This window comes from Streptomyces sp. NPDC004788, assembly GCF_053601115.1.
Map to the genome: position 1 here is coordinate 1 of NZ_JBSGBF010000071.1, position 43,367 is coordinate 43,367.

The following is a 43,367-nucleotide window of genomic DNA, read 5'->3' on the forward strand; positions in this document are numbered from 1 at the left end:
TCCGGGCGGTGAGTTCCTAGACAGCTCCCACCACACCGGAGGTCTTCGCCATGTTCAAGACCAGACCAGTGTCAACAACGCTCGTGATCAATACAGCTAGGACGTGACGCCGAGGGCCTGGAAGTCGACCATGCCGTACGCCTGGTTGACGTACACATTGGTCAGCCGGGGTCCGCGGTAGTTCAGCGTCTTGCCGGCGGCGACCGGCAGGTAGTAGGCGCCGTCGGTGAGCTTGTGGTTGATCTGCCGGTAGACGCCGTTCGCCTTGCCGATGTCGGCGGCGGCCTTCGCCTGGTCGAACAGGGCGTCGATCTCGCGGTCGTTGACCTGGGCGATGTTGCTGTTGCCGCTCGGGGTGATCCGGCGGCTGTCGGCGAGGGGCTGGAGGAAGGTCGCGCCGAACGGGTCGTCGGCGATCCAGTTGGTCAGCACCATGCCGATGCCCTGGTTCTTCGTGGTGCTCGGGGAGCCCGCGGCGTCGAAGAACTCCGTGACGGGCTTCTGCACGATCTCGACGGTGATGCCCACGGACCTGAGCGAGCTCTGCAGGGCCTGCGCGGTCTCCACGTCCCGGGGCCTGTCCCTCTTCACGAGGATCTTGGTGGTGAACCCGTTGGGGCGGCCGCAGTTCGCCAGTTCCTCCTTCGCCTTGACGGGCTGCGGCTTTCCGGCGGTCAGGCCGTACGGGTCGTACGCGTCGGCGCCCGGAACGGTCGGCGGCAGCAGGTTCCCGTGCGGGACACCGGCGTTCGGGCCGCCGCGGGCGGTCTGCAGGAGGGTCGTGTCGGCCGCGTACAGCACGGCCTTGCGGCAGTGCGCGTTGTCGAAGGGAGCGGTGGGAGACACGAGCGCGACCAGGTTGAGGCGGCCGTTGAAGGGCGCGTCCGCGTCGGCCTTCAGCCGCGCGTCCCGCAGCACCCGTGAGGTGGCCGCCGTCGACAGGCCGGCCTGCTGCGCGTCCAGGTCGGTCCTGCCGTCGAGCAGCGACGTGGACACGCTGTCGGCGTCCGAGGTGATGTTCAGCTTGATCCGGTCCGGCAGCGCCTTGCGCAGCGGGTCGGTGGCCGGGTCCCACTTGTCGTTGCGCACGAGGACCAGGGACTTCCCGGGCGTGTACGAGGCGAACTTGTACGGCCCGGAGGAGACCGGCTTCGCGCCGTACTGGGTGCCGGTGTCGTGAGCCTCCGGCACCGGGGACGTGACGCCCGAAGCCAGCAGGTACGGGAAGCGCGAGTCGGGCTTCGCGAGCCTGAAGACGAGCGTGCGCTCGTCGGGGGTGCCGACGGAACGGAGCCCGGTGGACGTCCTGTCCTTGAACGGGCCCTGGTAGTTCTGCCCCTGGTCGAGGGCGTCCCTCAGATCGACCGGGCCGCCGCTCAGGACGTCCTGCGCGAAGCTCCGCTCGATCCCGTACTTCACGTCCTTCGCGGTGATCGGCGTGCCGTCCTCGAAGGTGAGGCCGGACCGGAGCCGGATGCTGTACGTCCTGCCGTCGGCCGACACCTCGGGCGCGGCCTCGGCCAGGTCGGGCACGAGCTCGGTGCCCGCCGCGCCCGGCTTGGCGGCGTAGGTGAGGAGCGTACGGGCGTACAGTCGCTGGAAGTTCCAGACCCAGCCGTAGTAGGAACGGCCCGGATCCCAGGAGTCGGCGTCGTACGCGGTGCTCAGTTCGAGCGTGCCGCCCTTCTTGGCGGAGGCGTTGACGACGTTGCCGGTCGCCGCGTCGAAGCCGCTCGCGGAGCCCTTGGAGCCGGATGCGTTCGAACCGCCGCCCGTCGCCGTGTTCTGGTCACCCGGCTTCTTGTCCTGGTTCATCACGATCGCCGTGGTGACACCGCCACCGGCCACGAGGGCCGCCGCGACGGCGATCGCCACGATGCGGCGCCTCTTGGCCCGGCCGGTCCGGCCCGCGCCGGCGGTGGCGGAGGCGGAGGCGGGGGACGTGGCCGGCGAGGCGGGCGACCAGGCGGAGGAGACGAGCGGCGGCTCGCCGTTCGGCAGCGGCGGGGCGTGCTCCGGCATCGGCGGCGTGGCCGGAACGACGGCCGGAGCGGGAGCCGGGGTCGCGGTCGGCGACGGTGTGGCCGGTACGACCGGAGCGGGCGTCTCCGCCGGCGCGGCCGGAGCCGGGGTCGCCGGGGTCGGCTGGGCGCTGGACTCCGGAGCCGGGGCCTTCGGGGCGGGGGCCGCGGCGGGCGCGGGCCACTGGGCCAGGGCGTCCCGGGGGTCCGGGGGAGTGGGCGCGGGCGCGGGCGCGGGGCCGACGCCGTTCGTACCGTTGCCGTCCGCACCCGGGCCGTCCGACCGTGCGTCGGCCGAACCGGCGCCGTCCGTACCCGTGTCGGGCGCACCCGTGCCGTCCCGCCTGGCGTCGTCCGAACCGGCGTGGCCCGATCCGGCGCCGGCCGAAGCGGTGGCGTTCCGGCCGGTGAGTGCTCCCGCCACCCGCTCGGGCAGCCAGTCGGTCTCCTTCGGCAGCCCGGCGCCGTAGGTCTGCTGGCCCGTCTCGCCGAGGAGGTGCGCGAACTCGGTCAGCAACTCCGTGACCGTCGGCCGCTGTTCCGGCTCCTTGGCCAGGCAGCGGGCGACGAAGTCGGAGTCCGCGGGCAGGCCCGAGAGGTCCGGATCCTCGTACACGGCCCGGAAGTTCACCGAGTGCGGCGCACCGATCCCGAAGGGCGGTGTGCCGGTCCCGGCGAACGCGAGGACCGCGCCGAGCGAGAAGACGTCGCTGGCCGGACCGACCTGGCGGCCCGTCACCTGCTCCGGCGACATGTAGCCGGGCGTGCCGATCACCATGCCGGTCTGGGTGAGGGCGCTCGTCTCCGTGGCGAGCGAGATGCCGAAGTCGATCACGCGCGGACCGTCGCTCGCGAGCAGCACGTTCGACGGCTTCAGGTCACGGTGGACGAGCCCGGTGCCGTGGATCGCCTCCAGGGCCTCCACCAGACCGGCGCCCAGGTAGAGCAACGAGCGCCGGGGCCAGGCCCCATGGGCGTGGACCGCCGCGTCGAGCGGCAGGCCGGGGACGTACGCGGTGGCGAGCCAGGCGGGGTCGCCCTCGGGGTCGGCGTCGACGACGGCCGCGGTGAAGAAGCCGGTCACGCGCCGGGCAGCCGCCACCTCCCGGGCGAACCGGCGGCGGAACTCGGTGTCCTCGGCGAGTTCGGCGCGCACCACCTTGACCGCGACCATCCGGCCGCTGGTGGAACGACCGAGGTACACCCGGCCCATGCCGCCCGCGCCGAGGCGCGCGAGGATCCGATAGCGCCCCACCTGCTTCGGGTCGGTCGCGGTCAGCTCTTCCAACGTTCCCCCCGCCGGTGGCCCCACCTCCGGGGGCCGTCCGGTGACGATTACATCAGACCCGGGCGGCTCATCGGCCCGTCCCCTCACACTCGTCGAGACCCTCGCCGGGGCGGGCGGCCGGTGCCGCTGCCGACGGCGTCCGCTCCCCGGAACCCCCGTCGCTCATGTCGCTTCCTTCCCGTGGGACCGGCGGCCCGCTCCCGGGCCGCCTGCCCACGGAAGGGTCAGCGCATGTCGGCCGGGCGCTCCGTGCCTTCGAACGGGAAGCGGCGACGGAAGTCGTCGGCCGCGTCCTCCAGGGTGCAGAAAGTGACGCCAGCGTGGCCCGACACGTACTCGATGAATCGTTCCAGCATCAGCAGCACCTGCGGCCGGCCGCTCACGTCGGGGTGCAGGGTCACCGGGACGACCGCGTAGTCCAGCTCCCGGTACACCCAGTCGAACTGGTCGCGCCAGTCCTGCTCCAGGGCCCGCGGGCTGACGTAACCGTGGCTGTTGTGGGCGTGCTTGTTGAACATCATCGGCGGCAGGTCGTCCACGTACCAGTTGCCGCAGAACTCCACCAGGTCGACCTCGTGGCCGTGGACCAGCGGCTTCATCCAGTCCTTGGCCTCCTTCGAGTAGTCGATCTTCGTCCAGCTGTCGCCGACCCGGGCGTAGAAGGGGGTGAAGTCGCGGTAGTTCTGGCTGTGGTCGTAGGAGAAGCCGTACTTGTGCAGCAGGGCCGCCGTGTGCGGCGACATCTCCCACCACGGCGCCACGTAGCCGCGGGGCCGGCGCCCGGTGTACTCCTCGATCAGCTCGACCGAGCGGGCGAGGACGTCCTCCTCCTGTTGCGGGCTCATCGCGATCGGGTTCTCGTGCGAGTAGCCGTGCGCGCCGACCTCGTGGCCCGCCTCGACCACCATCCGGGTCTGCTCGGGGAAGGTCTCGATGGAGTGGCCGGGGATGAACCAGCTGGTCCGGATCCCGTACCGGTCGAAGAGCCGGAGCAGTCGCGGGGTGCCGATCTCGCCCGCGAAGACACCGCGCTGGATGTCGTTGGGGGAGTCCTCGCCGCCGTAGCTGCCGAGCCAGCCGGCGACGGCGTCGACGTCGACGCCGAGGGCGATCCTGATGTCCTTGACCGTCATGTTCAGTGTGCCTTTCCGTATGTGTCGAGCAGCCGGTGCACGCGGTCGATGGCGGCGGCCATGACGGCCCGGTCGGCCGCGCCCCACTCCCGCTCGGTGAGGCTGTGGGCGGAGATCCAGCCCGTCATGTCCGCGCCCCGGATGACGGGGGAGAGCAGCTGCGCGCGTACCCCGTAGACGTCGACCAGCGCCTGCGGCGGCCTCGGGTCGTCCCGGAAGTGCGGCTGGACCAGCGGGATCCGGTGCTCCTCCAGCCACTCGACCGTGTTGAGCCGGCGCTGGTCGAGCCCGGCGTCGCGGCGGATGGAGCGGACGCCCGGGCCGAGCGCCTCGCCCGCGGTGAGGTCCACGTGCAGTCCGTGCGCGGGCAGGTCGAGCCGGAGCGTGGTGCGGTCGGCGCCGACGGCCTCGCGCAGCTCGGTGAGCGCCCGCTGGAAGCCGGCCCGCAGGCTGCCGGAGCGCAGCAGCTCGCCGTGCCCGTCGAGGGCCGGGTGCGCGCCGGCCAGGTCGAGCGCCTTCCAGAGCGTCGCGGAGACGCTGTCGAAGACCGGTACACCGAGCGCGGCTTCGAGGCCGGGGGCCGCGCCCGCGCCGTACACGTTGGTGCAGACGACGGCCACCGCGTGCGCGTCCCCGGCCCCCGCCTGCTCGATCTGCCGGGCCACGTCCGGCTCCGGGATCCGCGCGAACGCCTCGTTGTCGGCGACGCCGAACGGCTCGGCGAGCGTGCAGTCCAGGCCCTCGGCCGCGTAGGTGCTGACGATCCGCTCGGCGACGTCCCGGGTGTACGGGACGGCGAGGCCGAGCCGGGTCACCCCGTACGCGGCGCAGGCGTCGAGCAGCGCGAGCGTGGAGGTGGTGGCGGGGATGCCGGTCTCGGCGGTGATCGCGGCCGCCAGCGCCCGGTCGTGGTCGACGCCGAGCCAGGATCCCGAGGTGCCGTTCCAGGCGATGACGTCGACCCGCGCGTCGGCGAGCTGCGCCGCCGCGGCGAGCATCGGTTCGGAGGCGAACTGGGCGTCGGAGCCGCCGTCGAGGGCGATCCGGGTGACCGGGACCCGCGCGAAGTGGGCACTGGCGAGGTCCCGGGCGCCGTCGAGGAGGCGGTAGGTGACCGGCTCCAGACAGGTGTTGGAGGACGGGGTGAGCATGCCGATACGGATCATCGGACGGCGAGCCTCCTGCTGTAGTCGATGACGAGCGACGAGACGGTGAAGAGGACACCCGCGCCGACGAAGTAGAGCAGCGCCCAGGTGTACGAGCCGGTGCCGCCGACGATGTAGCCGACCGCGATCGGGGTGACGATGCCGGCGATGTTGCCGGAGAGGTTCATGGCGCCGCCGACGACGCCCGCGTTGGCGCGGCCGGCCAGGATCGACGGCAGCGACCAGTAGAGGCCGGCCCAGCGCAGGAAGAACATGACGACGGAGAGCAGTGTGACGGCGGTCGTCGGGTCCGGTACGAGGACCACGCCGAGCAGTCCGGCGACCACGGCCACGCCCGCGACGCCCATCATCGTGCGCAGCACGGCGTTGGCGCCCGCGCCCGCGGCCTTGCGCCGGTCGGAGATCCAGCCGCCGGTGAGCTCGCCGACGAAACCGGCGCCGAAGATGACCAGGGTCGACCAGCCGATGGTCTTGATGTCGAAGCCCTTGGTCTCGGACAGGTACAGCGGCCCCCAGGTGAGCAGTCCGTAGAAGACGCCGTTGAAGCCCATCCAGCCCAGGCACATCGCCCAGAACGAGCGGTGCTTCAGGTACGGGCGCAGGCCGGTGCGCTCGTCGGCCGGGCCGTCCGCGTCCTCCGCGGCGTGCGCGCTCTCGATGTACGCGGCCTCGGCGTCGTTCACTCCCGGGTGCTCGCGCGGGGTGTCGCGCACGTACCAGGCGGCGTACAGGCCGATGAGGACGGTCAGCACGCCGGCGATGACGAAGCTCGCCCGCCAGCTGCCGGTCCAGGCGATGAGCGCGGAGATGATGATGCCGCCGAGCGCGGCGCCGAGCGGGGCGCCGCCGTCGAGCAGCACGGCGCCGCGGCCGCGCTCCGCGGCCGGTAGCCACTGGGCGTTGAGCTTGCCGCCGGCCGGCATGACCGGGGCCTCGACGGCGCCGAGCAGCAGGCGGAAGCCGAGCAGCGAGCCGGCGCCGGTGGCGGCGGCGGTGAGGGCCTGGGCCACGCCCCAGCCGACACAGGCGCCGGAGACCATCCGGCGGGGGCCGAAGCGGTCGGCGAGCCAGCCGCCGGGGATCTGCATCAGCGCGTAGGTCCAGAAGAAGGCGCTGAGGACGAAGCCGGTGGTCTCCTTGGACAGGCCCAGGTCCTTGGTGATCAGGGGGAGGGCGACGGAGACGGAGCCGCGGTCGATGTAGTTGAGCGCGACGACGCCGAGCAGCAGGACGAACATGGTCCAGCGGACGCGGCTGGGGCGGGCGCCGGCCGGGGCGGCCGGGGCCTGGGGGACGGTCTTGCCGACCGATGGGGTACTCACGGACAAACCCTCGATTCGGGATCGCACAGGGTGAGACGTCAGACGTGCGGAGGGGCCCGCTCCGCGTTTTGGTATACCAAAGCAGCGCGCGCGGGGGTCGTCAAGCGTTTGGTATACCGTAATGGCTTCGAGACATGAGGGGTGTGGGGTGCGAGGGGGGAACGTGACCGGTACCGAGGCGGTCGGGGGCGAGACGGCGGCCGTCGGCGGCGGCGGGTGGCTGCGCGACCAGGTCTGCGAGGCGCTGCGCGACCGGATCATCGACGGACGGCTGCGCCCGGGCGACCGGCTCGTCGAGCGCGAGGTGGCCGAGGAGTTCGGCGTCTCCCGGGTCCCCGTGCGCGAGGCCATCCGCATCCTGCTCGGGGAGGGCTTCCTGCAGGCCCTCTCGCCGCGCCGGATCGTCGTCCGCGAGCTCTCCCGGCAGGACGTGGAGAACCTCTTCGACCTGCGCGAGGCGCTGGAGGTGCTCGCCGTCCGGCGCGCCGCCGAGCGCCGCACCGACGCCCAACTCGACGGACTGCGGGCACTGTTGGAGGACGCGCGCCGGGCCACCCTGGCCGGCCGGCCCGAGCGGGTCTCGCGCGCCAACGCCGCCTTCCATCACCGCATCGTGGAACTCGCGGGCAACGACATGCTCGCCACCGCCCTGGAGTCCCTGGAAGGCCGGCTGCGCTGGCTCTTCCAGCAGATCGACGACCCGGGCCCGCTCTGGGCCGAGCACCGCGCGCTGTACGAGGCGATCGCCGCGGCCGACGCCGACGCGGCCGCCGACTGCTCGCTGCGTCACATCCGGCACTACCGCGACGTGGCCCTCGGGCTGCTCTTCGGCTCGGCCTGAGCCGCCTTCCGCCACCTGCCGCGTCCCGATACGGCCCGCTCCTGGCCGGAAACCTGCGCGCCCGCCGGCGCCCGAGGCACTCGACCGGCGGGCGCGCCGTCCGGCACGCCCCGGAGCTCGCGAGCGTTTCGCGCTGCTGGCGCCTCATGTGAGCCTGTTTCCGCACGAGTTGACGGGGGCGCGCGCCAAGGGAGCGTGCGCCGGGCGCTCGTAGGACCGGGTGGCTCGAATGTCATGGGTCGGGCGAATAAACCCCGGACGCCGCAAGATCACTGCATAGAGGTAATGCCCCTGGTCTGGTGCCGTGTTCGGGGAGCGAGGCCGGTTACTGTTCCCCGGGATCTGGACGGATTCCCAGCGATTGAGCGGGAATCCCAGAGATTGTGTCGGTTTTTCCGCTTTTCCTCTTTCAAGGAGCGCTCGCCCCATGACCGTTGAGACCGGCCCGGACACTCAGCTGGAGCAGCCCCGGCCGCAGTCCAGCCTGAGCACCGCGGCTGCCCGGAACCTCGCCACCACCACCAAGTCCGCCCCGCAGATGCAGGAGATCACCTCCCGGTGGCTGCTGCGCATGCTCCCTTGGGTGGAGACGAAGGGCGGCGCCTACCGGGTGAACCGCCGACTCAGCTACACCGTGGGCGACGGGGTGATCGAGTTCGTCCAGGACGGCGCCACCGTCCGGGTGATCCCCCGCGAACTCGGCGAACTGGCCCTGCTGCGCGGCTTCGACGACGACGAGGTGCTCGCCGCCCTCGCCGGCCGCTGCGTCCAGCGCGACTTCCGGGCCGGCGAGGTCATCGTCGAGCGCGGCAACGCCGCCGACCAGATCCACCTCATCGCGCACGGCCGGATCAACCAGACCTCCGTCGGCAAGTACGGCGACGAGGTCTCCGTGGCGACCCTGGCCGACGGCGACCGGTTCGGCGAGAACGCCCTCCTGGACGCCGACGCCACGTGGGACTACACCGCCACCGCCGAGACCCCAGGCACCCTGCTCACCCTCTCCCGGGCCGACTTCGACGCGGTCAAGGGCCAGGCCCCCAGCCTGCGCGCCCACATCGAGGCCTTCAGCGCGCTGCCCGAGCAGCGGCAGAACAAGCACGGCGAGGCCGAGATCGCCATGTCCGCCGGCCACGTCGGCGAGGCCACCCTGCCCGGCGCCTTCGTCGACTACGAGCTCAACCCGCGCGAGTACGAGCTCTCCGTCGCCCAGACCGTCCTCAAGGTCCACACCCGGGTCGCCGACCTCTACAACGGCCCGATGAACCAGACCGAGGAACAGCTCCGGCTCACCATCGAGGCGCTGCGCGAGCGCCAGGAGCACGAGCTCATCAACAACCCCGAGTTCGGTCTGCTGCACAACGCCGACTTCAAGCAGCGCATCCAGCCGCACTCGGGCGCGCCCACCCCGGACGACCTCGACGACCTGCTGTGCCGCCGCCGCGGTACGAAGTTCCTCTTCGCCCACCCGCGGACGATCGCCGCGATCGGGCGCGAGTTCAACTCCCGCGGCCTCTACCCGGACCACGTCGACGTCGGCGGCCAGTCCGTCCCGGCCTGGCGCGGCGTGCCGATCCTGCCCTGCAACAAGATCCCGATCAGCAAGGAGCAGACCAGCTCCATCATCGCCATGCGTACCGGCGAGGACAACCAGGGCGTCATCGGCCTGCACCAGACCGGACTGCCGGACGAGTTCGAGCCCGGCCTCTCCGTGCGCTTCATGAACATCAGCGAGCAGGCGATCATCTCGTACCTGGTGACCACGTACTACTCGGCCGCCGTCCTCGTTCCCGACGCGCTCGGCGTCCTCGAGAACGTGCAGATCGCCCGCCGCAACTAGCGCGGGGGGTTCGCAGGCCCGATCCGGCCCGGACCCCGTCCGGGCCGGGCCCCATCCATCCCAGCAAGGAGACACGGATGCCCGACCCCGGGCTTTCCCCTGGGCAGCCGAGCCTGCCCGCCCTGCCCGGCCCGCCGGCCGCCCTGTTTCCCGCCACCGGGACGGCGGCCGGGCCGGAGGCCGCGGCCCCGGTCGTGGCCGCGACCACGACCACGGCGACCCGTCCGGCGCCGGCGCGGATCCTCCACGGACCCAGCGGTCTGGGCACGTCGAGCCTCTCCCTCGCCCGCCGCGCGGAGCCGGCCCCGGTGCAGGTCGCCGAGGCCCTGGCGTCCGTCGCCCCGGAGCCCGTCGCCCCGGAGCCCGTCGCCCCGACGGCGGGCACCCCGATCCCGGGCCTCTACCACCACCCGATCGCGGAGCCGGACCCGGCCCGGGTCGAGGAGCTCAGCCTGCGCATCAAGGCATGGGCGGTCGACGAGGCCGAGGTCTACCCGCCGGAGTGGGAGGACCAGTTCGACGGCTTCTCCACCGGGCGCTACATGGTCGCCTGCCACCCCGACGCGCCGACCGTCGACCACCTGATGGCCGCGGCCCGGCTGATGGTCGCCGAGAACGCGGTCGACGACTGCTACTGCGAGGACCACGGCGGCTCGCCCGTCGGCCTCGGCAGCCGGCTGCTGCTCGCGCACACCGCGCTCGACGCGGTGCACACGACGAAGGAGTACGCGCCGGCCTGGGCGGAGTCCCTGTACTCCGACGCCCCGCGGCGCGCCTACCGCTCCGCCATGGAGTACTTCGTCCAGCTGGCCACGCCGTCCCAGGCCGACCGGTTCCGGCACGACATGGCCCGGCTGCACATGGGGTACCTCGCCGAGGCCGCGTGGGCCGAGACCGACACCGTGCCCGAGGTGTGGGAGTACCTGGCGATGCGCCAGTTCAACAACTTCCGCCCCTGCCCCACCATCACGGACTCCGTCGGCGGCTACGAACTGCCGGCGGACCTGCACGCCATGCCCGCCATGCAGCGGGTGATCGCCCTGGCCGGGAACGCGACGACCATCGTCAACGACCTCTACTCCTACACCAAGGAGCAGAAGAGCCCCGGCCTGCACCTCAACCTGCCGGTGGTGATCGCCGCACGCGAGGGCGTCTCCGAGAAGGACGCCTACCTGAAGGCGGTCGAGGTCCACAACGACCTCATGCGCACCTTCGAGGCCGAGGCCGCCGAGCTGGCCGCGACCTGCCCCGTACCGACCGTGGCGCGCTTCCTCAAGGGCGTCGCCGCCTGGGTCGACGGCAACCACTACTGGCACATGACCAACACGTACCGATACAGCCTGCCCGACTTCTGGTAATCTGCCCGACTTTATTTAAGGAACGGACTTCTCTCTGTGACCAGCACCGAGTTCACCACCGCCGAAGGCACCTCGACGTTCGTCCCCGCGCCGGCGACGCCGTACCAGGGGGACATCGCCCGCTACTGGAACGCCGAGGCCAGGCCCGTGAACCTCCGCCTCGGCGACGTGGACGGGCTCTACCACCACCACTACGGCATCGGTGACATCGACCACGCGGCCCTCGGCACCCCCGAGGACAGCGAGTACGAGAAGAAGCTGATCGCCGAGCTGCACCGCCTGGAGTCGGCGCAGACCGACGTCCTCCTGGAGCACCTCGGCCCCATCGGCCACGACGACACGCTCGTCGACGCCGGCTGCGGCCGCGGCGGCTCCATGGTCATGGCCCACCAGCGCTTCGGCTGCAAGGTCGAGGGCGTCACCCTCTCCGCCAAGCAGGCCGACTTCGCCAACCGGCGCGCCGAGGAGCTGGGCATCGCGGACCACGTCCACGCCCGGGTCTGCAACATGCTCGACACCCCCTTCGAGACCGGCCAGGCCGCCGCCTCGTGGAACAACGAGTCCAGCATGTACGTCGACCTGCACGACCTGATGGCCGAGCACTCCCGCATCCTCGCGGTCGGCGGCCGTTACGTCACGATCACCGGCTGCTGGAACCCGAAGTACGGCCAGCCCTCCAAGTGGGTCTCGCAGATCAACGCCCACTTCGAGTGCAACATCCACTCCCGCCGCGAGTACCTGCGCGCCATGGCCGACAACCGCCTGGTCCCCCAGGCCGTCATCGACCTGACCCCGCAGACCCTCCCGTACTGGGAGCTGCGGGCCACGTCCTCCCTGGTGACCGGCATCGAGGAGGCGTTCATCGAGTCGTACAAGGACGGCTCGTTCCAGTACGTGCTGATCGCGGCCGACCGCGTCTGACGCAGCCGCGCCGCCCGCCCGCCCCGTTTCCGGACGGGGCGGGCGGGCATTCGCGTGTCGGAGGGGCGTGACGTACGTGTGCCTCGGCGGTTGGCGGTGATCGGGATGGCCCGACCGGTCTGGACCGGTGTGCTGAGCTTCGGCCTGGTGAGCGTGCCCGTCGGCATCCACACCGCGACCTCCGCCCACACCCTCCGCTTCCACCAGCTCCAGCGCGGCACCGCCGACCGGATCCGCAACCGGCGGGTGAACGAGCGCACCGGCGAGGAGGTGGCCGCCGAGGACATCGTCAAGGGCTTCGACACCGGCGACGAGTACGTCGTCGTGGAACCCGAGGAACTCGACGACATCGCACCGGGCCGCTCACGGACGCTGGAGATCAGCGGATTCGTCGAGCTGGACGCGATCGACCCGGTCTTCTTCGACCGGACCTACTACCTCGGCCCCAAGGGCAAGGAGTACGCGAAGGTCTACGCCGTCCTCGAACGCGCCCTGGCGGAGAGCGGCCGGGCCGGCGTGGCCACCTTCGTGATGCGCGGGCGCGAGTACCTCGTCGCCCTCACCTCCGACGACGGCATCCTGAAGCTGCACACGCTGCACTGGGCGGACGAGATCCGCGACCCCCACGAGGAGATCCCCGACCTGCCCGACGCCAAGGTCCGCAAGACCGGGGCCAAGGAGCTGAAGATGGCCGAGCGGCTCATCGACGCGCTCGCCATGGACTGGGACCCGGAGGAGTTCCACGACACCTACCGGGACGCCGTCGCCGCGCTGGTCAAGGCGAAGAAGTCCGGCGAGACCGTCGAGAAGGCCGAGGTCGCCCCGGCGGCCACCAACGTCATCGACCTCACGGAGGCGCTGCGCGCGAGCGTCGAGCGGGCCAGGGAGGGGCGGGGAGAGGGCGGGCGAGTAAGGGACGGACGGGGAAAGGACGGGCGAGGAGAGGGCGGTCGTGGAAGGGGGAGCCGTGCGGACGAACTGGACGGGCTCACCAAGGACGAGCTGTACGAGAGGGCCGCGAGCGCCGGTGTCCGCGGGCGCTCCAGGATGACCCGCGACGAACTCCTCGAAGCCCTGAAGGAAGCGGCCTGAGCCGCCGGGAGTTCCCTACGGCTCCAGAGGCGGTTCCGTCGGCATGTACACGCGCAGCGCGCGTTCGGTCGTCTCCGGTTCCGGGTCGGAGACGGACACGCGGCTGAACGGCGCCTCGGGGGAGAGGTCCATCCAGAGCGCGGGGCCTTCGGCGCGCACCGCGACGAAGTCGGTGCCGTCCGGGCCGTGCCGGAGCCCCACGCAGCGGCCCGGCAGCCACAGGCCCCGGCCCGCCTCGCCGCGCAGCACCCGCCACCAGCTGGTCTCGACGCCGACCTCGCGCAGCGTCGACACCGGGAACCGGATCGTGCGCCGGCGCGCGGCGAGCGTCTCGCGCAGGCCCAGCCGGACCACGACCTCGCTGCCTTCCACCGTCACGCGTGCCATGGTGCTCAGCCTCCTTCGCCCCGGCCCGTGCCCTCGTCCTCGCGCAGGGCGTCGAGCCGTCGGTGCGCCGCCGTCGCGGACCGCCCGCGCGGGGTGTCCCACGGGTCGCGGTCGGCGAGGCGGCCGGCGTCGGCGAGGGTCCAGCGGCGCGCGGTGAGGCCGGGATCGTCCAGCTCCGCCCAGTCCAGCGGGGCGGCGACGGGCGCGCCGGGCCGGGCGCGGACGGCGTACGGGGCCACGGCCGTCTGGCCGTACCCGTTGCGCTGGACGTCCAGGTAGAGCCGCCCGCGCCGGGCCCGTCTGCGTACCTCGGTCGTCAGCTCGTCCGGGTACCGCGCGGCGAGGAGACCCGCCAGCTCACGGCCGAAGGCCCGTACCTCGTCGAAGGTGTCCCGGCGCTGCAGCGGCACCACCACGTGCAGGCCGCGCGAACCGGTCGTCATCACCTGCGACGGCAGATCGAGCTCGTCGAGGAGCGCGCGCAGCCGCCGCGCGGCCCGCCGCACGGTGGCGAAGTCCTCGCCGTCCGCCGGGTCGAGGTCGAGGACGAGGCGGTCCGGGTGGTCGGGCCGGTCGGCGCGGGAGAGCCAGCGGTGCGGGGTGACGCACGCCTGGCCGGCCAGATAGACCAGCGAGGCGGTGTCCTCGCACAGCACGTAGTCGACGGTCCCGTTCTCCTTGGGCAGCTCCGCGTGGGCCACCCAGTCGGGGAAGTGGTCGGGGATGTCCTTCTGCATGAAACCGGAGTCGTCGATGCCGTCCGGATGCCGCTCCAGCATCAGCGGGCGCCCGCGCAGATGCGGCAGCATCCGCGCGGCCACCCGGTGGTAGTAGTCGGCCAGATCGGCCTTGGTGATGCCGTCGTCCGGGAAGAGCACCTTGCGCGGGCGGGCCAGCTCGACCGTCCGCCGCCCGATCCGGAGTTCCGCCGTCATGAGCCGTCCTCCTTGTTTTCGCGCCTACCCCGCCTGGCGGTGTCAATACCGGGCAAATCATCCCCGGGCGTCGACCATGGGCACGGACCGATTCCGCCCCTCCCACCCCTCGGAGAACCATGGCCTCCGCGACCCCCCGCCGCGCCGGCGAGCTCGTCCGCCGCCCCGGGCTCTGGCTCGTCCCGACCGTCCTGTGCGCCCTCGTCACGATGGTGCTCGCCCTGCTCTACATGGGCGGCATCCTCAGCCCGGGCGACGCGATGCGCCGGCTGCCCATCGCCGTCGTCGACGAGGACCGGGGCGCGCTGGGCAAGGAGATCACCGGCTCCCTCGGGGCCGCGACGCCGCGGGGACGGGTCCAGTGGCGCCTGGTCGACGCGGCCACGGCACAGGACCAGCTGTCGTCCGGGAAGGTGTACGGGGCACTGGTCGTGCCGGCCGACTTCACCGCCTCCGTGCAGGCCCTGGCCACCCGCCGGGCGACGGCGCGGCCCACGCTCACCGTCCTCACCAACCCGGGCTTCGGCAGCCTGGGCTCCTCGCTGGCCGCGCAGCTCAACCAGGGCGTGGCGCACCAGGCGTCGCTGACCATCGGCAAGCGGCTCGCCGCCGCGGCACCCGACCCGACGGCGAAGGTCCTGCTCGCCGACCCGGTGACCGTGGTGACCCGGGTCGGGCATCCGATCGGCCGGCACAGCGGCCTCGGGCTCACCGCCTTCTACTACACCCTGCTCCTCGTCCTGTCCGGCTTCATCGGCGGCAACCTCATCCACACCGGCGTCGACACCGCCCTCGGCTACACGGACAGCGAGATCGGCCCCTGGCACACCCGGCACCCCACCGTGCCCATCAACCGCACCCAGACCCTGGTCCTGAAGATGCTGATGACCGCGGGCATCGCGCTGCTCACCACCACGCTCCTGATGGTGGCGACGATCGCGATCCTCGGCATGGACGCGGCCCACCTGCCGCTCCTGTGGATCTTCTCGTACTGTGCGACCGTGGCCGTCGGCCTGGGCGTGCAGGCCATCAACGCGGCCTTCGGCGGCATCGGACAGCTGGTGTCCATGTTCGTCTTCATCGCACTCGCCCTGCCCTCCTCCGGCGCCACCGTCCCGCTGGAGGCCGTCCCCGGCTTCTACCGCTTCCTCGGCGCGTTCGAGCCGATGCGGCAGCTCACCGGCGGGGTGCGGGCCATCCTCTACTTCGACGCCCGCGGCGACGCCGGGCTCGGCCGCGCCTGGGCGATGATCGCGATCGGGTTCACGGCCGCGCTGCTCTTCGGCTTCGGGATGACCCACTACTACGACCGCAGGGGCCTGGCCCGCTACACCCCGCAGCCCGCGCCCGCCGCCGAGACGGCGGAGGAACGGGCCGCGGAGTCCTAGGGGGTGTCCCGGCCGGTCCTGACACCGACCGGGAGTCCTACGCTGCCGCGGCATCCGCGTTCGCCGGCGCCCGCTCGTCCCTGCGGATCGTGCAGTGCAGCGAATCCCCCACCACGTCCGCCACGATCGTGTCCCCCGGGCCGGCCTCGCCGCCGAGCAGCAGTGAGGCGATCCGGTTGTCGAGCTCGGCCTGGATCGTGCGGCGCAGCGGGCGGGCGCCGAACTCCGGCTGGTAGCCGTGCGCGACGAGGAGCTTCTTCGCCGCCTCGGTGACCTCCAGCTTCATGCCCTGCGCGTGCACGCGGTGCTTGCTGCGGTCGAGGAGGTGCTCGACGATCTCCGACAGGTCCTGCTCGGTCAGGCTGTGGAAGACGATGATGTCGTCGATCCGGTTGAGGAACTCCGGCAGGAACCGCCCGCGCAGATCCTCCATCAGCTCGTCCTTCAGCTCCGCCGCGTCGCCCTCGTGGGCGAGGATCCGGTGCGCGCCGATGTTGGACGTCATGACGACGACGCAGTGCCGGAAGTCGACCGTACGGCCCTGACCGTCCGTGAGCCGTCCGTCGTCGAGGATCTGCAGGAGCGTGTTGAAGACGTCCGGGTGCGCCTTCTCCACCTCGTCGAAGAGGACCACGCTGTACGGCTGGCGGCGCACCTTCTCGGTGAGCTGACCGGCCTCCTCGTACCCCACGTATCCGGGCGGCGCGCCGACCAGCCGGGCCACGGTGTGCTTCTCCTGGAACTCGCTCATGTCGAAGCGGACCATCCGGCTCTCGTCGCCGAACAGCAGCTCCGCGAGCGTCTTGGCCAGCTCCGTCTTGCCGACGCCGGTGGGGCCGAGGAAGAGGAAGGAGCCGACCGGGCGGTTCGGGTCGCCCATCCCGGCGCGGTTGCGGCGCACCGCCTCGGAGACCGCCGTGACCGCCTCGGCCTGGCCGACGATCCGCTCGTGCATCTCGTCCTCCAGCCTGAGCAGCCGCTCCTTCTCGCTGGTGGTGAGCTGGGCCACCGGGATGCCGGTGCGGCGGGCCACGATCTCGGCGATGTCGGAGGCGGTGACCGACACGACGCCCTCGCGCCGCTCCTCGATGCCCGCGAGCTCGCCCTCGATCTCGGCGATCCGCTGCTTCAGCTCGGACGCCTTCTCGAACTCCTCGCCCGCCACCGCCTGGTCCTTCTCGCGGCGCAGCTTGGCCAGCCGGTCCTCGCGGCTGACGACCTCCGTCGAACGGCCCGCGCTGCGCAGCCGCACCCGGGCGCCGGCCTGGTCCATCAGGTCGATCGCCTTGTCGGGCAGGAAGCGGTCGCTGATGTAGCGGTCGGAGAGCTCGGCCGCCGCCGCGAGGGCGCCGTCGGCGAAGCGGACCTGGTGGTGGGCCTCGTACGCGTCCCGCAGCCCTTCGAGGATCTGGACGGTCTCCTCGACCGTGGGCTCGGGGATGAGGACGGGCTGGAAGCGCCGTTCGAGAGCGGCGTCCTTCTCGACGTGCCTGCGGTACTCGTCGATGGTCGTCGCGCCCACGACGTGCAGTTCGCCGCGGGCCAGCGCGGGCTTGAGCATGTTCCCCGCGTCCATCGAGCCCTCGCCGGTCGCGCCCGCGCCGACGACGGTGTGCAGCTCGTCGATGAAGAGGACGATCTCGCCCTCGGCCTGCTTGACGTCCTCGATGACCTTCTTGAGGCGCTCCTCGAACTGGCCGCGGTACTGCGCGCCCGCCACCATCCCGGACAGGTCGAGCGAGACGACCCGCTTGTCCTTCAGGGTGTCGGGCACCTCGCCCGCCACGATCCGCTGGGCCAGGCCCTCCACGATCGCGGTCTTGCCGACCCCCGGCTCGCCGATGAGCACCGGGTTGTTCTTGGAGCGCCGGGAGAGGATCTCCACCGTCTGCTCGATCTCGTCGGCCCGGCCGACCACCGGGTCCAGCTTGCCGGCCCGCGCCTCCTCGGTGAGGTCGCGGCCGAACTCGTCCAGCGCGGTCGCCGGCTGCTTGGGCGCCGGTGCCGTGCTCTCCGGCCGGGCCGCCTGCTCGGCGAGGCCCCGCAGCTTCTGCACGTCCGTGTCCTCCGCCCGCAGGAAGCGGGTCGCGCCGGAGTCGGGGTCGGAGAGCAGCGCGCCGAGGATGTGCTCGGGACCGATGTACGAGACGCCGGCCGCCTGCGCGTACGCGTGCGCGGCGGCCAGGGTGCGCTTCGCCGCCGGGGTGAGCCCCGGTTCGGCCGACGGCTCGCCGGACTCGCGCGCGAGCATCCCGCCGGAGGCGATCTGTTCGGCGAGCTTGTCGGGGTTCACTCCGGCCCGGTCCAGGATCCGGCGCGAGGGCTCGACCTGGGTGGCCGCCCACAGCAGGTGCTGGGTGTCGAGGTCCGTGGTGCCGTCCTCGACCGCCTTGCGGGTGGCGAGGCCGAGCAGCTCGTGCGACGACTCGGTGAGGAGGCGTCCGATGGGTACACGCTGCACGGCGGGCGGCGAGGACTGCGGCGACATGCCGAAGAAGTGGTTCAGCAGGTCGCCGAACGGATCGGAGGAACCGAAGGGGGAACCGAACGCCATCGACATCTGAAGCTCCTGATGGGTGGGGGTGACCCACCGTGATCGAACCGTCCTGATGGGGCCGTTCCCACTCAAACCCGGGCGCCCGCACCCCGCAAGCGGGGTCACGCACGGTGCCCGGCGCGGCTCGGGAGGCGGGCGCGGCCCGGGCTGCGCGGGGCGGCGGGCGCGGCTAGGCTGGCCGCGATCTTCGTGTCCGTCATGCCCGGAGATCGCCCGAATGCGGCGCCACGCCCTGTCCACCTGCTTTTCACGACCTGCTCTTGACGACCTGCTCTCCACCAACTGCCGTCCACCGCTTTCCGGCCACCGCTTTCCGTCCACCGTCCTGCTCTCCACCGCCTGCCGAGGAGTTCCGTGGTCACCCCCCAGCCCGTCATCGCACCGCCCACGCAGGCCGCCGTCTTCCTGGTCGCCACCGTGCACTCGGGTGGCGAGGCCGTGGTGCGCGACCTCCTCGGCGACCTCGCCGGCATCGTCCGCTCCGTGGGCTTCCGGGCCCGCGAGGAGGAGCTCACCGGAGTCGTCGGCATCGGTGCCGCCGTCTGGCCCCGGCTCTTCGGCGGCCCCCGACCGCGCGAACTGCACCCCTTCCGGCCGCTGCGCGGCCCGCGCCACAGCGCCCCCGCCACCCCCGGCGACCTGCTGCTGCACATCCGCGCCCGGCGCCCCGACCTGTGCTTCGAGCTGGCCCGCCTGGTCATGGAACGGCTCGGCGCGGCCGTCGCCGTCGTCGACGAGGTGCACGGCTTCCGCTACTTCGACGACCGCGACCTGCTCGGCTTCGTCGACGGCAGCGAGAACCCCGAGGGCGGGGCGGCCGTCGAGGCCGTACACGTCGGCGACGAGGACGCGGAGTTCGCCGGCGGCGCCTACGTCATCGTCCAGAAGTACGTGCACGACCTCGGCGCCTGGGACGGCGCCGGCACCGACGAACAGGAACGGGTCATCGGCCGCACCAAGCTGGCCAACATGGAGCTGCCCGACGACGTCAAGCCCGAGGACTCGCACGTCGCCCGCACCACGATCGTCGACGAGGACGGCACCGAGCGGCAGATCGTGCGCCACAACATGGCGTTCGGAAGCCCCGGGCGCGGCGAGTTCGGCACGTACTTCATCGGCTACGCCCGTACGCCGGAGGTGACCGAGCGGATGCTCGACCGCATGTTCCTCGGCGACCCGCCCGGTCTGACGGACCGGATCCTCGACTTCTCCACGGCCGTGACGGGCGGTCTCTTCTTCGTCCCGAGCGCCGATTTCCTCGAAGACCTTCCCGACCCGCCCGCCGCCGCAGCGGCCGCAGCGGCCGATCCGGCGGAAGCGGCCGACCCGGTCGAGGCCCTCGGACACGTGGTCCTGCCGTCCGGCGGGTCCACGGAGGGCCTCGGCATCGGCAGCCTGAAAGGAGCGTGAGCGCCATGACGCCGTCCGGTGACCCCTCCGTCGCGCCTCCCGCCACGAACAACCTGCACCGCGAACTCGCCCCCGTCACCCCGGCCGCCTGGGCGCAGATCGAGGAGGAGGCCCGGCGCACCTTCCGGCGCCACCTCGCCGGCCGGCGCGTCGTCGACGTACCCGACCCGGCCGGCCCCCGCCTCGCCGCCGTCGGCACCGGCCACCTCACCGGGATCGCGCCGCCGGCGCCCGGCGTCACCGCCCGGCTCCGCGAGGCGAAGCCGCTCGTCGAACTGCGGGTGCCGTTCACCGTCACCCGGGACGCCGTCGACGACGTCGAGCGCGGCTCCGAGGACTCCGACTGGCAGCCCGTGAAGGACGCCGCCCGCGCGATGGCCTTCGCCGAGGACCGGGCCGTCTTCGACGGCTACCCGGCCGCCGGCATCGAGGGCCTGCGCGACCGCACCTCCAACCCGGTGCTCGCCCTCCCCAGCGGCCCCCGCGACTACCCCGACGCGGTCAGCCGCGCCCTCACCGAACTGCGCCTCGCCGGCGTCGACGGGCCCTACGCCCTGCTCCTGGGCGCCGACGAATACCGCGCCGTCAGCGAGACCTCCGACCACGGCTATCCGATCGCCGCCCACCTCGCCCGGATGCTCGACGGCCCGCCGATCTGGGCTCCGGCGCTCACCGGCGCCCTCGTCCTGTCCACCCGCGGCGGCGACTTCGAACTCCGGCTGGGTCAGGACCTCGCCATCGGCTACAGCGCGCACGACGCGCGCGGCATCGAGCTGTACTTCCAGGAGACGCTCACCTTCCTGACCTACACGGACGAGGCCGTCGTCGTCCTCCAGCACTGAATCCGCCCGTGTCCGTGGGCTCCTGGGTGCCGCGCTCCGCGGTCGTAAGGCTGGTGGCCGCGACCGGCGTCGGCGCGGCCATCGGGGTCCTGGTGGGCGCGCTCACGCGGTTCCCGCTGGGCATCCTCGCGGGCATCGCCACCGCCGGCACCGCCTTCGTCACCGCGGGCTGGGCCGTCCTGTGGCCGATGGACGCCGCCACCACCCGCCGCAACGTGCACCGCGAGGACTTCCGGCCGCTCCTGGAGGAGATCGTGGTCGTCACCGCCGCCCTGTGCGGCCTCGTCAGCATCGTGATGCTCCTGCTCACCCGCGCAGACGCCGGCGAGCGCGGTCACGCCGCCGCCGGCGCCGCGCTCGCCGGCGTCTTCACGGGCTGGGCGTCACTGCACCTCATGTACGCCACCCGCTACGCCGACATGTACTACCGCGCGCCCGAGGGCGGCATCGACTTCAACTCCGACATCCCGCCCCGCTACAGCGACTTCCTCTACTTCAGCTACAACCTCGGCATGACCTACCAGGTCTCCGACACCAGCGTCTCCAGCGCGGAGATCCGCGCCGTGGTGCTGCGCCACTGCCTGCTGTCGTACGTGTTCGGCGCGAGCATCCTCGCGACGACGATCAACCTGGTGTCGACCATCGTCACGGGATGACCGGCGGTCCGGCCCGGGCCTCAGCCGCCGAGCGAGAGCACGACCGCGGTCGTCTCCCCCGTGGGCGTCCGGTAGGTGACCGTCTCCCCGGCGCGGTGGCCGAGCAGCGCGAGGCCCAGCGGGCTGTCGGAGGTCACCAGGTCGGGGTCGTCGGCGTCGGCGAGCTCGCCGACGTGGAAGGTCGACTCGTCGCCGTCCTCGAAGCGCACGGTGACCCGGGAGCCGACGCCGACCACGCCGGTGGCCGGGGCGCCCGCGACGGACGCCGCGCGGATGCGGCCCTCGATCGTGGCGATCCGCTGGTCGAGCCGGGCGACCTCCGTGACCCGCTGCAACTCGTCGGCCTCGTCGGCCCGGTCGCCGACGGCGTCCACGTCCTTCAGGGTGGCGGCCACCGAGCCGCGCTCCGCGCGCAGTTCGGAGAGCTCCCGCTGGAGCGCCTGGAGGGCGTCGGCACTGATGGGCTCGGGACCGTCGGTCATTCCTGCTCCCGTGTCACTGGTCAGGTCGGGGACGGATGTCGGGGATCCGGGAATTCCATTAGGTCATCGCCGGACGGACCCGGCAAATCATCGACCGGCCCGTCCGGAGCACGCGGGTGCCCGCCCCGCAGGGCCTATCGTGCCCGCATGATCACCACATTCAGCCGTTCTGACGACGCCCGGGTCGCCGTCTCCGCCGCCCGGGCCGGCGCCGAGGTCGTCCGCGGCCTGTACGGCGGCCGCCTCGACCGCATCGACAAGGGCGACGGCGACTTCGCCACCGCCGCCGATCTCGCGGCCGAGCGGGCGATACTCGACGTCATCCGCGCGGCCCGGCCCGAGGACGCCCTGCTCGGCGAGGAGGGCGGGGAACAGGGCGCCGCGGGGGCCGGGCGCCGATGGCTGGTCGACCCGCTGTGCGGCACCCTGAACTACGCCGCCGGAACCCAGGTCGTGGCCGTGAACGTGGCCCTGCGGGGCGGGGCGGCGCGGGAGGAGGTCGCCGCGGTCGCCGATCCGTTCGGCGACGAGGTCCTGTGGACCGACGGCGAGACCGCCTGGGCCCGGCGCGACGGCGCCGACACGCCGCTGGTGCCGTCCGGTGCCGTACGCCTGGTGGACGTCAACCTGGACCCGCCCTTCCCGCACGCGCCCGCGTTCCGCGCCGTGGACCTGCTCGCCCACCCCGGCTTCGCCGCCGCGGGCTTCCGCCCCCGCGTCGTCTCGTCGACGCTCGCGGTCGCCTGGGTCGCGGCCGGCCGGCGCGCCGCGTACGTCACCGACGGCGGTGACCTGTCCGGCAGCGTCCACTTCGCCGCCGGCATCGCCCTGTGCCGTGCGGCCGGCTGTGTCGTCACCGGCATCGACGGCCGCCCGCTCGGGCCGGAGGGCCGCGGCCTCGTGGCGGCGGCGGACGCCGCGACCCACGAGGAGCTGATGGCACTGATCCGGCACTGATCCGGCGCTGATCCGGCGCTGATCCGGCCTTGATCCGGCGCTGATCCGGCGCCGACCAGAGTCGACGGGCGCCGACGGGCGCCGACCACCGCGCCGACCAGCGCCGACCGGCGGTGAGCCGCCCTGACCCGGCACGAGTCGGGTTGGCGTGATCGGCCCCCCTCCGGCGCGGCGGCTCCCTACGATGAGAGCCGTCGCGCCGGGGGAAGCGCCGGGCAGGCAGCCGAGGGGAAGAACGACCATGTCTTCGCAGCTCGTTCAGCTGGAGATGCCGGACGGCCAGACCGTCTGGGCCACCGTGGCGGGGGACGACGGCCCCAGCGACTCGGGCCTCGGCGACCGGCTCGTGGAGAAGGTGCACGGCTTCCAGGAGTCGCTGCGCGTCGTGGCCACGAACGTACGGGACGCGGTGGCCTCGGCCCGGCCAGACGAGGTCAGCGTCGAGTTCGGCATCGAGCTCGCCGTCGGCAAGGAGGGCGTCATGGCCGCCGTGGTGGGCGGCAGCGGCACCGCCGCCTTCAAGGTGACCCTGACCTGGAACGGCCCGCGGTCCGACGCCGAACCGGGCGCCACCGTGCCCGAGCCGCGAGGTGCGGCGTCCTGAGCGGACCGACCGCCCTGACCCGCCTCCAGGGCCGCCTCGAGGACTGCCGCGTCCTCGTCGACGGAGTGACCCGGGGCACGGGCTTCTTCGTCGCGCCCGGCACCGTCGTGACCTGCGCCCATGTCGCCGGCGCCGAGCCCGGCGCCGTCGTGCCGGTGACCTGGGACGGAGCAACGTACGACGGGGAGATCCGCGCGGCCTCGCCGGCGCCGCCCGGGGGGCGGGGCCGTGGCCTCTGGCCGTACCCCGATCTCGCGATCGTCCGGCTGCGCCGCCCGCCCGCCGGCCACCCGTGCGTCTGGCTCGCCCCGCTGCCCGTCGGCTCCGGCACGGAGCTGACCGCCGCCGGATACTCCGACGTCTACGAGACCGGTGTGGCCGCCGAGCGGATCACGCCGCTGCGGGCGGGCGGCCGGCAGCAGCTCCAGGGCGGCCCGATGATCGAGCTCAGGGACGGCGAGATCAACCACGGCCTGTCCGGCGGCCCGGTCCTCGACCACCGCTCCGGCGGTGTCTGCGCGATCGTCAAGGCCACCCGCCGCAAGGACTCCGACATGGGCGGCCTCGGCACGCCGGTGAGCGCGCTGAGACTGCTCGACCCGAACGCGTACCGCGAACTCATCCGCGCCCACGACCTCTTCCACGCCACCGACGAGCGCTGGAGCCGCCTCGCCGACCGCCTCGCCGGCACCGGCACCGGCACCGGCGCCGAGTTGGCCTGGGCGGTTGCGGGCGCCGCCGAGACGCGCCGGATCCTCGGGGCCCTGGCCGCACTCCCGGCCCGTACCGATCCGGCCGCCCACCGGGCCGCGTTCACCGCCGCCGCGCCCGCCGGCTGCCGACCGCGCGAGCTGCCGCCGCTCCTGGACCACCGCGACGTGTTCAGCGACCTGGCCGCGCTGATGCCGCCGGAACCGGGCGTGCTGCCGTACGAGCTGGCCTTCGCCGCCGACCGGGCCCGGGAGGCGGCGCGGGAGACCGTACGGGAGGGGGCAGGACCGGCGCAGCCGCTGCGCGATCTGGTGCTCATCGCGGCCGGCGCGCTCCACCTCGGCCCGCAGGCCCAGCTCCGTCTCGGGTCGGCGGAGGCGGCCGCCGGGCGGGGGCCGGGCGGTGGCGCGGACACCGGCGGGTCCGGCGAACGACCCTCGGTCATCGGCCGGATCCGGCACTCGCTGCGGGACCGGAAGCTCTACCACGTCATGGTGTGGCGCTACCGCTCCGCCCGCGACATCGCCCCGGCCGGCCCCGAGTCCGAGGCGCTGCCGCTGCCCGGGGCCGTCGAGCGCCTGGCCGCGCTCCTCCCCGAGCAGGTCGAGGCCATGGGCGGCTGGGGCGAGCCCGGCCTGATCGAGCTGATCCTGCCGAAGGAGGCCCTCGACGAGGGCTTCTCGCGGCTGCCGCTGCCGCCGCCCTTCGACTGGGCGTGCCTCGGCCACAAACAGGGCGTCGTGGTACGCCCCCTGGAGCGCCACGAAGTGCCGTCGCTGCACGGTGCGCTGGAGCGGCGCTGGAAGGAGCTCGACGGCCGGCCGCTCGGCGAGGCGCTGGTCTGCGTGTGCGGCCGGGACGACCAGCACCGCACGGCGCTCGGCGCCACGTTCGAGCTCGACCCGTCGCTCGCGGCGCTCGCCCTGGCCGGCTCGCCGCGCAGCGGACCGGTCGCCGACGCGTACCGGGTGGCGGTCGCCTCCGGCGTGCCGATGATGGTGTGGCACCGTGAAAGCCCCGCCTGTGACCTGGGCGCGGCTGCGCCGCCCTGCCGGGTGCCCGGCCCGGGAGCCTGCCGCGGCAGCGCCTTCCTGGCCGCCGCCCGGGCCGGGCTCGGCGCCAGCACCCGTGACGAACTTCCGGAGCACGTACGCAGGTTGCGGCTGGAAGCGCAGTTGCCGCAGCACCGTGGCGGCCACGTAGGAGAGGACATCGTGCTGCTGTGGGACGACCCCCGGCGGCAGATACCCCGCGTGCCCCTGGCACCGGCCGAGGAAGGAAGACCCTGATGAGCCAGTGGCGGATCTACCGGGGCGTCACCGAACCCCACGACGGCATCGACCGGCTGCCCGCACCGCCGCCCTGGCGCGACTTCGCACGCCAGGACGCGCGGCTCACCCCCTTCGACCGCACCCGCGACGACGGCAACGGCCGCCGGCTCCCCGTCGGCGACGCCTACCGCGCCGACGAGCGCACCGTCGAGGCCGTCAACACCGCCCTCTACCTGCGCCGCCCGCTGCTCGTGACCGGCGACCCGGGCGTCGGCAAGTCCACCCTCGCGCACGCCGTGGCGCGGGAACTGAAGCTGGGACAGGTGCTGCGCTGGCCGGTCAACAGCAAGACCGGTCTGCGCGACGGCCTCTACCGCTACGACTCCCTGGGCCGCCTGGAGGAGGCCGGCGTGGCGCGCGAGCGCGGCGACTCGAAGGGCGAGGGCGGTCCGGTGGACCTCGGCCGGTACGTACGGCTCGGGCCGCTCGGCACCGCCCTCGCCCCCTACGCCCTGCCCCGGGTGCTGCTCGTCGACGAGATCGACAAGAGCGACATCGACCTGCCCAACGACCTCCTCGACGTCTTCGAGGAGGGTTCCTTCGAGATTCCCGAGCTGTCGCGGGTCGCCGACATCCAGCCGGAGGTCCGGGTCAGGCCGGCCGACGACGGCGAGGCCGTCACCGTGTCCGGTGGCACCGTACGGTGCCACACCTTCCCCTTCGTGATCCTCACCAGCAACGGCGAACGCGAGTTCCCGCCCGCCTTCCTGCGCCGGTGCGTCCGGCTGCACCTGCCCGCCGTCGACGACGACACGCGGCTCCGCGCCATCGTCCGCGCCCATCTGCCGACGGCCGAGGGCGACGCCGACGAGGTCGTCGAACGCTTCCTGCGCCACGCGGCGACGGGCGAACTCGCCACCGACCAACTCCTCAACGCCGTCTACCTGGTGAGCCGCACCACCAGGGACGGCGCGCCCGACCTGGACCGGCTGACCGAGCTGGTCTTCCAGCACCTCAACGTGACGGTCCCGGCGGACCGGGGCCCGGCGGCATGATCGAACGGCTGGCGGCGCTGCTGCGCACCCTGAACGAGTCAGACACGCCTCCGAGCGGACGAGAGGTGGCCGAACTCGTCTGGTTGGCGGGCGCGTTGCCGCAGGAGGAGACGGACGGGGATCCCGCGGACGGCGGACAGGTCGATGTCCATCCGCGCCGCGTCCCCGGGAACCCGCCGACGTTCGACCGACCCGAGTCCGCGCTGCGCCCGGCCCGGCCGCACGCCCGCGTCTTCCTGCCGGACGCGGGCCTCGGCAGCACCGCTCCCTCGCCTCCGTGCACCGAGCAGTCCGAAGCGCCGGTGGAACGCGCCACCCCGGTCCGCGTGCCCGGCCCCGCCACCCTGCCACGCCGCCGCGAACTCGCGCGTGCCCTGCGCCCGTTGAAGCGCCGGGCACCCTCGCCCGTACGCACCGAGCTCGACGAGGACGCCACCGCGAGCCGGATCGCCGACCACCGCCACTGGCTTCCGGTCCTCGTCCCCGCCGCCGACCGCTGGCTCGACGTGAACCTCGTCTTCGACGCGTACGACACCGGCGCCGTCTTCTGGGAGCCGCTCGCCCGCGAACTGCGCGCCTTCCTCGACCGGCTCGGCGCCTTCCGCTCCGTACGCCTCCACCACCTGCTGCCCCGCCCCGACGGCACCGCCGGTCTCGGTCGGCTGCTTCGCCCGCCCGCCTCCGCCGTGGACCCGACCGGCCGCACCCTCACCCTCGTCCTCACCGACGGCGTCGCCCCCGCCTGGCGCACGGCCACCCTCCTCGGCCCGCTGCGCGACTGGTCCGCGAGCGGCCCGACCGCGATCCTCCAGACCCTCCCGGAGCGCGTCTGGGACCAGACGGCGCTGCCACCCCGGCCCGGCCGCTTCCGCACGACCGAGTCCGGCGCGCCCAACCCCCGTATGGAATTCAAGGGTTACGGCATCGACACCCGGCCCACCGGCGCCGTCGTGCCCGTCCCCGTCCTCGGCGTCACCCCGGAATGGCTGGCCCCCTGGGCCCGCGCGATCGCCCGGCCCGACGCCTTCGACGGCGCGGCCGTCCTGCTGCCGGCGGCCGGACCACTGCCCACCGAGGCCGAGCCGGCCCACGAACGGCGCGCCGGATTCGAGGAGTTCCAGGCCCGCGCCCACCCCGACGTCTTCCGCCTCGCCGCCTACCTGGCCGCCGCCCCGCTGAACCTGGCCGTGATGCGCACCGTCCAGTCCGCCCTGCTGCCCCACAGCCCGCCCTCCGACCTCGCCGAGATCGTCTACAGCGGTCTCCTCCACCGCGTCGGCCCCGACCGCCCCACCGGCGGCCCCCTCGACCGTGCCTACGACTTCGTGCCCGGCGTCCGCGAGCGCCTCCTCGCCACCCTCCGCCGCGACGAGGCCGACGACGTCCTCACGGCCGTCTCCGCCTACGTCGACGACCACGCCCCCGCCCTCGGCGCCCGCTTCACGGCCGCCATCGCGGACCCGGACGGCCCGCTGACCCTGCCGGTGGGGGCGCGGCACTGGGCGGAGGTGCACACTCTGGTGCGCAGACGGCAGGGCCGGGGGCCGGTGACGGCGACCGCACCGGTGCGGGCGGGACGGCGCCTTCTGGTCACCTCGGGCCGGGCGCCCTGGGCACGGGAAGGCTTCCGGATGATCCAGCAGGCGTTCGGGGCGTTCGGCTATCAGCACGTCCCGGTTGACGAGCCGGGCCCGGCGGACTCCGTCGTGGTCTACCACGCGGACAACGACGACGTGGACGATCTGGAGGCGAATCTTGAGGCGCTGCTTCTGCGCGATCCCCACCACGTGCTGATGCTGGTCGAGGCCCCGAGCCCGTGGCCCATCGGCGAACTTCCCCTGCAGCGCTACCTGGACATGGCCGGGCCCGTCACGAACGTGTGGGCGGTGACCACACCGGCCGACACCTTCCCCCGTGCCGATCCTCTGTTCGCCAGGGCGGTGGTGCGGGCCCTGGACGCCCTGGAGGCCGGGCCGGGCCGCCGGTACGTCGACATCGACAGTTTCGTCGGCCGGCTGCGGGACGCGTGCGAACACCTCGACCCACCCCTGCTGGTCACCGTCGGCAGGAACGCGGGGCTCGCCGCCACGCCGCCGTTCTTCCCGAACCCCTTCTACGCCCCGCGGCTCGCCGAGGGCGCGCACCCGATCACGAACGCGCCCGCGCTCGCCGCCGTGTCCTCGTGGCTGCACCAGCGAAGGCCGGGCGTCTGCTTCGTCGTCGGCTCGCCCGGTTCCGGCAAGACCACGGTCCTCGAATCGCTCCTGACCCTCACCGGTCCGGACCGCCCCGACCGCGACGTCCTGCCCGCGAGCCCGCTGCCCCCGACCGACCTGCGCTATCTCACCCTGGATCAGGCAGACGGGCCGTACCTCGCCCACGAGACCGTGATCGTCGTCGACGACGCGGAGGACCCCGGCCTGCTCAGATCCCTCGCGTCGAGGTACCAGGTCATGGTCGTCGCCGCCATCGACCGCACGGCCCACATCGACCCCTTCGGCGACGACCCCGTCGCCCGGGTGGACCTCGACAGCCCCGACTACCGCCTCCCCATGGACATCTATTCCCGCTGCCTCGCGGCCGGCATCGAGACCGAACCGGACGTCGCCGAGGAGATCGGGGCCGCACTCGCCGCGCACTCCGGCCACTCCCATGCGATGGCCCGGCTGCTGGCCCAGCGGATCCGCGCCCGCCACGTGTCGCTGGTCCCCGGGTCCGCCGCACCGACCTGGTCCGACCTCACCTGGGCGCTCGACTCCTTCGTCCGCCGCTTCGGCGACGGCGACGCGGGGAAGGCGCTGCGCATGCTGCGCGCCCTCGCGTACGCGGAAGGGGAGGGCGTGCCCGGTCCGGTCTGGCAGGTGATGACGACGTGCCTGATGCGGGAGGACTGCACCGCGAGGGACATCGCCTGGCTCCACGAACGGATGGACGGCTTCCTCACGGTCACGGCGACCCCGGACGGTCTCGCGTACCGCCTGCCGCACCCGTCGTTCGCCGCCGCGCTCCGCGAGGACGTGCTGAGCGAGCGCGAGGTGCAGCGGGCCCTCTTCCGGGCCCTGCGCGACCTGGCGCCCCCGGGCCGGGACGGCGAGGGACGCGACTGGGAGGCGGCGCCCTGGTACGTGGTGGCTCACGCGGTCACGCACGCGGCGCAGGGCGGCATGCTGGCCGAGCTCCTGGCGGACGCCGATTTCCTGGTCGCGGCGGATGTTCCGGCACTCGCCCAGGCCCTCCGGGTGGCGGGGACGGCGAGCGCGGTCGCCCGCGCGTACCTGAGCGTCGCCGGGCACCTGGAGCGGACCACCGGTGACGGGCGCCGGGACCTGCTCGCCCTCGCCGTGCTCAGGCACGGCGACAGGGGACTGGCGCTGGCGCTGGCGCGGGGGCGGGGATGGCGGCCGTTGTGGGCGTTGGCCGAGACAGGGGTGACGGCGGTCGACTCGGGCTCGTCCCCGGACGGGAGGCGGGTCGTGCTCGGCGACCGGGAAGGGGCGTGCGAGGTCCGGGACGCGACGACCGGCACGGTGGTGGGCCGGATCGCCGGCGTGGGCCCGGTGCGGTGGGTGACCTGTGCGGTGGCGCGGGGAAAGCAGTTCGCCGCCGTCGGCTGGGAGAGCGGAGAGGTGAGCGCGCTGCGGCTGCGCGACGGGGAACTCCGGGGCACGCGCTTCGAGTCGCCGCCGTGGCGTCTCGTCGCCGGGACCGACGCCGGCGGCAGCCCTCACCTCGTGGTGGCCGGCGAGGGTGAGCCCCTCCTGCTCTGGGACCTCTTCCTGGGGCAGACCCGCCACGGCCACCCCTTCCTACCTGGCGCGCGCCCCGTCGCCCTGGCCTGCACGCGGGTCGGCGGCCGCGTTCACACCGTCACGGCGGCCGGGTCCCACCTGGAGGTTGTGCCCCTCGAAGGAGAGGGTGTCATAAGGGAGTTGCCCCACTTCACCGACGTGCTCGATGTCGCCTGCACCACGGACGGCGTCGCCGTCGCCGGCACCGAGCACGGGATCCACGTCTGGCTCGTCGACCGGGTAGAGCAGGCGGGGCGGCTGGGGCCCCCGCTGCCCGTCCCGCACGTGGCGGTCGAGTCGGTGGACGGCAGGAACGTCGTCGTCGGGGCGAGGACCGACGGCCTGCTCCAGGTCTGGGGCCACACCCCGTACGACGCGCCTCCGCTGACGCTCCGCCTGCCCGGTCCCGCCGAGGCCCTGACCCTCGTCGACCGGATCCTCACCGTGGTGGTCGGTGGCGACGTCTACGCACTTGAGCTGCCGTACGTACGGGAACTCCCGGCGTAGCGCACCCCGGCTACTCGTCCACCTCCCCGTCCGGCTGGATCCCCGCCAGCAGGTTGAACGCGCCCGTCAGCATGTTCAGCGTCACCACCCCCACCACCTCCGCGATGATCCGGTCGCTCCAGCCGTGCTCGCGCAGCTCCGCCACGTCCTCGTCGCCGAGTGCGCTCGGCTCGACCAGGACCTTCAGGGCGACGCCGATCAGCGCCGCCTCGCGCTGGTCCGTCGAGGTGCCCTGGCGGGCGAGGGAGATGTCCGCGTCCGTGAGGCCGGCGGCGCGGGCGGCCGCGACATGGGCTTCGCGGCAGGTGCCGCAGCCGATCCACTCCTGGACGGCGAGGGAGATCTTCTCGCTCAGCGCGCGGGGGATCTTCACCCGCTTCATCGCGCGCGACAGGCTGAGATAGCCCTCCAGGACGGCGGGGGAGTGGGCCATGGTGGACACCATCTCGCCCGCCGAGCCGTGCCGCTCGACGATGTCGGCGAGCAGCTCGCGCGCCCTGCCCGTGGCCTGCTCCGGCTGGAGCGCGGCCAGCCGCCGCACCGTCACCGTCTTGCCGCCGCGCGTCGTCGTCTCCCGCACGCTGCCTCCTTGTGTCCGAATTTCCGAACGAGATACCCGTGGGGGGTATAACGCGGACGCGCTTTCCGGAGTTCCCGGGCCGGTCCCGTCCGTTTCGCGTTCTACGATCGGAGGGTGATCAAAGGTGTCATGTTCGACTTCTCCGGCACGCTGCTCCGCGTCGAGCCCGTCGCCCACTGGCTGGACGCGGGCCTCGCCGCGTCGGGTGTGCGTCTCTCCGGCGACGACTTCGCCCATGCCGTGGAACGGCTCACCTTCCACGGCGCCCTGCCCGGCGGCCCCTCGCCGCAGAAGGTGCCCCGCAGACTGAAGAAGCTGTGGGCGGAGCGCGACCTCGACGCGGAACGGCACCGCGCCGCGTACACCGCGCTGATCCACGAGGCGGGGGTGACCGACCCCGGGCTCGCCCGCGCGCTCTACGACCGGCACATGGCCCCCGAGGCCTGGCACCCCTACCCCGACACCGCGCGCACCCTCGCCGATCTGAGCCGGGCCGGCGTCGCCGTCGCCGTGGTCAGCAACATCGCCTGGGACCTGCGCCCGCTGTTCCGCGCCCATGGGCTCGACGAATGGGTCGACGTCTACGCCCTGTCGTACGAGGTCGGCGTCCAGAAGCCGGACCCGGCGATCTTCCGCTACGCCTGTGAAGGCCTCGGCCTCGCCCCGGTCGACACGCTGATGGTCGGCGACGACCGCACGGCCGACGGCGGCGCCGGTGCGCTCGGCGCCCGGGTCCACTTCGTCGATCACCTGCCCGTCGACCGCCGCCCGCACGGCCTGCGCTCCGTCTTCGGTCTCCTCGGCAGCGCCTGAGCACCATCACCCGCCCGCGCAACCGCCGGGAAAGGCAAGGGGGTTGACGGGAACGCGCCGGGTTCACGCCCCCGCCGCGCCGGGTTCACGCTCGGCCGCCGGGGTGGGGGTCGCTCTCTGAAACACCTTCGGACACCCCGTCGTCCGAAGGGTGAGCATTTTCGCTCCCCTCGGAGCGGCCGCAAGCAGGCCGAACTCGCCCGGAGGCTCAAGGCCCTGCACGACGCGAAGAAGGGCCCCACGCCCTGAACAACGCTCCGCTCACACCCAGTTGACGTTCGCCTTCGCGAGCAGCGGGTCGTCCACCAGCTCCCACAGCGGCACCGCCACGTTCCCGATCCGGTACTTGCCGCCGTAGTGCAGCCCGAGCACCCGGTGGTCGGTCAGGTCGAACACCGGGGAGCCGCTGTTGCCGCCGAGCGTCGAGCAGTCGTGCTTCACCACCAGGCCGCCGGGCGTGAACTCGGTCGTCATGCCCGGCTGCAGCCGCTTCACGTTGTAGATGTCCATGAAGATCCGGCGCATCGACTCGGGCTCGTTGCGCCGCCCGTCCCAGGCCGGATAGCCGATCACGTACACCGGCCGGCCCGGCACGCTCGCCGGGGCGTCCGCCGCGACGGCCAGCGGCGTCGGCAGCGGCTCGTCGTCGGGCGGCGCGATCCGCAGCAGCGCCATGTCGAGGTCCGGGTGGATGCCGATGACCTCGGTGATCTCGTACGGGAGCGGGGCCGCGGCCGGGACCGGGCCGGGTGCCTGCGGTGCGGGCAGCTCCTCGCCGGGGTCGACGCGTGCCGTCATGCCCTCCTGGAACGTCCAGCCGGCGCCGTCGGCGCGGCTGAACTCGGCGGCCACGTGCCGGTTGGTCATCACCGCGTCGGGGCCCACCAGGAAGGCCGTGCCGATCCAGGCCAGACTGGGGTGCCCGGTCACGTCCACCCGGCCCACCCGGGCGATCGACTCACGGATCGCGGGGCGCGCCGCGTCGAGCACCGACCAGTCGCCGGGCTGCGGGGCGAAGTCCTGCCCCTGCACCAGGATCGCGGGCCGGCCCTCCAGGAGGACGATCGCCTCCACCCCGAAGTACTCGTCCTCGTCGACCTCGTCCGCCCGGCCGCCCGCCAGCTTCTCCAGGCCCGCCACGCCCGCCTCCAGGACCCGGGCGCGCTCCTCCTGGGCGAACCGGGAGATCTCGCCGGCCGGGACGGCGCCGGGTGGCAGCTCCTCGGCGGACTCCTGGATCTCCAGCTCCTGTTCGAGCCGGTCGCGCACCCGCGCCGCCACCTCCGTCAGATCGCCGAAGACCTGCTCGGGTCCGGTCGCGACCGGTGAGCCGGTGTGCGAGCCGCTCCGTGATCCGTAACCCATCTCCCGTCACCTCCGCCGTCCGCTCTCGCTCTCCTTCGCCGGCTTCCGGCGTCCGCTCTCTTCCGGCGTCTCTTCCGGCGTCAACCCTCCGCGGCCTCCGGCGGCAGCGCCGCCTGCGCCGCCATGATCTCCGCGTACAACTCGGGCCGGTTCTCCCGCAGGTGGGCGAGGATCGCGCACATCTGGGTGCCGACGTTGACGACCGCGGTCGTGCGGCCCTGGTACTCGACCCCGCTCTTGCGGCGCGCGCCGCGGTGCAGGGCCACCACCGTCCAGCGGTCCGTGAACACCGGCGAGCCCGAGGATCCGCCCTGGGTGTCGGTGAAGTACGCGACGTCCCGGTCGTTCGCCTCGTACACCAGGTTGTTGCGCAGGGCCACCCGCTTCGGTTTGCCCTCCGGGTGCTGGATGATGTTGACCGCCTGGGGGTCGTTCCCCCGGCACTCGAAGAGCGCCGTGGTCACGCGCAGCACCGCCCGCTGCGGCTGGGCGGTCCGCAGGCGCAGGATCGCGTAGTCGAGCTGTGCGTCCCAGGCGACGAGTTCCTCGGCCGTGGCCTCCTCGGGCTCGATCTCGTCGGCCGCGTAGTCGAAGCGCGAACGGGAGTTGCGCACCTGCATCTGGAGGTCCTTCTCCGCGACCAGCTCCCGGCCGCCGCTCCCGCCGCTGCGAGCGTTCACCACGTGATGATTGGTGACCAGGAGCCCGGGAGCGATCAGCCAGCCGGTGCCCAGGTGCGGATACGGCGGATAGAGCGGCTTCTCGTCCCGGTACGGCGGCACGCTGACCCGGGCGACGGCGGCGCCCGCCAGCAAGCCGTCCTGCAGGAACTCGAAGGGGACCATGTCGTCGCGGACGACGATCTCCTCCTTGAACTCGCCCGTCAGGAGGTCGGCCGGCAGCTCCGGCTCGCCCGTCGAGGCCCGCACCACCCGGTCGAGGGCCCGCTGGAAGACGGCGACCGCCCCCGGGTCGGCGGCCATCGCGATGGCGTTGCGCAGCCACAGCTCCAGCGGCACCTCGCCCTCCAGCAGCCGCTCGGCGATGTTCATGGTCTCCAGGTCCTTCCGCACCTGGAGGAAGGGCGTCGGCTGCGGCGGCAGCATGGCCCAGAAGTACTCCCTGATCCCGCTGAACAGCGAGGCGCGCAGCTCCCGGTCGGCGACGCCCGCCTCCACGGCCGCGTTCGCCACCGCGAGCAGCTCGTCCCCGCTCAGATACGGTTCCTCCCGCCACTTCGCGTCCACCTGGGTCGGCGCCGGCGTGACCCCCACCAGGCCGCCCGCCCCGGCGGACACCCGCCCATGGCCGAACCGGGTGTCGCCGCCCGGTCCGGCCATCCCCGAGCCCGCGTCCACCGCCGCGGCCACCCCGCGCAGCAGGTCCCCGCTCCGGTCGCTCAGCATCAGCGTCCGCCACGCCAGACCGTCCAGCGTGCCGTGCCGCTGCGCCTCCCGCAGCGCTCCCTCGACCTGATCGGCGGGTACGGGCTGCCCGTACGGTGCGGGCGGTCCGGGCGGCACGGGTCCGCCGCCCGCCGCGGCCCCCGCCGGGCCCGTCCAGACCGGCCCGCCCGGCGCCGCCGGAGTCCCGGCCCCCGGCCCCTGCGCGCCCGCGGCCGCCGCCTGCAGGATCCGGGTCAGCGGCTCGCGCAGCCGCGGCTCGTCGTCCATCGCGGTCCCGATCCACCGGGTCAGCGCCGTTATCACCGCCTCGTCCTCGTCCGGCAGGCCCACCAGGCGCAGGGTCCGGGCCAGGGCCGGCGGGTCCGCGCGGCAGGCCGAGGCGGCCGCCGCCCGGGCCAGGGCCGGCTGCGCGGCCAGCGTCTCGTCGTCGAGTCCGCGCAGCCGGCTGGCGAGCCGGGCGTCCGCCTCCGCCGAGTCCGCGTTCGCGGCCTCCGCGAGCCGGGAGCGGGCCACCAGGACGCCGATCGACTCGTACGGCAGCCGCAGGCCGGCCGCCACGCCCTCCGCCTCCCGCAGGTCCCGGTCGGCGTCGGCGAAGTCGCCCGCGTCCTGCGCGAGCCGCGCCGACAGCTGCAGCAGTTCGAGCCGGGTCTCCGCGCAGCCCGCCTCCTCCGCCCGGTCGACGGCCCGCTCACAGGTCTCCCGGGCGTCCTCGGCCCGTCCGGACCGGGCCAGGTACTCCACGAGCAGCCCGTGCAGTCGGCTGCACGGCGTCCACGGCTGCCGCTCGGCGAGCCGCTGCCCGGCGGCGTCCAGATAGCCCTGGGTGAGCAGGTCCTCGACCTCGCGCGCGGCGATCCGCTCCCAGTCCTGCTGGTCGGCCTCGGCCATGATCGAGTCGGGTACGTGCCCGCCGATCCGGCTGAGCAGGAAGGCGGCCGACCGCGCCGGCATGTCCCGCTCCGCGCCCGCCAGGTGCTGCTCCACGCCGGAGCGCCAACGGGCCTCCACCGTACGGGGGTTCTCGCCGAGCCGCAGTCGGTGGTAGATCTCCTCGGCCCGGTCGGGGACGGTGTCGCGGGCCGCGTAGTAGGCGACCGCCCGGGTGTCGACCGCCCGCATCAGGTCGGTGCGCGCCCCGTCCGACAGCCGCAGCATGATCGAGCGGAGGTCCGGCCGGTGCCGGATCGCCCCCGGTCCCGCCGACTCCATCAGGTCGAGGCGGGAGGTGAGCAGACCGAAGAGGCGGCCCGCCTCGGCGGACGACGACACCACGAGCCCGGCCGGCCCGGCGAGGACCTCGCGCACCAGGTCGGGGGTGATGAACCGCAGCGCGAGCCCCGCCAGGACCAGCGCGCGCACGTCCGGGTCGGCGATGTGCTTGAGGATCCGGTCGTACAGCGTGCCCTGGATCAGCATCTGGTCGACGCTGTTGTGCAGCCGCCGCTGCGAGCGCAGGCTCGCGAGCAGCTCACCGAGCGAGTCGGCCTCCTCGCCGAGGGACATCGCGGTGCGCGCGGCGAGCTTCAGGCTCAGCGGATGGCCGCCGACCTGCTCGTACAGGGTGCGCGCCACCGACTCGTCGTCGACGCCGCACTCCATGAGCAGCGCCACCGACGCCGGCTCGTCGAGCTCCTCCAGCTTCATGGTGCGCGGGGCGAGCACCTTGGCCGGGTGGTCGATCGGCGCGCGCCCGGCGACCACGAACCGCAGCCGCGGATAGGCGGCGCGCAGCGCCGTCCACACCGCCCACATCCGGGAGATGAGCGGCGAGCCCCGGTACTGCGCCTCCTCGAAGGAGTCGACCGCGATCACGAACGGCGGGTCCATCGTGCCCGGCGGGGTGGCGACCGCGCCCGCGACGAGTGTCGCGAGCTCGTGGGCGAGGTCCTGTTCGAGGGCGCTGGCGCGGGCGTGGAAACCGGCCGAGAAGTCCCGCCCGTAGGTGGCCCGGGTCGAGGACAGCCGGGACAGCTCGTCGAGCTCCTCCAGTTCGCCGCGCTGCACGGAGGTGGTCTCGCCGCAGCGTTCGGCGAGCGAGTCGAAGGCCTCCCGGTGGGCCGGATACTGGATCCCGAGCTGCCGGGCCGACTCGGCGATCACCGAGGCCGGTTCGTGGATGGACAGCGTCGGGCGCTCGAAGTCGATGTACGCGAAGGGGAATCCGTCCGGCGCCGCCTCGCGCAGCCCGTCCAGGAGGAAGCGGGCCAGCAGGGTGCTCTTTCCGATGCCGCCGATGCCGTGCAGCAGCACGGGCGGCTCGGCGGGCTCGGCCGGCAGCGCGATGTACGTGCGCAGCGCGTCGAGTTCGCGGCCCCGGCCGAGGAAGGCGGTCCCGGCCAGGCGGCGCAGCGGCTGGAGCAACCGGGCCCGCTCCAGGCGCTGTTGGACGTCCTCGACGGCGGGCAGCAGACCGGCCGTGCCGGGCACCCGGGAGAGCCAGAGCACGGCCTGGAGGGTGTCCGAGAGCTCCTCCACGCCCGCCTCCGCCAGATCGGGCGGGACGCCCGAGAGCAGCGCGAGCGCGGACCGCTCGACGCCGGGGCCGCCGGGCAGCGTGTCGGCGTTCGCGAGGAGCGCGGTCCGGGCCGCGTCGGGGCCCGCGAGGCCCGCCAGGGCCGTCTCCCGCACCTCCGGGGTGAGCACCCAGCGCACCGAGCGCTGCGGGGCGGCGAGCGCCGTGCAGTCGTCGACGAGCTCCAGGACCGCGCGCCCGGTCGGCATCCGCTCACCCGGCAGCCGCAGCTGCGCCGGGTCGAACTCGGCGAGCAGGCAAGCGACTTCGCGGTAGGCGCGGCGCAGCCCGTGCGGCTCGGAGACGGCCTGCGGGGTCGGGGTGCCGAGCGTGGTGTGCAGCACGCCGGTGAAGTCCTCGCGCGCGCGGACGCCCGCGCTCGGGGACCGGCCGAGCCGGAGCCGTACCGCCTCCTCGACCGCCGTGCACACCCGGCGCATGTAGCTGTCCGCGGGATCGGCCGCCTCCGCCGCCCGCAGCACCTCGGCGACCGTCGACTCCACGAGCTCCGGCGGCGGCTCCCCGGCGGGCGGGCCGCCGGGTGCGGTGGGCGCCTCGCGGAAGAACCGCGTGAAGAAGTCGCGGAGTTCGTTCGGGCCGACCGCCTTCGCCGTGTCCCGGCACTCGTTGTTCCGTATGTCGTACGGGAGTTGGTGCAGCGTCGTCGAGTAGCCGAGCAGCACGAGCCGCGGCACGGTCTCCTGCCGTACCGGCGTGTGCTCGTAGATCGCGAGCGCCAGCTTGCCGATGCAGTCCCAGACGTCCGAGTTCGGGTCGAGCGCGTCGCACTCGTCGAGCACCAGCCAGAAGCTGTCCTCGGCGGCGGTGGCCCGGCTGACGATCCGGTGCACGGCGTCGTCGATCGACGGCAGTGGATCGTTCAACCGTGTCGGGTTCAACGGGATCCGGTCGGCGTCGTCCGGGGGCGACACGAACTCCGCGAGCCGCCGCACGAGCCGCGCCGCCGTCGACGTCCGCGACAGCGTGACCCGTACCGGACGGAAGCCGCAGTGCGGCCCCAGATGCCGGATCAGGCGGTAGGTGTACGAGCGGCCGCTGTCCGGCTCGCCGTCCACCACCAGGACCGACAGCTCCGGGTCCGCCACGAATCGGCGCAGCGTCCCGCGCAGCTCCGCCCGGTCGATGAAGACCTCCGTGCCGTGCCGCAGCACCACCGACTCGAACGGGTCCGCCTCCGAGTGCAGCACCTCCTCGTCCTCGCGCACCCGCCCGAGCAGCGCCCGCACCTCCGTGCCCCGCCCCACCGCGTCCGTCTCGTCGAGGTGGTCGAGGGTGCCGAGCCGCGCCAGGGCGTCGAGCAGCCGCCGCTGGTGCTCCAGATCCCGCCGGGCCGCGCCCACGATCATCCGCGCGTTGACGTCCCGGTCCGGGGTGAGCGGCAGATCGGCCACGAAGTCGGTGGTCAGCGCCGTGCGCTGCAGCCGCGTCCGTGGATCCGGATCGTCGAGAAGATGGTCCCGCACCCAGCTGGTGACGAGGCCCCACTCCGTCTCGGTGAGAGGCATGACGCACCTGCCCGGTGTCCCTGTGCTGGAGGGACACCTGCTCGCTGCTGTCATCGTCCCGCCGCCGGGAGGCCGCCGCAATCGCTGCCGGGCCCGCGGGGAGGCCGGCGCTCAGTCCATCATCAGGATGTCCTCGTACGACTCCAGACGCCGCCACCGCTCCTCCGGCGCCCGCATCGGCGGCATCAGGTCCACGTCCGGCAGCGGCCCGAACTCCAGCTCCGTGATCTCGGCGACGTCCGAGACCGGCACCTGGTACGTGCGGAACGGCCCGAGCGGCGGCGGGTCGCCCGCCTTCGCCCCGGCGAAGGCCCGGTCGGCGTCCCGGCTGAGGTCCGGGCTCTGGTCGAGGACGTACGCCGTCGCCGCCAGCGCCCCGTCCTGCATGAACGCGACCACCTTCCAGAACCGCAGCGGCACCTGGATGCCCCGGTACGGCGGGTCGGAGTCGTGCAGGACCGGCCCGGTCAGCACCACGAGCTTGCGGTCGAACTGGGCCGCGTGCTCCAGGAGGTAGTTCTCCAGGCCCTGCCACAGCTCCTTGCCCTGGTTGAACACGTCCATCTGCGGCGCCGCGTTGGTGAAGTGGAAGGTGTCCGTGTTCGCCGTGCCGGCCACCGCCGCCGCGCCCCAGACCGGATCGAGCCGGCGCACCAGATGGCCGCGGTCCAGCCGGTTGTCGCGGTAGATGTCCTCGCCCGCCTGCTGCTCGCGCGGCAGCCGCGGGTCGTACGCCCACACGTCGTCGCGCGGCACGTCCTCAAGGAGCTGGCCGCCCTCGATGCAGACGGCGGTCGACGCGGCCAACCGCCGGTCGGGGCGGAAGACGACGGTGAAGTGCGTGTACGGCAGGATCACCGTCTGCACCGCGGCGCGCGCGGGCAGCGCGAGCGGCACCGCCGGGCCGAGGAAGGTCTCGTCGTAGCCGGCACGGTCGTCGAACTGGCCGTGACCCGGCTGACCGTGCGCGGCGGGCTGGCCGGGAGCGGCGGGCCGGCCGTGCGGGCCGGGCGGGGCGGGAGCGGCCGGCTGACCGCGCCGGGAGTCGCTGGTGTTCATACGATGTAAGTACCGCGCGGGGGAGGGCTGCCCACGGCACCGGACCCGCAGGCCACTCGAACAGACGAGGCCCCCGGTGCCCCTCCGCTCCGGCCAAGGAGGCACCATGCCCACCGGAATCTCCCTGCACATCGGGCTCAACAACGTCGACCCGGACCGCTACGGCGGCTGGGACGGCACACTCGTGGCCTGTGAGAACGACGCCCGCGACATGGCCAGGATCGCCCGCGCGAGCGGCTTCACGGAGACCGTGCTGCTCACCCGCGAGGGCACCGTCGACCGCGTCACCGCCGCCCTGCGCGCGGCGGCCGAACGGCTCGCGGCCGGCGACATCCTGCTCTTCACCTACTCGGGCCACGGCGGCCAGGTCCCCGACGTCGCCGGATCCGACGCCGAACCCGACCGCCTCGACGAGACCCTGGTCTTCTTCGACCGCCAGTTCATCGACGACGAGCTCCACCAGGAGTTCCTGCGCTTCGACGACGGCGTACGGATCGTCACCTTCCTCGACTGCTGCCACAGCGGCAGCAGCATCGAACTGCCGGGCGGCGGAGAGGAACCCGGCCGCTACGTACCCGAGCCGAAGCAGGCCGAGCTGTACGAGCGGGACCGCGACTTCTACGACGACCTGCAGCGCACCCTCGCCAAGGCGGCCACCGTCCGGGGCGACGGACAGGGCCCGCCGGTGATCCTCGTGTCGGCCTGCCAGGACAACCAGGTCGCCGCCGACGGCAGGGTCAACGGCGCCTTCACCGAGGCGCTGCTCGCCGTCTGGAACGACGGCACCTTCCGCGGCGACTACCGCACCTTCCACCAGGCGATCCAGCGGCGCCTGCCGCCCACCCAGAGCCCGAACCTCTACACGACGGGCGCGCCCTCGAACGCCTTCCTGAGCCAGCGTCCGTTCACGGTCTGAGCCGGGCGGGCGGTCAGGGCCGCGCGGGCGGTCAGGTCCGGGCGGGCGGTCAGGTCCGCGTGGACGGTCAGGGCCGGGCGGGCGGTCAGGGCCGGGCGGGCGGTCAGGTCCGGGCGGAGACGGTCACGGTCGCAGCGCGGTCGCGAGCTGGGCGCGGGAGCGCACGTCCAGCTTCTGGTAGATCCGGGTCAACCGGGCCTCGACGGTCTTCACGCTCAGGTACAGCTTGGCCGCCGCCTCCTGGTTGCTGGCGCCCTGCCCGACCAGGCGCGCGAGCCGCAGCTCGGCCTCCGTCAGCGAGGCGAGGCCGGGCGGCGTCTCCTCACGCACCGGGCCGCCCTCGACCGCCGGGCCCGCCGGTGCCTCGCTCGTCAGCGCGAGCCACGGCACCGCCCCGGCGCGCTCGAACAGCGCCGTGGCCGACTGCAGCGCCGCCTGCGCCGCCGAGCGCCGGCGCCGCCGCCGCTCCACCCGGGCGAGCGCGATCAGCGCCCGGCCCTGTTCGAGCGGCAGCTCCGCGTCCGCGAACCGGCTCGCCGTGCCCGCGAGCAGCTCCGCCGCCTCGTCCGTACGGCCCTCCGCCGCCAGACACAGCGCGTACGCCCGGTCGATGCCGAGCAGCACCCGGGGCCGCCCGAGCCGCTCGCCCACCGACCGCACCGCCGCGAGCACCGCCACGGCCTCGTCCACCTCGTCGTGCGCGAGCAGCGCCTCGGCCAGCTCCTCGTGCCAGCGCAGCATCGACGGGTCCACCGTCGACTGCGCCCGCTCGTTGGCCTCGACCCGGCGCAGCGTCTCCAGGGCCGCGGCGACGTCCCCGTTGATCAGCTGCACCCGCCCGAGCGCGTACAGACTGCGTGACAGGAAGACCCGGTCGCCCTCCTCCTCCGACGCCTGCACGCTGCGCCGGGCGTAGCTGGCCGCCCGGGCGAAGCTGCCGCCGGCCGTCTCGGCGAGCGCGAGCGAGTACCAGGCCGGCCCGGGGGAGAGCCCCGCCTCCAGGGTCAGCGCGAGCGCCTGCCCGGCGTGGGCGAGCGACGCACCGCACGGGCCCATCCGCGACTCGATCTCCGCGAGCGTGCTGAGCAGTTCGATGGAGTCCTCCACCGAACCGCGCCGCTGCACCAGCGGGAGCAGTGCGTTCAGCTCCGCCCGCGCGTCCACGAGCCGTCCGTCGAACAGCGCGTGACGGATCGTCAGGATCTGCGCGGTGTTGCGGACCCCGGCCGGCCGCTCGGCCATCTCCAGGGCCCGCGCCTGCGCGAGCACCGCCTCCGCGTCGGGCGTGCCGAGCGCCCGCTCCATCCGCGCCTGTACGGTCATGGCCTGCGCGGCCGTACGGGGATCGCCGATCGACGCGGCCAGTTGCGCCGACTCCATCGCCGCGGCCCGCGAACGCACCGGATCGCCGTCCGCGAGCACGTACTTGACGGCCAGCCGGAGCTGGACGGCGGCCCGCAGCGCCGTGTCGCCCTCGGAGTCCTCCATGGCGTGCACGTACATCTCGTCGAGCCCCGTCAGGCCCTGCCCCGCCGTGTCCAGGACGGCGAGCCTGGCCCGTACCCGGTCCGCCGGCGCCGCGTCCCGGGCCAGCAGATCCGTCGCGGCCCGCATCGCGAGGTCGGCCCGGGCCGCCCGGGCCGCCTCCTCGGCGGCGTCCACCAGGCGGGCGATCCGCCGCCGGCCGTGCGCGCCGGGCGTCGACTCGGCGGCGAGCAGGGCGAGTTCGGCCGCGAGCGCGCTGTTGCCGCGCCGCCGGGCGAGGTCCGCCGCCGCGGCGACCTCCGCCGCCAGCTCCTCCTGCGGCGCGTCGGTGGCGAGCGCCCGGTGCCGTACCGCCTCCACCTCGTCGTCCACGACCTCCGCCAACGCCGCGTGCCCCGCGCTGCGTTCGGCCCAGCAGGCGTCGTGCACCAGCGTGGACGGCAGCAGCCCAGCCGTGAACGCGACCGTGCCGTCCTCGGCGAGCGACACCAGACCCGCCCGCTCGGCCACCGCCAGGTCCGCCTCCGCGTTCGGCCGACCGGCGCGCCGCACCAGGGCCGCCGTCGGCCGCAGCGCGAGCGCCGCGAGCAGCAGCGTCTGCCGCACGTCGGACGGCGCGGCGCCGAGCAACTGCCGTGCCAGGTCCCGGGCCCGCCCGGACAGGGTCAGCGCCTCGGCGTGGTGCACCGGGGTGCGGGCGTCGGCGAGCGAGCGCCCGACGGCGAGCGCGAGCCGCGGATTGCCGCCGCTCGCCTTGTGGATGCGGCCGGCCATCCGGGACGGCAGCCGGTGGTGGATGAGCAGTTCGGCGATCTCGTCGGCGTGCAGCGGCGGCACGAGCAGCACGTCCGCCTCGGACGGCACCCACAGCCGGCTGTCGTGCGCGTCCGCGCCGCCGTACCCGGTGTCGTGCGAGGTCCCGTACACCTCGGGGGTCTCGACGGCGACGACCCGCAGCGCGGGCGGCGCCAGGTGCAGGGCGAACCGGAGCAGATCGGCGCTGTCCGCGTCGATGTGCTGCACCCCGTCGACGACGAGCAGCGCGGGCCCGCGCGCGGTCAGCGCCCGCAGGATCCCGGCGATCCCGAGCCGCAGCGCGATCGGGTCCCAGCCGCCGTCCGCCGGCGGCGCCTCCCGGCACAGCATCGCGACGGCGGCCCGCTGCGGCCC

Annotated in this window: 29 protein-coding genes; 16 read left to right on the top strand and 13 right to left on the bottom strand. The window is 73.6% G+C overall.

Annotation, left to right across the window (positions count from 1 at the left end; all coding sequences use genetic code 11):
- Nucleotides 1-96 precede the first annotated feature (96 nt).
- The 4 genes from ACWEJX_RS26630 to ACWEJX_RS26645 all read right to left on the bottom strand — a co-directional run bounded on the left by ACWEJX_RS26630 (nucleotide 97) and on the right by ACWEJX_RS26645 (nucleotide 6,930).
- Nucleotides 97-3,309: an ABC transporter substrate-binding protein gene (locus ACWEJX_RS26630; RefSeq protein WP_451609936.1), complete on the bottom strand. Its 3,213-nt coding sequence runs from the start codon at nucleotides 3,307-3,309 to the stop codon at nucleotides 97-99.
- 224 nt (nucleotides 3,310-3,533) lie between these two features.
- The gene (locus ACWEJX_RS26635; RefSeq protein ID WP_451609937.1) at nucleotides 3,534-4,442 is read right to left on the bottom strand and encodes a polysaccharide deacetylase family protein; all 909 of its coding nucleotides are present in this window, start codon (nucleotides 4,440-4,442) and stop codon (nucleotides 3,534-3,536) included.
- A 2-nt stretch (nucleotides 4,443-4,444) separates the two neighbouring features.
- The gene (locus ACWEJX_RS26640; RefSeq protein ID WP_451609938.1) at nucleotides 4,445-5,608 is read right to left on the bottom strand and encodes a maleate cis-trans isomerase family protein; all 1,164 of its coding nucleotides are present in this window, start codon (nucleotides 5,606-5,608) and stop codon (nucleotides 4,445-4,447) included.
- Nucleotides 5,605-6,930, bottom strand: coding sequence for an MFS transporter (locus tag ACWEJX_RS26645; RefSeq protein ID WP_451609939.1), 1,326 nt, complete (start codon nucleotides 6,928-6,930; stop codon nucleotides 5,605-5,607). Before ACWEJX_RS26645 ends, ACWEJX_RS26640 begins: the two co-directional genes overlap by 4 nt.
- Nucleotides 6,931-7,093: 163 nt before the next feature.
- Between ACWEJX_RS26645 and ACWEJX_RS26650 the strand changes: the two genes are divergently transcribed.
- From ACWEJX_RS26650 to ku, 5 genes are all read left to right on the top strand, one after another.
- Nucleotides 7,094-7,771, top strand: a complete 678-nt coding sequence (locus ACWEJX_RS26650) for a GntR family transcriptional regulator (protein WP_451609940.1) — start codon at nucleotides 7,094-7,096, stop codon at nucleotides 7,769-7,771.
- Nucleotides 7,772-8,198: 427 nt separating this feature from the next.
- Nucleotides 8,199-9,611, top strand: coding sequence for a family 2B encapsulin nanocompartment shell protein (locus tag ACWEJX_RS26655; RefSeq protein WP_451609941.1), 1,413 nt, complete (start codon nucleotides 8,199-8,201; stop codon nucleotides 9,609-9,611).
- 77 nt (nucleotides 9,612-9,688) lie between these two features.
- Entirely contained in the window at nucleotides 9,689-10,969 is a 1,281-nt protein-coding gene (locus tag ACWEJX_RS26660) for a family 2 encapsulin nanocompartment cargo protein terpene cyclase (RefSeq protein WP_451609942.1), read from the top strand.
- 36 nt (nucleotides 10,970-11,005) lie between these two features.
- Nucleotides 11,006-11,890: a geranyl diphosphate 2-C-methyltransferase gene (locus ACWEJX_RS26665; protein WP_451609943.1), complete on the top strand. Its 885-nt coding sequence runs from the start codon at nucleotides 11,006-11,008 to the stop codon at nucleotides 11,888-11,890.
- Nucleotides 11,891-11,995: 105 nt separating this feature from the next.
- A complete protein-coding gene (ku, locus tag ACWEJX_RS26670) occupies nucleotides 11,996-12,982 on the top strand; it encodes a non-homologous end joining protein Ku (protein WP_451609944.1) in 987 nt (328 codons plus the stop codon).
- A 15-nt stretch (nucleotides 12,983-12,997) separates the two neighbouring features.
- On the opposite strand, the gene ACWEJX_RS26675 is transcribed toward ku, so the two are convergent.
- Together ACWEJX_RS26675 and ligD are read right to left on the bottom strand one after the other, a co-directional pair.
- Complete coding sequence (locus tag ACWEJX_RS26675; protein WP_451609945.1) at nucleotides 12,998-13,369, bottom strand: hypothetical protein; 372 nt, start codon at nucleotides 13,367-13,369, stop codon at nucleotides 12,998-13,000.
- A gap of 5 nt (nucleotides 13,370-13,374) precedes the next feature.
- Nucleotides 13,375-14,304, bottom strand: coding sequence for a non-homologous end-joining DNA ligase (gene ligD, locus ACWEJX_RS26680; protein ID WP_451609946.1), 930 nt, complete (start codon nucleotides 14,302-14,304; stop codon nucleotides 13,375-13,377).
- Nucleotides 14,305-14,423: 119 nt separating this feature from the next.
- Here ligD and ACWEJX_RS26685 point away from each other — a divergent pair, with 119 nt between their 5' ends.
- The gene (locus tag ACWEJX_RS26685) at nucleotides 14,424-15,692 is read left to right on the top strand and encodes a YhgE/Pip domain-containing protein (protein ID WP_451609947.1); all 1,269 of its coding nucleotides are present in this window, start codon (nucleotides 14,424-14,426) and stop codon (nucleotides 15,690-15,692) included.
- A gap of 37 nt (nucleotides 15,693-15,729) precedes the next feature.
- Here the strand turns inward: ACWEJX_RS26685 and ACWEJX_RS26690 are convergent, their stop codons facing one another.
- The gene (locus ACWEJX_RS26690) at nucleotides 15,730-18,252 is read right to left on the bottom strand and encodes an ATP-dependent Clp protease ATP-binding subunit (protein WP_451609948.1); all 2,523 of its coding nucleotides are present in this window, start codon (nucleotides 18,250-18,252) and stop codon (nucleotides 15,730-15,732) included.
- Between the two features lie 351 nt (nucleotides 18,253-18,603).
- Between ACWEJX_RS26690 and ACWEJX_RS26695 the strand changes: the two genes are divergently transcribed.
- From ACWEJX_RS26695 to ACWEJX_RS26705, 3 genes are read left to right on the top strand one after another with little or no spacing between them, the layout of a single operon-like run.
- On the top strand, nucleotides 18,604-19,659 hold the full coding sequence (locus ACWEJX_RS26695; RefSeq protein WP_451609949.1) for a Dyp-type peroxidase: 1,056 nt from the start codon (nucleotides 18,604-18,606) through the stop codon (nucleotides 19,657-19,659).
- Nucleotides 19,660-19,664: 5 nt separating this feature from the next.
- The gene (locus ACWEJX_RS26700; RefSeq protein WP_451609950.1) at nucleotides 19,665-20,501 is read left to right on the top strand and encodes a family 1 encapsulin nanocompartment shell protein; all 837 of its coding nucleotides are present in this window, start codon (nucleotides 19,665-19,667) and stop codon (nucleotides 20,499-20,501) included.
- An 8-nt stretch (nucleotides 20,502-20,509) separates the two neighbouring features.
- Nucleotides 20,510-21,157 carry a DUF1345 domain-containing protein gene (locus ACWEJX_RS26705; protein WP_451609951.1) on the top strand — a complete coding sequence of 216 codons (648 nt, stop codon included), beginning with the start codon at nucleotides 20,510-20,512 and terminating at the stop codon, nucleotides 21,155-21,157.
- Between the two features lie 20 nt (nucleotides 21,158-21,177).
- On the opposite strand, the gene ACWEJX_RS26710 is transcribed toward ACWEJX_RS26705, so the two are convergent.
- Complete coding sequence (locus ACWEJX_RS26710; RefSeq protein WP_451609952.1) at nucleotides 21,178-21,639, bottom strand: GreA/GreB family elongation factor; 462 nt, start codon at nucleotides 21,637-21,639, stop codon at nucleotides 21,178-21,180.
- 147 nt (nucleotides 21,640-21,786) lie between these two features.
- Here ACWEJX_RS26710 and ACWEJX_RS26715 point away from each other — a divergent pair, with 147 nt between their 5' ends.
- The 5 genes from ACWEJX_RS26715 (at nucleotide 21,787) to ACWEJX_RS26735 (ending at nucleotide 30,532) form a co-directional block, all read left to right on the top strand.
- The gene (locus tag ACWEJX_RS26715) at nucleotides 21,787-22,596 is read left to right on the top strand and encodes an inositol monophosphatase family protein (protein WP_451609953.1); all 810 of its coding nucleotides are present in this window, start codon (nucleotides 21,787-21,789) and stop codon (nucleotides 22,594-22,596) included.
- A gap of 241 nt (nucleotides 22,597-22,837) precedes the next feature.
- Entirely contained in the window at nucleotides 22,838-23,200 is a 363-nt protein-coding gene (locus ACWEJX_RS26720; protein ID WP_451609954.1) for a CU044_2847 family protein, read from the top strand.
- Between the two features lie 65 nt (nucleotides 23,201-23,265).
- Nucleotides 23,266-25,200 (top strand): VMAP-C domain-containing protein, encoded by a 1,935-nt coding sequence (locus ACWEJX_RS26725; protein WP_451609955.1) that lies wholly within the window; start codon nucleotides 23,266-23,268, stop codon nucleotides 25,198-25,200.
- Nucleotides 25,200-26,237: an AAA family ATPase gene (locus ACWEJX_RS26730; protein ID WP_451609956.1), complete on the top strand. Its 1,038-nt coding sequence runs from the start codon at nucleotides 25,200-25,202 to the stop codon at nucleotides 26,235-26,237. The genes ACWEJX_RS26725 and ACWEJX_RS26730 overlap by 1 nt, the downstream gene beginning before the upstream one ends.
- Nucleotides 26,234-30,532, top strand: coding sequence for an SAV_2336 N-terminal domain-related protein (locus ACWEJX_RS26735; protein ID WP_451609957.1), 4,299 nt, complete (start codon nucleotides 26,234-26,236; stop codon nucleotides 30,530-30,532). The genes ACWEJX_RS26730 and ACWEJX_RS26735 overlap by 4 nt, the downstream gene beginning before the upstream one ends.
- A gap of 10 nt (nucleotides 30,533-30,542) precedes the next feature.
- On the opposite strand, the gene ACWEJX_RS26740 is transcribed toward ACWEJX_RS26735, so the two are convergent.
- Nucleotides 30,543-31,112 carry a carboxymuconolactone decarboxylase family protein gene (locus ACWEJX_RS26740; protein WP_451609958.1) on the bottom strand — a complete coding sequence of 190 codons (570 nt, stop codon included), beginning with the start codon at nucleotides 31,110-31,112 and terminating at the stop codon, nucleotides 30,543-30,545.
- Nucleotides 31,113-31,241: 129 nt separating this feature from the next.
- Between ACWEJX_RS26740 and ACWEJX_RS26745 the strand changes: the two genes are divergently transcribed.
- Complete coding sequence (locus tag ACWEJX_RS26745; protein ID WP_451609964.1) at nucleotides 31,242-31,925, top strand: HAD-IA family hydrolase; 684 nt, start codon at nucleotides 31,242-31,244, stop codon at nucleotides 31,923-31,925.
- A 261-nt stretch (nucleotides 31,926-32,186) separates the two neighbouring features.
- Here the strand turns inward: ACWEJX_RS26745 and ACWEJX_RS26750 are convergent, their stop codons facing one another.
- The 3 genes from ACWEJX_RS26750 to ACWEJX_RS26760 form a co-directional block, all read right to left on the bottom strand.
- On the bottom strand, nucleotides 32,187-33,290 hold the full coding sequence (locus tag ACWEJX_RS26750) for a trypsin-like serine peptidase (RefSeq protein WP_451609959.1): 1,104 nt from the start codon (nucleotides 33,288-33,290) through the stop codon (nucleotides 32,187-32,189).
- Nucleotides 33,291-33,370: 80 nt separating this feature from the next.
- On the bottom strand, nucleotides 33,371-38,737 hold the full coding sequence (locus tag ACWEJX_RS26755) for a trypsin-like peptidase domain-containing protein (protein WP_451609960.1): 5,367 nt from the start codon (nucleotides 38,735-38,737) through the stop codon (nucleotides 33,371-33,373).
- Between the two features lie 111 nt (nucleotides 38,738-38,848).
- Entirely contained in the window at nucleotides 38,849-39,796 is a 948-nt protein-coding gene (locus ACWEJX_RS26760; protein ID WP_451609961.1) for a DNA/RNA non-specific endonuclease, read from the bottom strand.
- A gap of 106 nt (nucleotides 39,797-39,902) precedes the next feature.
- Between ACWEJX_RS26760 and ACWEJX_RS26765 the strand changes: the two genes are divergently transcribed.
- Nucleotides 39,903-40,712, top strand: coding sequence for a caspase family protein (locus ACWEJX_RS26765; protein WP_451609962.1), 810 nt, complete (start codon nucleotides 39,903-39,905; stop codon nucleotides 40,710-40,712).
- A 123-nt stretch (nucleotides 40,713-40,835) separates the two neighbouring features.
- Here the strand turns inward: ACWEJX_RS26765 and ACWEJX_RS26770 are convergent.
- Nucleotides 40,836-43,367: LuxR C-terminal-related transcriptional regulator (locus ACWEJX_RS26770; RefSeq protein ID WP_451609963.1), on the bottom strand; the 2,532-nt coding region annotated here is incomplete at its 5' end.

Coding starts and splice junctions, on each gene's coding strand:
- ACWEJX_RS26635 (WP_451609937.1), bottom strand. CDS start 4,442: ATGACGGTCAAGGACATCAGGATCGCCCTCGGCGTCGACGTCGACGCC.
- ACWEJX_RS26640 (WP_451609938.1), bottom strand. CDS start 5,608: ATGATCCGTATCGGCATGCTCACCCCGTCCTCCAACACCTGTCTGGAG.
- ACWEJX_RS26655 (WP_451609941.1), top strand. CDS start 8,199: ATGACCGTTGAGACCGGCCCGGACACTCAGCTGGAGCAGCCCCGGCCG.
- ACWEJX_RS26660 (WP_451609942.1), top strand. CDS start 9,689: ATGCCCGACCCCGGGCTTTCCCCTGGGCAGCCGAGCCTGCCCGCCCTG.
- ku (WP_451609944.1), top strand. CDS start 11,996: ATGGCCCGACCGGTCTGGACCGGTGTGCTGAGCTTCGGCCTGGTGAGC.
- ACWEJX_RS26675 (WP_451609945.1), bottom strand. CDS start 13,369: ATGGCACGCGTGACGGTGGAAGGCAGCGAGGTCGTGGTCCGGCTGGGC.
- ligD (WP_451609946.1), bottom strand. CDS start 14,304: ATGACGGCGGAACTCCGGATCGGGCGGCGGACGGTCGAGCTGGCCCGC.
- ACWEJX_RS26685 (WP_451609947.1), top strand. CDS start 14,424: ATGGCCTCCGCGACCCCCCGCCGCGCCGGCGAGCTCGTCCGCCGCCCC.
- ACWEJX_RS26690 (WP_451609948.1), bottom strand. CDS start 18,252: ATGTCGATGGCGTTCGGTTCCCCCTTCGGTTCCTCCGATCCGTTCGGC.
- ACWEJX_RS26700 (WP_451609950.1), top strand. CDS start 19,665: ATGACGCCGTCCGGTGACCCCTCCGTCGCGCCTCCCGCCACGAACAAC.
- ACWEJX_RS26710 (WP_451609952.1), bottom strand. CDS start 21,639: ATGACCGACGGTCCCGAGCCCATCAGTGCCGACGCCCTCCAGGCGCTC.
- ACWEJX_RS26715 (WP_451609953.1), top strand. CDS start 21,787: ATGATCACCACATTCAGCCGTTCTGACGACGCCCGGGTCGCCGTCTCC.
- ACWEJX_RS26720 (WP_451609954.1), top strand. CDS start 22,838: ATGTCTTCGCAGCTCGTTCAGCTGGAGATGCCGGACGGCCAGACCGTC.
- ACWEJX_RS26730 (WP_451609956.1), top strand. CDS start 25,200: ATGAGCCAGTGGCGGATCTACCGGGGCGTCACCGAACCCCACGACGGC.
- ACWEJX_RS26735 (WP_451609957.1), top strand. CDS start 26,234: ATGATCGAACGGCTGGCGGCGCTGCTGCGCACCCTGAACGAGTCAGAC.
- ACWEJX_RS26745 (WP_451609964.1), top strand. CDS start 31,242: ATGTTCGACTTCTCCGGCACGCTGCTCCGCGTCGAGCCCGTCGCCCAC.
- ACWEJX_RS26750 (WP_451609959.1), bottom strand. CDS start 33,290: ATGGGTTACGGATCACGGAGCGGCTCGCACACCGGCTCACCGGTCGCG.
- ACWEJX_RS26755 (WP_451609960.1), bottom strand. CDS start 38,737: ATGCCTCTCACCGAGACGGAGTGGGGCCTCGTCACCAGCTGGGTGCGG.
- ACWEJX_RS26760 (WP_451609961.1), bottom strand. CDS start 39,796: ATGAACACCAGCGACTCCCGGCGCGGTCAGCCGGCCGCTCCCGCCCCG.
- ACWEJX_RS26765 (WP_451609962.1), top strand. CDS start 39,903: ATGCCCACCGGAATCTCCCTGCACATCGGGCTCAACAACGTCGACCCG.